General features: G+C 64.1%; 51 protein-coding genes (1 of these 51 running past the window's edge). 32 read left to right on the plus strand and 19 right to left on the minus strand.

Annotated features, from left to right (window positions below):
• From FJV80_RS00005 to FJV80_RS00020, 4 genes are all read left to right on the plus strand, one after another.
• Positions 1–1109: ATP-binding cassette domain-containing protein (locus tag FJV80_RS00005; RefSeq protein WP_142875218.1), on the plus strand; the 1109-nt coding region annotated here is incomplete at its 5' end.
• Positions 1106–2143: an ABC transporter permease gene (locus FJV80_RS00010; protein ID WP_095771316.1), complete on the plus strand. Its 1038-nt coding sequence runs from the start codon at positions 1106–1108 to the stop codon at positions 2141–2143. The genes FJV80_RS00005 and FJV80_RS00010, both read left to right, overlap by 4 nt.
• Positions 2140–3033 (plus strand): ABC transporter permease, encoded by an 894-nt coding sequence (locus FJV80_RS00015; RefSeq protein ID WP_095786823.1) that lies wholly within the window; start codon positions 2140–2142, stop codon positions 3031–3033. Before FJV80_RS00010 ends, FJV80_RS00015 begins: the two co-directional genes overlap by 4 nt.
• A gap of 9 nt (positions 3034–3042) precedes the next feature.
• Complete coding sequence (locus FJV80_RS00020; RefSeq protein ID WP_142875219.1) at positions 3043–4572, plus strand: amidohydrolase; 1530 nt, start codon at positions 3043–3045, stop codon at positions 4570–4572.
• Here the strand turns inward: FJV80_RS00020 and atzF are convergent.
• The 8 genes from atzF to FJV80_RS00060 are packed head-to-tail and all read right to left on the minus strand — an operon-like array spanning position 4520 to position 12883.
• Complete coding sequence (gene atzF, locus FJV80_RS00025) at positions 4520–6415, minus strand: allophanate hydrolase (RefSeq protein ID WP_095771313.1); 1896 nt, start codon at positions 6413–6415, stop codon at positions 4520–4522. The genes FJV80_RS00020 and atzF overlap by 53 nt on opposite strands.
• Positions 6412–6762 carry a cupin domain-containing protein gene (locus tag FJV80_RS00030; protein ID WP_095771312.1) on the minus strand — a complete coding sequence of 117 codons (351 nt, stop codon included), beginning with the start codon at positions 6760–6762 and terminating at the stop codon, positions 6412–6414. The genes atzF and FJV80_RS00030 overlap by 4 nt, the downstream gene beginning before the upstream one ends.
• Complete coding sequence (locus FJV80_RS00035; RefSeq protein WP_095771311.1) at positions 6755–7423, minus strand: isochorismatase family cysteine hydrolase; 669 nt, start codon at positions 7421–7423, stop codon at positions 6755–6757. Before FJV80_RS00035 ends, FJV80_RS00030 begins: the two co-directional genes overlap by 8 nt.
• Positions 7423–8955 (minus strand): ABC transporter ATP-binding protein, encoded by a 1533-nt coding sequence (locus tag FJV80_RS00040; protein WP_142875220.1) that lies wholly within the window; start codon positions 8953–8955, stop codon positions 7423–7425. The genes FJV80_RS00035 and FJV80_RS00040 overlap by 1 nt, the downstream gene beginning before the upstream one ends.
• A gap of 10 nt (positions 8956–8965) precedes the next feature.
• Positions 8966–9667: an isochorismatase family cysteine hydrolase gene (locus FJV80_RS00045; protein ID WP_095771309.1), complete on the minus strand. Its 702-nt coding sequence runs from the start codon at positions 9665–9667 to the stop codon at positions 8966–8968.
• Between the two features lie 14 nt (positions 9668–9681).
• The gene (locus FJV80_RS00050; RefSeq protein ID WP_142875506.1) at positions 9682–10608 is read right to left on the minus strand and encodes an ABC transporter permease; all 927 of its coding nucleotides are present in this window, start codon (positions 10606–10608) and stop codon (positions 9682–9684) included.
• Positions 10608–11696 carry an ABC transporter permease gene (locus FJV80_RS00055; protein WP_246688885.1) on the minus strand — a complete coding sequence of 363 codons (1089 nt, stop codon included), beginning with the start codon at positions 11694–11696 and terminating at the stop codon, positions 10608–10610. Before FJV80_RS00055 ends, FJV80_RS00050 begins: the two co-directional genes overlap by 1 nt.
• 59 nt (positions 11697–11755) lie before the next feature.
• The gene (locus FJV80_RS00060) at positions 11756–12883 is read right to left on the minus strand and encodes a BMP family ABC transporter substrate-binding protein (RefSeq protein WP_142875222.1); all 1128 of its coding nucleotides are present in this window, start codon (positions 12881–12883) and stop codon (positions 11756–11758) included.
• Between the two features lie 323 nt (positions 12884–13206).
• Here FJV80_RS00060 and FJV80_RS00065 point away from each other — a divergent pair, with 323 nt between their 5' ends.
• The gene (locus tag FJV80_RS00065; RefSeq protein ID WP_245318061.1) at positions 13207–13863 is read left to right on the plus strand and encodes a GntR family transcriptional regulator; all 657 of its coding nucleotides are present in this window, start codon (positions 13207–13209) and stop codon (positions 13861–13863) included.
• Positions 13864–14036: 173 nt separating this feature from the next.
• On the opposite strand, the gene FJV80_RS00070 is transcribed toward FJV80_RS00065, so the two are convergent.
• Positions 14037–15176: a mandelate racemase/muconate lactonizing enzyme family protein gene (locus tag FJV80_RS00070; RefSeq protein ID WP_095771304.1), complete on the minus strand. Its 1140-nt coding sequence runs from the start codon at positions 15174–15176 to the stop codon at positions 14037–14039.
• Positions 15177–15243: 67 nt separating this feature from the next.
• Between FJV80_RS00070 and FJV80_RS00075 the strand changes: the two genes are divergently transcribed.
• The 8 genes from FJV80_RS00075 (at position 15244) to fghA (ending at position 23212) form a co-directional block, all read left to right on the plus strand.
• The gene (locus tag FJV80_RS00075; protein WP_142875223.1) at positions 15244–15945 is read left to right on the plus strand and encodes a GntR family transcriptional regulator; all 702 of its coding nucleotides are present in this window, start codon (positions 15244–15246) and stop codon (positions 15943–15945) included.
• Positions 15946–16071: 126 nt separating this feature from the next.
• A complete protein-coding gene (locus FJV80_RS00080; RefSeq protein ID WP_095771302.1) occupies positions 16072–17310 on the plus strand; it encodes a sugar ABC transporter substrate-binding protein in 1239 nt (412 codons plus the stop codon).
• Positions 17311–17417: 107 nt separating this feature from the next.
• Positions 17418–18320 carry a sugar ABC transporter permease gene (locus tag FJV80_RS00085; protein WP_245318043.1) on the plus strand — a complete coding sequence of 301 codons (903 nt, stop codon included), beginning with the start codon at positions 17418–17420 and terminating at the stop codon, positions 18318–18320.
• On the plus strand, positions 18313–19158 hold the full coding sequence (locus tag FJV80_RS00090; RefSeq protein WP_095771300.1) for a carbohydrate ABC transporter permease: 846 nt from the start codon (positions 18313–18315) through the stop codon (positions 19156–19158). Before FJV80_RS00085 ends, FJV80_RS00090 begins: the two co-directional genes overlap by 8 nt.
• A gap of 10 nt (positions 19159–19168) precedes the next feature.
• Complete coding sequence (ugpC, locus tag FJV80_RS00095) at positions 19169–20248, plus strand: sn-glycerol-3-phosphate ABC transporter ATP-binding protein UgpC (protein ID WP_142875224.1); 1080 nt, start codon at positions 19169–19171, stop codon at positions 20246–20248.
• 223 nt (positions 20249–20471) lie between these two features.
• Positions 20472–22091 (plus strand): GMC family oxidoreductase, encoded by a 1620-nt coding sequence (locus tag FJV80_RS00100; RefSeq protein ID WP_095786810.1) that lies wholly within the window; start codon positions 20472–20474, stop codon positions 22089–22091.
• Positions 22092–22103: 12 nt separating this feature from the next.
• Complete coding sequence (locus tag FJV80_RS35540) at positions 22104–22235, plus strand: hypothetical protein (RefSeq protein WP_280951006.1); 132 nt, start codon at positions 22104–22106, stop codon at positions 22233–22235.
• Positions 22236–22342: 107 nt separating this feature from the next.
• The gene (fghA, locus tag FJV80_RS00105) at positions 22343–23212 is read left to right on the plus strand and encodes an S-formylglutathione hydrolase (protein WP_142875225.1); all 870 of its coding nucleotides are present in this window, start codon (positions 22343–22345) and stop codon (positions 23210–23212) included.
• Between the two features lie 120 nt (positions 23213–23332).
• On the opposite strand, the gene FJV80_RS00110 is transcribed toward fghA, so the two are convergent.
• Positions 23333–24616: an FAD-binding oxidoreductase gene (locus tag FJV80_RS00110; protein WP_142875226.1), complete on the minus strand. Its 1284-nt coding sequence runs from the start codon at positions 24614–24616 to the stop codon at positions 23333–23335.
• Positions 24617–24786: 170 nt separating this feature from the next.
• On the minus strand, positions 24787–25890 hold the full coding sequence (locus tag FJV80_RS00115) for a histidinol-phosphate transaminase (RefSeq protein WP_142875227.1): 1104 nt from the start codon (positions 25888–25890) through the stop codon (positions 24787–24789).
• 231 nt (positions 25891–26121) lie between these two features.
• Between FJV80_RS00115 and FJV80_RS00120 the strand changes: the two genes are divergently transcribed.
• The 8 genes from FJV80_RS00120 to FJV80_RS00155 all read left to right on the plus strand — a co-directional run bounded on the left by FJV80_RS00120 (position 26122) and on the right by FJV80_RS00155 (position 34411).
• Positions 26122–26895: a glucose 1-dehydrogenase gene (locus FJV80_RS00120; RefSeq protein ID WP_095771295.1), complete on the plus strand. Its 774-nt coding sequence runs from the start codon at positions 26122–26124 to the stop codon at positions 26893–26895.
• An 82-nt stretch (positions 26896–26977) separates the two neighbouring features.
• Complete coding sequence (gene hisD / locus FJV80_RS00125) at positions 26978–28300, plus strand: histidinol dehydrogenase (RefSeq protein WP_095771294.1); 1323 nt, start codon at positions 26978–26980, stop codon at positions 28298–28300.
• Between the two features lie 15 nt (positions 28301–28315).
• Complete coding sequence (locus FJV80_RS00130) at positions 28316–29341, plus strand: alcohol dehydrogenase catalytic domain-containing protein (protein WP_142875228.1); 1026 nt, start codon at positions 28316–28318, stop codon at positions 29339–29341.
• A gap of 31 nt (positions 29342–29372) precedes the next feature.
• Entirely contained in the window at positions 29373–30104 is a 732-nt protein-coding gene (gene hutC / locus FJV80_RS00135) for a histidine utilization repressor (protein ID WP_019856675.1), read from the plus strand.
• A 107-nt stretch (positions 30105–30211) separates the two neighbouring features.
• Complete coding sequence (locus tag FJV80_RS00140) at positions 30212–31510, plus strand: hypothetical protein (protein WP_142875229.1); 1299 nt, start codon at positions 30212–30214, stop codon at positions 31508–31510.
• A 214-nt stretch (positions 31511–31724) separates the two neighbouring features.
• Positions 31725–32732, plus strand: coding sequence for an ABC transporter substrate-binding protein (locus tag FJV80_RS00145; protein WP_142875507.1), 1008 nt, complete (start codon positions 31725–31727; stop codon positions 32730–32732).
• A 145-nt stretch (positions 32733–32877) separates the two neighbouring features.
• Positions 32878–33618 carry an ABC transporter permease gene (locus FJV80_RS00150; RefSeq protein WP_348629076.1) on the plus strand — a complete coding sequence of 247 codons (741 nt, stop codon included), beginning with the start codon at positions 32878–32880 and terminating at the stop codon, positions 33616–33618.
• 10 nt (positions 33619–33628) lie between these two features.
• A complete protein-coding gene (locus FJV80_RS00155) occupies positions 33629–34411 on the plus strand; it encodes an ABC transporter ATP-binding protein (protein ID WP_027045736.1) in 783 nt (260 codons plus the stop codon).
• A gap of 27 nt (positions 34412–34438) precedes the next feature.
• Here the strand turns inward: FJV80_RS00155 and FJV80_RS00160 are convergent, their stop codons facing one another.
• On the minus strand, positions 34439–36331 hold the full coding sequence (locus FJV80_RS00160) for an ABC transporter ATP-binding protein (RefSeq protein WP_142875230.1): 1893 nt from the start codon (positions 36329–36331) through the stop codon (positions 34439–34441).
• Positions 36331–38187 carry an ABC transporter ATP-binding protein gene (locus FJV80_RS00165; protein ID WP_142875231.1) on the minus strand — a complete coding sequence of 619 codons (1857 nt, stop codon included), beginning with the start codon at positions 38185–38187 and terminating at the stop codon, positions 36331–36333. The genes FJV80_RS00160 and FJV80_RS00165 overlap by 1 nt, the downstream gene beginning before the upstream one ends.
• Positions 38188–38534: 347 nt before the next feature.
• Between FJV80_RS00165 and FJV80_RS00170 the strand changes: the two genes are divergently transcribed.
• Positions 38535–39881 carry an FAD-binding oxidoreductase gene (locus FJV80_RS00170; RefSeq protein WP_142875232.1) on the plus strand — a complete coding sequence of 449 codons (1347 nt, stop codon included), beginning with the start codon at positions 38535–38537 and terminating at the stop codon, positions 39879–39881.
• Positions 39882–40088: 207 nt separating this feature from the next.
• Positions 40089–41528 (plus strand): NAD(P)-dependent oxidoreductase, encoded by a 1440-nt coding sequence (locus FJV80_RS00175; protein WP_142875233.1) that lies wholly within the window; start codon positions 40089–40091, stop codon positions 41526–41528.
• Between the two features lie 70 nt (positions 41529–41598).
• Here the strand turns inward: FJV80_RS00175 and FJV80_RS00180 are convergent, their stop codons facing one another.
• The 6 genes from FJV80_RS00180 to FJV80_RS00205 all read right to left on the minus strand — a co-directional run bounded on the left by FJV80_RS00180 (position 41599) and on the right by FJV80_RS00205 (position 49348).
• Entirely contained in the window at positions 41599–42669 is a 1071-nt protein-coding gene (locus tag FJV80_RS00180) for an alpha/beta hydrolase (RefSeq protein ID WP_142875234.1), read from the minus strand.
• Between the two features lie 400 nt (positions 42670–43069).
• Entirely contained in the window at positions 43070–44566 is a 1497-nt protein-coding gene (hutH, locus tag FJV80_RS00185) for a histidine ammonia-lyase (protein ID WP_142875235.1), read from the minus strand.
• A gap of 136 nt (positions 44567–44702) precedes the next feature.
• Entirely contained in the window at positions 44703–45806 is a 1104-nt protein-coding gene (locus tag FJV80_RS00190; RefSeq protein WP_142875236.1) for an alcohol dehydrogenase family protein, read from the minus strand.
• 8 nt (positions 45807–45814) lie between these two features.
• Positions 45815–47194 carry an aspartate aminotransferase family protein gene (locus tag FJV80_RS00195; protein WP_142875237.1) on the minus strand — a complete coding sequence of 460 codons (1380 nt, stop codon included), beginning with the start codon at positions 47192–47194 and terminating at the stop codon, positions 45815–45817.
• Positions 47195–47232: 38 nt separating this feature from the next.
• Positions 47233–48726, minus strand: coding sequence for an NAD-dependent succinate-semialdehyde dehydrogenase (locus FJV80_RS00200; RefSeq protein ID WP_142875238.1), 1494 nt, complete (start codon positions 48724–48726; stop codon positions 47233–47235).
• A gap of 130 nt (positions 48727–48856) precedes the next feature.
• Positions 48857–49348, minus strand: coding sequence for an Lrp/AsnC family transcriptional regulator (locus FJV80_RS00205; protein WP_142875239.1), 492 nt, complete (start codon positions 49346–49348; stop codon positions 48857–48859).
• Between the two features lie 84 nt (positions 49349–49432).
• Between FJV80_RS00205 and FJV80_RS00210 the strand changes: the two genes are divergently transcribed.
• The 9 genes from FJV80_RS00210 to doeA all read left to right on the plus strand — a co-directional run.
• Positions 49433–50818, plus strand: coding sequence for a PLP-dependent aminotransferase family protein (locus tag FJV80_RS00210; RefSeq protein WP_142875240.1), 1386 nt, complete (start codon positions 49433–49435; stop codon positions 50816–50818).
• Positions 50819–50998: 180 nt separating this feature from the next.
• Positions 50999–51784: an ectoine/hydroxyectoine ABC transporter ATP-binding protein EhuA gene (gene ehuA / locus FJV80_RS00215; protein WP_179296362.1), complete on the plus strand. Its 786-nt coding sequence runs from the start codon at positions 50999–51001 to the stop codon at positions 51782–51784.
• 81 nt (positions 51785–51865) lie between these two features.
• Positions 51866–52717: an ectoine/hydroxyectoine ABC transporter substrate-binding protein EhuB gene (gene ehuB / locus FJV80_RS00220; RefSeq protein ID WP_095771281.1), complete on the plus strand. Its 852-nt coding sequence runs from the start codon at positions 51866–51868 to the stop codon at positions 52715–52717.
• A gap of 160 nt (positions 52718–52877) precedes the next feature.
• Positions 52878–53537: an ectoine/hydroxyectoine ABC transporter permease subunit EhuC gene (ehuC, locus tag FJV80_RS00225; RefSeq protein WP_142875241.1), complete on the plus strand. Its 660-nt coding sequence runs from the start codon at positions 52878–52880 to the stop codon at positions 53535–53537.
• Complete coding sequence (gene ehuD / locus FJV80_RS00230; protein ID WP_095771279.1) at positions 53537–54196, plus strand: ectoine/hydroxyectoine ABC transporter permease subunit EhuD; 660 nt, start codon at positions 53537–53539, stop codon at positions 54194–54196. The genes ehuC and ehuD overlap by 1 nt, the downstream gene beginning before the upstream one ends.
• 3 nt (positions 54197–54199) lie before the next feature.
• Positions 54200–54979 (plus strand): ectoine utilization protein EutA, encoded by a 780-nt coding sequence (gene eutA / locus FJV80_RS00235; protein ID WP_142875242.1) that lies wholly within the window; start codon positions 54200–54202, stop codon positions 54977–54979.
• Between the two features lie 5 nt (positions 54980–54984).
• Positions 54985–55971, plus strand: coding sequence for a hydroxyectoine utilization dehydratase EutB (gene eutB, locus FJV80_RS00240; RefSeq protein ID WP_185975104.1), 987 nt, complete (start codon positions 54985–54987; stop codon positions 55969–55971).
• Complete coding sequence (locus FJV80_RS00245; RefSeq protein ID WP_142875244.1) at positions 55968–56960, plus strand: cyclodeaminase; 993 nt, start codon at positions 55968–55970, stop codon at positions 56958–56960. Before eutB ends, FJV80_RS00245 begins: the two co-directional genes overlap by 4 nt.
• 134 nt (positions 56961–57094) lie before the next feature.
• On the plus strand, positions 57095–57671 hold the beginning of the coding sequence (gene doeA / locus FJV80_RS00250) for an ectoine hydrolase DoeA (protein ID WP_095771460.1). Its footprint extends 602 nt past the window's final position; the window shows 577 of its 1179 coding nt (coding positions 1–577); the start codon lies at positions 57095–57097; its stop codon lies off the right edge, out of view.

Consider the following 57671-nt stretch of genomic DNA (forward strand, 5'->3'; position numbering starts at 1 on the left):
TCGCCCGCGCGTTGGTCGCCGACGCTAGGGTTCTGATCCTCGACGAGCCGACGGCGGTGCTTTCGCCTTCCGGAATCGAGATGCTGTTCGAGCGGGTGCGCAAGCTCAGGGATCGCGGCGTCACCGTGATCCTCATCCTGCACAAGATACGCGAGGTGCTGGCGATTGCCGATACGGTCAGCGTGCTGCGCGGCGGCAGGCTTGTCGACGGGCCGGCGGCCTGCGCCGAGATCGGCGCCAAGCGTCTTGCCGAGATGATCGTCGGCCCGGCCGTCGCCAGGACCCTGGCGCCGGGTGATGCCGACGCGGCGACCGGCCGAGGCGCACCAGCCGCGCACACGGCGAACCACCACACTCCGGCCGATGCTGGGCTGGTCCTCGACATGCGCGGCGTCTCCACGCTGAGCGACGCCGAAGGGCCTGCCCTGCGCGATCTTTCGCTCACAATCAAGGCCGGCGAGATCGTCGGCATTGCAGGCGTCGAGGGCAACGGCCAGCGAACGCTGGTGCGCGCCATCGCTGATCTTGTCGACGCGATGCACGGCACACTCGCCGTGGGCGGGGTCGATGTCACGGCCGCACCGCTGGCGCGCCGCCGCGCCGCCGGCCTGCGCATCATTCCATTCGAGCGCAACACTGAGGGCTTGAGCCTTTCGAGCAGCCTGTGGGAGAACTGGTCGGCGCGCGAATTGCTGCAATCGCGCTTGCTGAGCGCCATCAATCCGGCGCGGCTGAAAAAGCGCTGTGACGAGGCGCTTCAAGCATGGAGCGTGCACTATGCGACCACCGGCCAGCAAGCGGGTTCACTGTCGGGCGGCAACGCTCAGAAGGTGATCCTGGCGCGCGAGGTCGATGCCGACGCCAAGCTGATCATCGCCGCGCAGCCGACGAGAGGTCTCGACATCGGCGCGACAGCCTTTGTCTGGCAATCGCTGCGAGAGGCACGCGACCGCGGCTGCGGCGTGCTCTTGATCTCCTCGGACCTCGACGAGCTCTTCGACATCAGCGACCGGGTCGTCGTCATGCTGTCGGGAGAGGTCGCCGGCACATTTTCGGCGCCCTACCGGATCGGCGCCGTCGGCGCGGCCATGACAGGGGTTTCCCAATGACGGGCAAATTCGTTTCGGTCTTGCGTGGGCTGATCTTCATCGTTATCGCCCTGGCGCTGTGCGGCGTCATTTTCCAGTTCGCCGGCTATTCGGCGCTCGGCATGTTCCACAGTGTCGCCGAAGGCGCGTTCTTCCGCCCGGGCGCATGGCAGCAGAGCCTGCGTTGGGCGCTGCCGCTGTTCATCACCGCCGCCGGTGTCGGCATTTCTTTCCGCGCCGGCTATTTCAACATCGGCGCGCAGGGCCAGTTCTACCTCGGCGCCATCTGTGCCGCTTTCATGGCCGAGTGGCTCAACGGCGCGCCCGCCTTCGTTGTCATTCCGGCCTGCTTTGCAGCCGGCATGACAGGTGGGGCGCTCTGGGCCCTGTGGCCGGGACTGCTGCGCCTGCAGTCCGGCACCGACGAAGTGATCACCACTCTGATGGGCAATTTCCTCGCTGGGCTGTTGCTGGTCTATGTCACCGCCGGCCCGCTGAAGGACCCGTCAGGTTCGGGTCAGCAGGCCTCCAGCCGGCCGCTCGCGGCTGCCTATCGCATTTCGGATTCGCTGGGTCTGTCGCCGACCATTATCGTGATCGCCGCGCTGGTCGCGGTGGCGATGTGGCTGCTGGTCAATCGCACCGCCTTCGGCGTTCTGGCCAGCCTTGCCGGGCGTAACCCGACCATGGTGCAGTGGCAGGGCGCAACGGTCTGGCGTTTGGGGCTTTCGAGCTTTCTGATCTCCGGTGCCCTGGCGGGCCTCGCCGGCACCATCGAGTTCATGGGCCCCAACGGCCGTCTGGCCGGCGGGTTCCTGCCGACCCACGGCTTCACCGCTATCCTGATCGCGCTGGTGGCCAATCTGTCGGTGGTGGGTACGGCCTTCGTCTCGGTGTTCTTCGGCGGGCTTGCCTCGGCCGCGCTTTATCTGCCGATCATGGCAGGGCTGCCCTCGGCGGCCATCGAGATCATCAACGCCGCGATTGCGCTTTTCATTACTGCCAAATCCGGCTTCGTCGACCGCCTCCTGGCGATCGGGAGGAGATCGGCATGAACGACATCATAGTCGCCATCCTGCGTTCCGGCACGCCGCTCATCTATGTCACCATGGCGGGCGTCGTGGCCCAGCGCGCCGGCATATGGAATCTCGGCCTCGAGGGATTGATGATCATCGGCGCATGTGCGGCGATTGTCGGCATCGTGCTGACCGGCTCGTTCGCGTTGGCGATGCTGATTGCCATCATCCTGTGCGTGCTCGCCTCGGTGCTGCTGTGGTTCGTCATCGAAAAGCTCAAGGCCAATCCGATCATCGCAGGCCTTGGATTGACCGGCTTCGGCCTCGGCGGCACGTCGCTTGCCGTCCAGGCCATCTTCGGCAGCCAGGCCGCCGTCACGGCCCCCTTCGGCGTGCCCAAGCTTGGCCCGGCTTTTGGACCTTTCGGGGTGCTGTCGATCTTCGTGCTGGCGATGCCCTTCGCGGTTTTCGCCATGTGGGTTCTGTTGCGGCGCACGCGCTTCGGTTTGCGGCTGGCGGCTTCGGGCGAGCACCCCTTTGCAGCCCGCAGCGTCGGCGCCAATCCCTCGCGCATGCGACTTGCAGCGTTGATCATTGGCGGGGTGCTTTGCGCCATTGGTGGCGCCGAACTGGCGGCTGGCAGTTTGCAGATCTACGCCCAGAACATGACGGCGGGACGCGGCTTCATGGCTTTCGCCGCGGTTATTTTCGGGGCAGCGCATCCGATCGGTTCCGCATTTGCCGCGCTGTTCTTCTCCGTGGTCGGCGCCCTCGGCATTCGCGCCCAGTTGCTGTTCGGTGATGCTGTTCCGCATGACCTGCTTTTGGCCTTGCCTTATATCGCGACGGTGTTCGGCGTCTGGCTCAGCGGCAAGCTGCGCGGAGGGCGCAAGGCCGCCACGGGCTTCGCTGAACTGCGCGATTACTAGGACACGCATATGCAAACGCTGATCCGCAACGCCACGCTTCTGACCATGGACGGGCCCGACGGGGCCCTTCCATTTGCCGGCGACATCCTCATCGACGGCGCCACCATCACCGCCATCGGCAAGAACCTGGCTGCTGCCCCCGACGCACGGATCATCGAGGGGCAGGGCAAGCTGGTGATGCCGGGGCTCATCAACGCCCACACCCATTCCAGCGAGACCTTCCTGCGCGGCCGCTACAAGAACATGCCGCTCGAAGTCTGGCTGCTCTACGCCTATCCACTGCTGATGGGCCCGGCGATCGCGCCGCGTCTGCTCTACCTGCGCACACTACTGCTGGCCATGGAGTCGCTGCGCAACGGCGTGACGACCCTGTGCGACGATTTCTTCGATCCGCCAGCGCATGATCTCGAGCGTCTCGGCACCGTGTTCAGGGCCTACAGGGACGCCGGCATTCGCGCCAATGTGTCGAGCGCGGTGATGAACGTGCACACGCTCGATGCGCTGCCCTATGCGCGCGAAGTCCTGCCGCAGGCGTTACAGGACAAGCTCGATTTCGGGCCGCCCGTCAGCGCCCAAACCTATGTCGACTATTGTCGCTCGGCCTTTTCGTCGCTGCATGGCATGGCCGGCCGTCTCAACTTCATGATCGCGCCGTCTGCGCCGCAACGCTGCACGCCCGACCTGCTGGTCGCCTGTCACGATCTGGCGCTGAAAATGCGGGTGCCGCTACACACCCACGTGCTTGAAACCAAGACCCAGGCGATCACCGGGCACCTGATGTTCGGCAAGACCCTTGTCGCTTGCATGCACGAACTCGGCGTGCTCGGCCGCAACACCACCATCGCCCATTCGGTCTGGGTTACCGACGAAGATATGGAACTGATGGGTGCGGCAGGATGCTCGATCGCCCACAATGCCGTTTCCAATCAGAAGCTCGGCGCCGGCATCGCGCCGATCCGCCGCCTGATGGATGCCGGCGTCACGGTGGCGCTCGGCACCGACGGCGTGTCGTCCAACGATACCGCCCGCATCTTCGACGTGATGCGGGTTGCCGGTCTCATCCACAGTGCCTCGGGGCCTGACTATGCAACATGGATTCCAGCCGCCGACATTCTTCGCATGGCGACAATCAATGGCGCCCGCAGTGCCATGCTGGAGGACGCTACCGGCTCGCTCGCCGTGGGCAAGGCGGCGGACCTGATCGTGATCGATCTCGACACCTATGCGTTTATGCCGCTCAACGACATAGACAAGCATCTGGTGTTTTCGGAGAACGGATCGTCGATCGAGATGGTCATGGTGGCCGGCGAAATCGTCATGCGCGACGGCCGCCTGACCACCGTCGACGAGACCGCGATCTTTGCCGAAATCCGAGAGACGGTGCCCGCTTTTTTAGCCGAGCACGCTGAGCTCGAACGGCTCAACAGTGTGTTCGATCCCTACTTTGCCGAAATCCACCGCCGCGCGTCGCAGGAGAATCTGGGGTTCAACCGCTATGCTGGCGACGAGCCGCCCTGGAACTTCTCGAACTGGCGCTAACAGCTGGGGTGTGGGCGACGGGGCAGTGATCGCTTTGGTCTGCTATGTTCTTGCTGGGGCTGACGAAGCGGCGCCAGCCGCCGAAGGACGAGATGTCGGACGCACCGCTGAGGCCAGCGGTTTCGACCAGGAAGCCCTTGGCCGAACTGCCGTCCTCGAGCTCGATGGTCCCGATGCCGAGCGGTGGCGGGATAGCCGCGACGAAGCGGCCGAAGGCATCCGCCGAGAGTCGCCAGACTTCGACCTCGACGGTTGCGCCGCCCTCGGCGACACGGAGCAGCCCCGGCTTGGGCACGGACTGGCCAGCCAGCGCATAGAGCCTGTAGGCGGCGGATGTCTTTGCCGAGCGCGAAAACCGTGCGCCGAGCTGGCTCAGTTGGCCGTTGAGCGGCATCCCCGAAAGATGCGCGCCAACAACCACGAGATCGATCATGCCATCATCTGCTGATGAAGCTGCAGGCAGAAAACCCGGCTGCTGCCAGCCGGTTGCGCCGAGCGAAAGGCCGCTCGCCGCATGCAGGTCGCGGGCGAGCGCCGCTGTCAGCGCATCGCGGCCGGCCGGCGCCAGCAAGGTGACGCTCATCGGCAGGCCGTCATCGCGCTTGCCTGTCGGCACGGCGATGCCACACATGTCGAGCAGGTTGACGAAATTGGTGTAGGTGCCGAGGCGGCTGTTGGTCTCGATCGGATCGGCGAGCACGGCGGCGGTGGTGTAGTGCGTCGGCGCGGTCGGCACGCAGAACAGGTCGACCGAGGCAATGACCGGGGCGAGCTTGGCCTTGTAGGCCTGCAAGGCATAGAGGCCGCGGAAGGCGTCCGCCGCCGATAACTTCCTAGCGGCGCCGAGGATCTTGCGCGTCACCGGATGCATGGCGGCTTCGTTGACTTCCATGAAATCGCGGATCGCGGCATAGCGTTCGGCCACCCAGGCGCCCTCATAGAGAAGGTTGGCGGTGGCGTAGAAATCGGCGAACGGGATTTCGACCAGCCGGCAGCCGAACCGCGACAGCATGGCAAGCGAGGCCTCGAAGCCGACCTGCATCGCCGCATCGCCGAAGAATTTCCGGTCGGCTTTTGCCGGGATGCCGACGTTCAGCACCGGCGGGCGGGCGGCGAGCGGCTGGACGGCAATGTCGCGCGAATAGGGATCGGCCGCATCGCGCGCAGCTGCGACGGAGAACACCAGATAGGCGTCGTCGACGGTCAGCGCGAACACCGAGACGCAGTCGAGCGTGCGGCAGGCCGGCACGACGCCGGCCGTCGACAGCGCACCGACGGTCGGCTTCAGCCCGACGATGTTGTTGAGGCCGGCCGGGATGCGGCCGGAGCCGGCGGTGTCGGTGCCGAGCGCGAAGGAGACGATGCCGCGCGCCGTCGCCACCGCCGACCCCGAGGAGGAGCCGCCCGGCACCAGCTCCGCGTCGATGGCGTTGCGCGGGATCGGCCAGGGCGTGCGGACGCCGACGAGGCCGGTGGCGAACTGGTCGAGGTTGGACTTGCCGACGACGAGCGCGCCGGCGGCCCTGAGCCGCGCCACTACGGTGGCGTCACTGTCGGGCCAGTAGGTGTATTCGGCGCAGGCCGCCGTCGTCGGCATGCCGGCGACGTCGATGTTGTCCTTGACGGCGACGGGAATGCCCCAGAGCGGTTTCCCCAGCGGGTCGAACGGGCCGAGCGCTTCGGCCGCCGCAAGCAGATCCGCCCTCGCGGCGAGATGGATGAAGATGCCCGGATCATCAGCCGTCTCGATGCGGGCATGGATCGTGGCGATCACATCGCCAACGCTGACGCCGTTCCGATAGGCCGCGTGCAGGCTCGCTATGTCGAAGTGGATGTCGCTCATCTCGTCTCCCCCAGAATGATCACCGGCAGGTCCCACTGGATCAGCACGACGCAGCCGTCCTTCGTCCACACCGAATGCTCGGTCCCGACCGGATTGAGGATCACGCTGCCGGCAGGATAGTCACCGTTCTCGTCGCTCTGGATGCCTTCCAGCACGACGATGGTCTCCAGCCCGGCATGGCGGTGGCGTGGCACGCCGGCGCCAGGCTGGTAGCTGAGGATGGCGACCGAGGGTTCGACCGGTCCGCCCTTGAGCAGCCAGTGCACCCTGATGCCGTCGCGGAAATGCTCGAGCGCCAGATCGCGCCAGCCGCCGTCGAGCAGGCCGGCAAAGGCAAGATTAGGCATGGGCAATTCCCTCGAGCACCTGGTCGGTCGTTGCCGTCCAGCCAACGATGGCGCCCTGCGCCCTGATCATGGCGATTGCCGCCGCCTTGAACTCGGGAAAATAACTTTCCGTCGCGTCCTCGGCGAGCAGGCACTCATAGCCGCGATCGTTGGCCTCGCGCATCGTCGTCTGCACGCAAACTTCGGTCGTCACGCCGGCAAAGACGAGTTGGCGGGCGCCGATCCACTTGAGGTCGTTGCCGAGGCTGGTCGCATAGAAGGCGCCCTTGCCGGGCTTCTCGATGACGATCTCGCCGGGCAAGGGCGCAAGCTCGTCGAGGATCGCGGTGCCGGGTTCGCCCGCGATCAGTAGACGTCCCATCGGGCCCATATCGCCGATGCGGATCGACGGATTGCCACGGTCGCGCTTGGCCGGCGGCAGGTCCGAAAGGTCGGGCCTATGGCACTCCATGGTGTGGATCACCGGCAGGCCGGCGGCGCGAAAGCCTTCGATCAGCCGCTTCACTGTCGGCACGATCGCGGTCACGCGACCGACGTCGTTGCCGAGACTGGCGCCGAAGCCGCCGGGCTCGGCGAAGTCTCGCTGCATGTCGATGACCATCAGAGCCATGGTCTGCGGCTTGAAGGTGAAGGAAAACGGCAGCGCATCGATTTCCGCCATCAGTGATGTCCCGCCATGTGTTCGCCGATGGTCTGCACGCTGGCCTGCGCGATCGGCGTCTCATAGACCAGTGCGCCGTCCGACATGACGAAGATGCGGTCGGACAGTTCGAGCAGTTCGTCGAGGTCTTCCGACATCAGGAGCACGGCGGCACCCGCATTGCGCGCCTTCATGATGCGGGCGCGGATTTCGGCCACCGCCGAGAAGTCGAGGCCGAAGCACGGGTTGGAGACGATCAGCAGATCGACTTCGCCGGTCAGTTCCCTCGCGAGCACGGCACGCTGCACATTGCCGCCCGACAGCGAAGCGATTGGCGAGGCAAGCGAGGCGGTCTTGACCTTGAACTGTTCGACCAGCCTGGCGCTGAATGCCTTGATGGCGCCGGCGCTGATCCAGCTTACCGGCTTGCCGTTGCTGTCGATGTCGAAGGTGCGGAAAGAAATGTTCTCAGCCACCGTCATCTTCGGCGCGCAGGCGTTTTTCAGCGGCTCTTCCGGGATGAGGCGGACGTTGAGCGTCCGCGCCTCGGCACGCGTCGCCGCATAGGGGGTGCCGCGCACCATGACTTCGCCGGTATCGCGCGGGCGCTGTCCGGCCAGCACTTCGAGGAATTCCTTCTGGCCGTTGCCGGAAATGCCGGCGATGCCGACGATCTCGCCGGAGCGCACGCCGAGATCCTCAATGCGGATAGACTTCAGCCCGGTGCGGTCCGGCGCCTTCAGCGATCTGACCTTGAGCACGATCTCGGCATCGGGTTTCGGCGCGGCACGGCTGTCGAGCACAGCGATCGGCTGATCGCCGATCATCATCGCTGCCATCGTCCTGTGGTCGAGGTCGGTGACGCGGCCCGTTCCCGTCAGCTTGCCTTTGCGCAGCACGCTGACATCGTCGGCGAAGGCCGTCACCTCGTGGAATTTGTGCGAGATCATCAACACGGTGAGTTCGCCGGCCCTGGTCATGTCGCGCACCAGCCCCAGCACCTCCTGCGCCTCGATGGGCGTCAGCACCGAGGTGGGCTCGTCCAACACCAGGAAGGAGCGGCCGAGATAAAGCTGCTTGATGATCTCCAGCTTCTGCTTCTCGCCGGCCGCGAGTTCGGCCACCTTGACGTCGAGCGGCAGCTTGAACGGCATGCGATCCATGAACACGGCAAGGTCGCCGCGCTCCTTGCGCCAGTCGATCACACCGGGCACCTTTTCGCGCGAGATGACCAGGTTCTCCGCCCCGGTCAGCGACGGCACAAGTGTGAAATGCTGGTAGACCATGCCGAGGCCGAGCGCCGATGCGTCCCTGGGGCTGGCGATCGCCACCTCGCGGCCGTCGACCAGCATATCGCCGGCGGTCGGGCGATAAAAACCCATCATGCATTTGACCAGCGTCGACTTGCCGGCGCCGTTCTCGCCGAGCAGCGCGTGGAAGGAGCCGGCCGGCACCTTGACCGAGACATCGCCCAGTGCCGTGAGGGCGCCGAAACGCATGGTCATGCCGATGGTCTCGACGCCGACGGCCTTGTTGCCGGTGATCACGCTCATCCTGGTTCCCTTACGGCAGCTGCGCGACGAAAGATGTCGAGTTCGACACCGCGCCGAAGACGCCGCCCTGCATCTTGATCATCTTGATCGCGGCGAGATGATTGCCGTAATCGGTCGCCCCGCAGCAATCCTCCAGGATCACGCATTCGAAGCCGCGGTCGTTGGCTTCGCGCATGGTGGTGTGGACACACACATCGGTGGTGATGCCGGTAAGCACGATATTGTCTATGCCGCGCTGATTGAGGATCAGTTCCAGGTCTGTGGCACAGAACGAGCCCTTGCCGGGCTTATCGATGATCGGCTCGCCCTGGATCGGATAGAGGTCGGGGATGATGTCCCAGCCCGGCTCGCCGCGCACCAGGATGCGCCCGCAGGGGCCGGGGTCGCCAATGCCGGCATTGATGCGGCGCGAGCGCCAGCGCTTGTTGGCGGGCAGATCGGCAAGGTCGGGCCGATGGCCCTCGCGGGTGTGGATGACGGTGTAGCCTTTCGCGCGCATGGCCGAGAGCACCGACTTGATTGGCTCGATCGGCGCGCGCACCAGCGACAGGTCGTAGCCCATATGATCGACATAGCCGCCCGGTCCGCAGAAATCGGTCTGCATGTCGATGATGATCAACGCCGTGTTGTCGGGGCGAAGTTCGCCATTGTAGGGCCATGGATACGGGTCGGCGTCGATATAGCGCTGGGTGATTTCGGCTCTGGCGTTCATGGCAAAAACTCCAGTTATTTGGTGATCGACAATTCGCCCGGCGCACCGGCAAGCGAACGGGTCGGCGACGAGGTGGCGACCATGATGATGAGGGTGAGGATGTAGGGGGCGGCGTAGAACAGGTAGTACCCTTGCGTGACGCCGACCGACTGCAGCGCCGGTCCGAGCGCGCCGGCGCCCCCGAACAGAAGGGCGGCGGCAAAGCAACCGAGCGGATTCCAGCGCGCGAAGATGACCAGCGCCACCGCCATCAGCCCCTGGCCGGACGAGATGCGCTCGGTCCAGCTGCCGGGGTAGTAGAGCGACAGATAGGCGCCGCCGATGCCGGCCAGCGCGCCGCCGACGCCGGTGGCGACGAGGCGCACCGTATTAGGGTTGAGGCCCATGGCGCGCGCGGCGTCGGAACTGTCGCCGACGACGCGCACGATAAGGCCGGCGCGGGTGTTGCGGAAGGCCCACCACAGGACGAGCGAAAGTGCCGCCCCGATCAGGAACAGGACGTTGACGTCGAGTGCCGCCTGCACCTGCGGAATATCGGACCAGGCGCCGAAGGGAATGGCCGGAAGGTTGGGCGCCTTAGGCTTGATGAACGGCTTGCCGAAGAAGAAGGCGAGCCCCGAGCCGAACAGCATCAGCGCGATGCCGATGGCGATGTCGTTGACTTTCGGGAATTTGCAGATCCAGCCATGGAGCAGGCCGAAGCAAAGGCCAGCGGCCGAGGCTGCCAGCAGACCGAGCCATGGCGAGTTGGTCATGACCGCGACTGCATATGCGGTCATGGCGCCGAAGACGAGCGTGCCTTCGAGCCCCAGATTGATGCGGCCGGAGCGCTCGGTGATGGCCTCGCCCAGCGAGACGAAGATGAAGGGCGTCGACACGCGTATGGCGCCGCCGAGAATGGCGAGTGGCACGCCCCAGAGGCCGATCTCGGTCGCATCCATCACGAGGCCCTCTGCCACAAATCGGGATTGAAGGCCTTGAAGCGGCCGTACAAGGTTTCGCTGAACAGGATGACGATGAAGAGCATGCCTTGCAGAACCAGCACGGTGGCGTCGGGCAGGTCCATGCGGCGCTGGATCAGCCCGCCTGACGCGTCGATGCCGCCAAGCAAGATGGCGACCGGGATGATGGCCAGCGGGTTGTGGCGGGCGAGGAAGGCGACGAGGATGCCGGTGTAGCCATAGCCGGCGGCGAGCGAGCCGTTGGCGCTGCCTTGTACGGCAGCGACTTCCAGCATGCCGGCAAGACCGGCCAAGCCGCCGGCAAGCGCGGTAAAGCCGACGATGAGCGGTCCGACGGCCAGCCCCTGCACCTGCGCTGCCCTGACATTGCCGCCGGCGATACGAGCGGCAAAGCCCCAGCGGGTCTTTTCGATCAGCACCCAGCAGAGCACGCAGGCGACGACGCCGACAGCAAGCCCCCAATGCACCTCCATGCCTGGAATGTTGCCGATGCGGTAGATATCGGCGAGCGGCTGGGTCGATGGCTTGTTGAGCGAGGCCGGGTCGCGCAACGGCCCTTCGACCAACTGGTTCATCAGGGCGATGGCGATGTAGGCCATCAGCAGGCTGGAGATGGTTTCGTTGACAGCCCGGTAGTGGCGAAGCGCGCCGACGGCACCGATCCAGATGCCGCCGGCGGCCATGCCCGCCGCGCCCATGGCAAGAATGACGATGAAAGAAGGCGCGCCGCTCAACGCGACGCCGATGGCAGCCGCGCCGACGCCGCCGAGCACGATGGCGCCCTCGCCGCCGATGACGACGAGGCCAAGCCGCGCCGGCAGCGCCACACAGAGCGCCGCGAGCAGGAGCGGTGCAGCGCGCGACAGCGAGTTCTGGATGGAGAACCACGAGCCGAAGCCGCCGCGCCACATGGTTTCATAGAGCAGGACCGGCGACTTGCCGACCAGGGCGATGAAGAGGCTGAACAGGACCATGCCGACGACCAGCGCCGCGAGCGGAATAACGAAAGCTTCCGCCCGCCTGGCGATCCACTCGAGCGTCGCCGGATAGCCCCTGGCGCCGAGCATGGCCGGCGCCTCCGCACTGCTGACCGTATCCGTCATGGTCCCCGTCTCCGCGCTCGGCTTCAGGCGGTCGAGCCGACGACGCCCTCGACCAGATAGTCCATGCTTTCGAGCTCAATGGCGGTCTCGGCGAAGGCCTGGCCTGCCGTCGCCACCACGGCGCCCTTGTTGCTGTTCAGCGGGCCCTTGATGACGGAGAAGCCGCCCTTCATCATTTCGGCCAGGGTGGCGTCGAACTGCTTGCGAGCCGCCTCGCCGACGGCGGGACCGAGTGGGCTCATCTTGACGAAGCCGTCGGCCAGTCCGCCGCGGGTGAAATTGGGCAGCGGCATGCCAGCAGTCAGGTCGTCGACGAACATCTTGTAGACCTTGGCCCAGTTCCATTCCGCGCCGGTGAGGTATTTCTCCGGCGCCAGCGGGCTCTGGTTGGCGTGGTAGCCGCAGACGAAGGCGCCGCGCCCGGCCGCCGTCTCGACCACCACTTTCGGGCTGTCGACATGGCAGGTGATGACGTCGGCGCCCTGATCGACCAGCGCGTTGGTGGCTTCCGCCTCCTTGACCGCCAGTGACCACTCGCCGGTGAAGATGACCTGGCAGGTGATCGTCGGGTCGACCGAGCGCGCGCCGAGCAGGAAGGAGTTGATGTTGAGCAGCACCTGCGGAATGGGCTTGGCGGCGACGAAACCGAGCTTCTTGCTCTTCGAGGTGTGGCCGGCGACGACGCCGTTGAGATACTGGCCCATGCCGATATAGCCGAAATATGAGCCGGCATTCATCGGGTGCTTGGCCTTGTCCCACATGCCGCCGCAATGGCGGAACTGCACGTCGGGGAATTTCGCGCACATCGCCAGCATGTGCGGATCGAAATAGCCGAAGGAGGTCGGGAAGATCAGCGAGGCGCCGTCGAGATTGATCATCGATTCCATCGTCTTCTGGACATCGACTGTTTCCGGCACGTTCTCCTCCTCGACGACGGTGATGCCCTCGATGCCCTTCAGCGCCGCCGCGCCCTCGGCATGCGCCTGGTTGTAGCCATAGTCGTCCCTCGGTCCGACATAGATGAAGCCGACGGTGGCGGCAGCGGCGAAGGCACGGCTGATCGGAAAGGATGCCGAGGCCAGGCCGAGTGCGGCTCCCGCGGCGGAGACTTTGAGCAGTTGGCGGCGGTTAAGCATGAATCTGTCGGTCATAGTGAATGCTCCCCTTTAGGACCCTTTTCCGGGTCGGTTAACATGCCGTCAAGAAAGTGCATGCAATCACTGTGCCAGTTTGTGAATTGAAATTTATTCAATAAAATCAATTATCACATCGAAGGCTTGTGCTCATGCTTGAGGCAATTGCATGCACTTTTTGCTTTTAAAGTAGCCAATTTGACAGGCAGATTAAAATAGAGGCATAGAGGGTATATCCGAGTTGAAAGGCCAACGAGTCGGCGGACTCCACGAGAAGACGCGACGGAGGAAACTTGTCGGGGAAGCGCAGCTTGATCAGGTCGGGCACGACCGTGGATCAGATGGTCCGGGCGATCGGCGACCGGATCGTCACCGGCTACCTGCGCCCCGGCGAAAAACTGGACGAGACCTCGCTCGCCGCCCGCTTCGACGTATCACGCACCCCGGTCAGGGAGGCGCTCGGCCAGCTCAGCGCCATGGGCCTGGTCGAGAGGCGGCCCAACAGGGGCGCTATCGTTGCCGTCGTGACGCAGGAGCATCTCGCCTCGATGTTCGAGAGCATGGCCGAACTGGAAGCGATCTGCGCGCGCTTCTCGGCCGAGCGCATGACCAGCAGCGAACGTCGCGGGCTCGAGATCGAGCACCAGGGTTCGGCGCGGATGGTGCAACTGGGCGCGGAGGAGGACTATGAGTATTTCAACACCGAGTTCCATAGCCGGCTTTATCGTGGCGCCCACAATACGCATATCCACGATCTCACCGTGATGACCCGCAGCCGGTTGGCACCCTTCCGCCGCGCGCAGTTCATGCTGCCCGGACGGCTGGCCAAATCCTGGCAGGAACACGACCTAATCGTCACCGCGATCCTGCGTGGCGACGGCGCCGCCGCCGGTAAAGCGGCGCGGGACCACGTTTCCATCGTCAGCGAGGCGAGCGCCGTCTTTGCCGTCGGTGACCAGCCGAAAGCCGCAAGCACGACGCCAGTCACCGCCGACTGAGAAACCACCTGTTGCAGCAGCGGCACATAGCGCCGAAGACACGGATTTGGCACGAAGAAGGCATAGGGCCGCTAAGTTTGATCCTTTGGCTGTCGCGGAACCATACGGAGCGATACGGGAAGATTTCTGGTGGGCCGACCGCCTCGGCCCTGGTCTGGGCTTCAGCTTCTCTACTACTTCACGGGAAGGCGTGGATTATCCGGCGCGGCGCCGAGTTCCGACCGTGCCAGGCGCCTTGGCCTGATCCATTCGCCGCGCGCCTTTTCCGATAGGACCAATCCATGGCCTGGCCGATTGGGCGCATAGGCGTAGCCGTCCCGGATCTCGATAGGCTGTTGCACCAGATGATCGAAGTTCTGAAATGAATATTCCAGCCATTCGACCTCGGGAAGCGCGGCCGCCATATGCACGCCGACCTCCAGGAACGTGTTGCCGATGCTGATCGGTATCCCGAGTTCGGCGGCCAGCCAGCCGATGCGCATGACGTCCGTCACCTGACCATGGACATTCAAGATATCGGCCGCATGGGCTTCCAGGAGCAGCCGCTTGCCCTGTAGATCCAGATACTCGCCGCTGTTGATCTGGGTCCATGTGACGGCATGCCTGAGTGTTCGCAACCCTTCATGGTCGTGACGCAGGATCGGATCCTCGACCCACAGAAGTTCGTGGCCGGCCTCGCGGATCGCCACCAATTTTGTGAGCGCCTCCTTCGAGCTCCAGGCCTCGTTCGGATCGATCATGATTTTGGACCCGGCCGGGACACAGGTCTTCAACAGTTCCAGACGCCGCAGATCGCGGTCGAAATCCCGGTGGCCGACCTTGATCTTGAAAGCCGAGTAGCCAATCGACACCGCGTGGGAGAACAGCGAGACGAAGGCTTCGTCGTCGAGGTGAAAATCGAGGCCGCTGGCATAGGCCTTCACCCGGTTGCGGCGACTGCCGAGCAAGACATGAAGGGGCAGGCCAGCTTCCTTGGCCGCAAGATCCCAGAGCGCCACCTGAACCGCTTCGTGAAAGGGCAGGGAGTAAGCCCGCTGATTGCCGCCGCGCGGGCGGTGCACACGGTGGACCAGGGCGATCGCCCTGTTGCCCTTCAGGCTCGGCCAAACCTCATGTTCGAAAACGCTCTCGATCTCCTGCTGATCAGGCAGTGGATTGAAGAGCGTCTGGATGAATCCCAGCCCCACCTCGCCACTTTCGGAAACGAGTTCCAGCGCGGCGACGTTGACATCGTCCGACCGAACCTGGCTGTCCCCGATTACCCGGTCGCGGGCGAACTGAAATCGGGTTATACGAAAATGTGAAAGGCTCATCACAGGGGCTTTCTGATCGGTTACTATATCAAACTGATCTATCAGATGGCATCTTACTACCGGACCAATGGAGGTGCCGCAAGTGGCGGGCAAGGCAAAAACTGACTCTTCTCCCCTCGTGGCGGCCGCCCGCATGAGCGATGTCGCCTATGAGCGAATCCTGGAGGGCTTGTTCGACCGGCGCGTTCCGGCCGGGGCATTCATTTCGCAAAACGAGTTGTCCGCGATCGTCGACGTGCCCGTTGCTCCGCTTCGCGACGCCCTGCGTGTTCTTGAAGCGGAAGGGATCCTGACCATCCATCCGCGCTCCGGCATCCAGTTCATCAGGCCCGGACTGGAGCTTACGCGCGCCACCTACCAATTCCGCTCCATCATTGAGCGCGCGGCGGTCCGCGTCTTTGCCGAACAGGGCGATGAAGCCGTCATGAATGCCTTGGAAATCCGGCATTCCAGGCTGCTTCGGCGCATCGAGCGCGATGGCCTCGGAAAGGAGCAACTGGAGGAGATGGATGCGCTGGAGGGAGAGTTGCACGGCGCGGTCATCGCCGCACTGCGCAATCCCCTGATCGACAGCACCTACCGGCGCATGCACAATTATCTGCGTCTGCTGCGGCTCGACAGGAAGATCACGACACCCATCATGGTCCGGACGCTCAAGGAGCACCTCGACATCCTCGAAGCTTGCGGCACAAGGAATGCCGACGCCGCCGAGGCAAAACTGCAGGCGCATTTCCAGGCGGCGATGCAGCGAAGCCTGGGTCTCGTCTGACAGGTCAACGGTGATCCGTCGCTTAGTCCAGTTGCGCGCCGGGCGGTTGCATGGTGTGGCAAAGGATGCTACCCAACCTTCAACTGATCGATCAGATTGATTATCTGATATCTTGGAGGAGATCGCATGCAGTTGAACAAGAGGCAGTTTCTCATGGGTTCGGCGGCCCTGGCGATGGCAGGGCATATCGGCGGCGCCCGTGCCGCGAGTGCCATCAGTTACTGGCACCATTTCACCAGCCAGTCGGAAATGGCCAGCCTGCTGAAGATTATCGCATTGTTTCAGGCGGCGAATGCCGATGTGGCGGTGACGCAGGAGAATATCCCGAATTCCGAATATATGGCGAAGGTCTCTTCGGCTGTGTTGGCCGGTGGCCGTCCGGATACTGCCATGGTGATCGCCGAGCGTTTCGCCGATCTTACCGCGATGGACGGGTTGATCGATCTTACCGAGCGGGTGAACGGGTGGAAGGGCAAGGCCAATTTCCCCGAAGATCGCTGGACCGGGCTCTCCAGCAATGGCGCCATCTATGCGGTTCCCGCCTTCGCCTTCGTCGACTGGATGTACTACCGCGCCGACTATTTCGAGGAAGCCGGGCTGGCGGGTCCGCCTCGGAATTTCGACGAATTCCTGAGCGCTTGCCGCAAGCTGACCGACCCCTCGAAGGGTAGGTATGCCTTCGGCATGCGCGCCGGCGCCGGCGGTTTCAAATATGTTATCGATGTCATGGAGGCGTTCGGCTCGCCGATCGTCAAGGATGGGCAGCCAGCCATCGACAGGGCCGCGGCGATCGAGGCGATAACGTTCTATTCCGATCTCTTCCTGAAGGAAAAGGTCGTGCCGCCGAGCGCGCCCAACGACAGCTACCGCCAGATCATGGAGGGCTTCCGCACCGGGCAGACGGCAATGGTGTGGCACCACACCGGTTCGCTGAATGAAATCTCGGCCGCGATGAAGCAGGGCAAACAATTCTCGACGGCACCCATGCCGGCCGGTCCGAAGGCGCATGTCGCTCGCGTTGCCTACGCCGGCAATGGCATCATGAAGGAAGACAATATAGAGGCCGCCTGGCGCTGGGTGAGTTTCTGGGGCCAGACCGATGCTGCCCTGACCTTGCTCGAAGGCACAGGCTATTTCCCGGCCTCGGCCGCTGCCCTGCAAGATCCGCGGATCACCGGCAATCCAATCTATCACGCGGCGGTCGAAACGCTGGAGTTCGGACGTCTGCCGAACAATTTCGTGGGCGCGGCGGGTTGGTCCGAAAATGTCGTCAACCCGGCTTTCCAAGCGGTGCTCACGGGTCAGTCGACACCGGAACAGGCTGTGGACCGTATGATCCAAGGCCTCGAAGCTGCCCTTCGCTGATACATCCCTGCACGGCCTGCTCCGGCGTGCGGCCATGCTCTGAACGCAACGGGACGATGCTTTCGCATCGCGCATCCATGACATCAAGCTCGAGCGGATATCGGCCCTTGCGGGCTGTCGGCGAACTGTCCGAGACCCGGTACTGGATGTATTTGCTGCTCCTTCCCAGCCTCGTCATGATCCTCCTGGTGATCGCCTATCCGACGCTCTACGGCATGGCCATCAGTATTCGCGAGATGCGTCTGACGCGTCCCGGGCTTGGTGGCTGGGTCGGCTTCAAACATTATGCGGGAATGTGGTCCGATCCTGTCTTCTGGATCGCCCTGAAGAATACGGTCGTGTGGGTCACCGCGGCCGTCGTGCTGGAACTGGCGCTCGGCCTTCTCGCCGCGACAGCCCTCAACAGGGATCTGCCGGGCACGAAGATCTTTGCCGTGCTGATCCTGCTTCCCTATTTCCTGCCCAACGTCGTGGCGGGTCATATGTGGGCCCTGCTGCTCGATCCGAGGCTTGGGGTCATCAACGATCTTCTTGTTCGCGCGGGCGTCCTGCAGACCTACAAGGCATGGTTCGCGGATCCCAATACCGCGCTTGCGGCGACTGTCCTTGTCGAGGCGTGGCACGGATTTCCATTCTTCGCGCTGCTGTTGCTCGCGGGCCTGAAGAGCATTCCCGAAGACCTCTACAAGGCAGCCGCGGTGGATGGCGCGGGCGTCGCCGCGCAACTCAGGCTGATCACCTTGCCCATGCTCAGGACCGTGATTGCGGCGGCGGTGATCCTGCGCGTCATCGGGCTGGTCAATTCGCCCGATCTGCTCCTCATTCTCACCGGTGGCGGACCGGGAGACGCCACGCAGGTCCTGTCGCTATACGCCTTCCAGACCGCCTACAAGGAATTCAATTTCGGCTACGCATCCGCCCTGTCGGTGGTGATGTTCGTGATCCTGATGATCTTCGCGGCGGCATATATCCGCCTGTCCAGGATCACCAAGGGAGAGGGCGATGATTGAAAGCAAGCGCCGCCGGCGGTTGATCGCCAACATCGCCACCTACTTCGTCCTCGCGACCCTGTCGATGTTCTGCATCGGTCCGATGATCTGGATGTTCCTGACATCGCTCAAATATGAGGCCGACATCGTCACCCAGACCATGCAGTACATACCGAGGCGCGTCACCTTCGACAATTACGTAGCGATCTGGACGCAGTCCAGCTTCCCGCGACTGATAGCCAACAGCCTGGTCGTCACCTTCCTGACAGTGACGATCTGCGTCGCCACGGGTACGCTTGCCGCCTATGCATTTTCACGCTTCGCTTTTCGCGGCCGAACGCAGCTCATGCTCGGTTATCTCGTCGTGCGCATGTTCCCCGCGGTGATGATGATCATTCCCCTTTATGTCGTCATGCGCGGCGTCGGTCTCGTCGACAGCCGTTTCGGACTTGCACTTGCCTATACGAGTTTCCTTCTGCCGCTGTTCGTGTGGATGCTCAAAGGTTTCTTTGATTCCGCACCCAAGGAACTCGAGAGCGCGGCGCGCATCGACGGCTCGACAAGGCTTGGCGCCATGGTCCGTATCGTCATGCCGCTGGCGCGCAACGGCCTGGTGGCAAGTTCGGTGTTCATTGCCATCGCTGCCTGGAACGAGTTCCTGTTCGCCCTGATGCTGACAACAGGGCAGGGATCCCGCACCTGGCCCGTGGGCCTGCAGTTGATGGTCGGCGAGTTCCAGCTTCCATGGGGTGTCCTGGCGGCAGGCGGCATTCTCAGCATCCTGCCTGTCATCGTCCTCTTCGCCATCGTCCAGCGAACCATGGTTCAGGGGCTGACCGCGGGCGCCATCAAAGGTTAGGAGTATTCGCATGGCGACACTTTCCATCAAGGACGTGCGCAAATCCTATGGCTCCGTGCAGGTCCTTCACGGGGTCGATATCGAGCTCGAGGACGGAGGCTTTCTGGTTCTGCTCGGGCCGTCGGGATGCGGCAAGTCGACCCTGCTCAACATGATTGCGGGCCTGGACGACACGTCCGGCGGCGACATCCTGATCGGCGGACGCTCGGTTGTGGATCTCGCGCCCAAGGATCGCAATATCGCGATGGTGTTCCAGTCCTACGCACTTTACCCTACCATGTCGGTGGAGAGAAATATCGGCTTCGGATTGGAAATGCGTGGCGTGGACGCCGATCAGCGCAAGCGCGCCGTCGACGACGCGGCGCGGCTGCTGCAGATTTCGCATCTGCTCGACCGACGCCCTGCCAATCTTTCGGGAGGACAGCGGCAGCGCGTTGCAATGGGGCGGGCGATCGTGCGCGACCCGGAGCTGTTCCTTTTTGACGAGCCGCTTTCCAATCTCGATGCAAAGCTTCGTGTGGAAATGCGCACGGAGATCAAGCGCCTGCATGAGCGTCTCGGCACGAGCATCGTCTATGTGACGCACGATCAGATCGAGGCGATGACGCTGGCCACCAAGGTGGCGGTGATGAAGGGCGGCCACATCCAACAGTTTGCCGATCCTCGCACCATCTATGAACGGCCCGCCAACGTGTTCGTCGCAAGTTTCATCGGATCGCCGGCGATGAACTTCCTGCCCGGGCGCCTGGTCTCGGACGCCAACGGCGTGCGTTTCGCAGCAGGCGGCGTGTCGGTCGCATTGCAGGCCGGCAAGCGGCCGGTTGATTCCCAGCGCCCTGTGATCCTGGGCATAAGGCCTGAAGAACTGAAGGTGGCCGGGCGCAATGAAGCTTCGGTCACCGGGGTGATCGATGTCGTGGAGCCTACAGGGCCGGAAACCATGGTGACGGTGCAGGTTGGCGAACAGTCGATCATCGCCCGCCTGCCGCCGAGGTTTGCAGGCCGGCGAAATGAGCCGATATTCCTTGCCGTCGATCCGGCCAGCGTCAACCTGTTCGACCCCAACAGCGAGCAGCGCATCGATATCTAGACTAGGGGACGGACACCACGGCGCTTCTAGCGCAACGCGGTTTCGGTCATCGGCCAAAGCATAGCCGAAGCCGACATCGATGCCGGCGAGATCGTCGCCATCGGCTGCAGCGGGCATCGGCGGCGGTTGCCGAGGCTTACGCGGGAGGGTATCGCCTGTATGGCGAGATCAACCAGGCGATGATTCCGATGTGGGAGCGCATCGCCGCACGGCAGGCACGCACGTGAGCGAAACTTCATCATCCCCTTTCGGCGATTACGACTACGTCATCGTCGGTGCCGGCTCCGCCGGCTGCGTGCTCGCCAACCGGCTCTCGGCCGATCCGCGCAACCGGGTGCTGCTGCTCGAAGCCGGCGGCAGCGACCGCTATCACTGGGTCGATATCCCGATCGGCTACCTCTTCTGCATGGGCAATCCGCGCACCGACTGGATGATGAAGACCGAACCGGAAGCCGGTCTCAACGGACGCAGCCTCAACTATCCGCGCGGCAAGGTGCTTGGCGGCTGTTCGTCGATCAACGGCATGATCTACATGCGCGGCCAGGCCGCCGACTATGAGGGCTGGCGACAGGCCGGCAATGTCGGCTGGGGTTGGGACGATGTGCTGCCGTATTTCCGCAAGTCGGAAGACTATCACGGCGGCAAGAGCGCCATGCATGGCAGCGGCGGCGAGTGGCGGGTCGAACGGCAGCGTCTGTCCTGGCCGATCCTCGACGCGTTCCGGGACGCCGCCGAGGAACTCGGCATTCCCCGCACCGACGATTTCAACACCGGCACCAATGAAGGCTCGGGCTATTTCGAGGTCAACCAGCGCCAAGGGGTGCGCTGGAACACATCGAAGGCGTTTTTGCGCGGCATTGCGGCGCGTCAGAATCTGCGCGTGGTGACGGGGGCCGAGACCGAACGGCTCGAATTCGACGGCCGGCGCGTCACCGGACTGGTCTTCCGCCAGGGCGACCGCCTGCACAGGGTCAGCGCCGGACAGACGATCCTTGCAGCCGGTGCCATCAACTCGCCGAAGATCCTCGAACTGTCGGGAGTGGGTCGACCCGACCTGCTTTCGAGCATTGGCGTGGATGTTCGACGCGCCTTGCCGGGCGTTGGCGAAAACCTGCAGGATCATCTGCAGATACGCACGGTTTTCAAGGTCGCCAATGCCGCGACGCTCAACCAGCGCTATCACAATCTGATCAGCCGCGCGGCGATGGGGGTGGAATACGCGTTCAAACGCAGCGGGCCGCTGTCGATGGCGCCGAGCCAGCTCGGCATCTTCGCCAGAAGCGATCCTCGGCTCGCAACACCTGATCTGGAATACCATGTGCAACCGCTGAGCACGGACCGCCTGGGCGAGCCGCTGCATCGCTTTCCCGCGGTCACCGTGTCGGTCTGCAATCTGCGTCCGGAAAGCCGTGGCACCGTGCATATGGCATCGTCCGATCCGCGCGAGGCGACGAAGATCCGGCCGAACTATCTCTCCACCGCGGGAGACCGCAGCGTCGCGGTCGCATCGCTGCGCCATGTGCGCAGCCTGATGAAGGCACGGGCCGTGGCACGCTTTGCGCCCGAAGAGATGCTGCCCGGCACGCAATATGACAGCGACGAAGACCTCATCCGCAAGGCCGGCGATATCGGTACGACGATCTTCCACCCCGTCGGCACCTGCAAGATGGGTTCGGACTCGATGGCGGTGGTCGACGACCGGCTACGCGTTCACGGGCTTGCCGGACTGCGCGTGGTCGATGCCTCGATCATGCCAACAATCGTCTCGGGCAACACCAACTCTCCGGTCGTCATGATCGCGGAGAAGGCAGCGGAGATGATCTTGCAGGATCCACGCCGATAGTGCCGTGGCGATGTGCGGCATCCTGCGGATGCCGAAGCCGTCGCGACCTATGCCGGCCACCGTTTCGCGCGCGAACAGGACGCACACGATATCGGTGATGCGCTGCCGTTCCGGCGGGAAGTGGCGGCCCTGGCGGCGGAATAGGCCCGAGCTGCCCTCGCGACCATGGGTCCAATCCATCAGGGTTGCCGCGGTCCCGCCCCATGCCGTAGACAGGCGGCCGTGACGGACGTTGGCGGAGAAGAAACAAGATGTCGGACCGGATGAAGACCCTCTCCTCGGCCAAGTCGCATGGCGGCGTGCAGGGCGTCTATTCCCATGCTTCGTATGCCTGCTCTTGCGACATGATTTTCGCCGTCTTCGTGCCGCCGCAGGCCCGTGAAAAACCTTGCCCGGTCGTGTGGTACCTCTCCGGCCTCACCTGCACCCATGCCAATGTCATGGACAAGGGTGAGTACCGGCGCATGGCTGCGGAGCTTGGCCTGATCGTCGTCTGTCCCGACACCAGCCCGCGCGGAGATATTCCCGACGAGAGGGACAATTGGCAGTTCGGCAGTGGCGCCGGCTTCTACCTCGATGCGACGCAAGCGCCTTACGCCACGAACTACCGCATGTATTCCTATGTCAGCGAGGAATTGCCGGCGTTGATCGCCCGGGAATTTCCGGCCGATATGACGCGCCAGGCGATCTTCGGCCACTCGATGGGCGGGCATGGGGCGCTGACGATCGCGCTCAAGAATCCCGGGCGCTTCAAAAGCTGTTCGGCCTTCGCGCCGATCGTGCAGCCAAGCACCGCCGGCTGGTCGCGGCCCGCTCTCGAAAAGTATCTCGGTGCCGACGAGGCGTCATGGCGGGGCTATGATGCCACCTTGCTCATTGAGGATGGCCACCGTTTCCCCGAGCTTTTCGTCGATCAGGGAACGTCTGACGGCTTTCTCAAGGACGGGCTGAGGCCCTGGCTGCTGGAAGCTGCCTGCGCCAAGGCGGGCATTGCCCTGACCTTGCGCATGCAGGACGGCTACGACCATTCGTATTTCTTCATTTCGACATTCATGGACGACCATCTGAGATGGCACGCCGACAGATTGTCTGACCCGGTTCCTGGCACCGGGCAACGCTGAAGCAAGGGAATATACCCGAGCGGGCTAATCCCGCAGCAGGTCGAACATCAGCTTGATGAAGCGGTCCGCGTCGACTTCGTGCGCGATGCGCGCATTGTCAGGTCGGTCGAACGCTTCGTGTCAGAGGCCGAACCGGTCCTTCAGCCGCCCGGACAGGATCGCGGCCTTCACCCCGAGCGGCCAGAGGCGGTGGAACCGGATTGGCTTGAGCGTCGATGTCGGCATGGGAAACGGCGACGTGTCGCTGCCGCGCAGCCGCTGCGCCAGGGCAGCGCCCATCGCCGAGGCCATGGCGACGCCACGGCCGTTGTAGCCAACGCAGATCAGCACGCCGTCCTGCGGCTCGTGAATGTGCACAAGATGGTCCTTGGTGATCGCCACCCGGCCGTTCCAGCCATGTGTCCAGCGCGTTCCGGCAAGCGCCGGCCACAGCCGCAGCGCATAGTCGGCGAGGTAGCGGATGGCGGAGGGATCGCCGATCGGCTTCATCGGTCCCCGGCCGCCCATGAGAAGGCGGTTCTGCGCGTCGATGCGGTAGTATACGGTGATATTGCCGGCTTCGTAGACGACCGGCCTTTCAGGGAGAATTGCGGCCGCTGCTGCCGGCGCAAGCGGTTCGGTCGCCGCGATCGCGCTGAACACCGGAACAAGCGACTGCTCCAGGCCCGGCCACAGGGCTCCGGTATAGCCGTTGGTTGCTACAAGCACCTTCTGTGCGCTGACCGAGCCGTTGGCGGTTTTGAGGACCCATCGTCCAGCCTCCCTCTTCAGCGAAAGCACTTCGCTGCCACCGAAAATCCGCGCGCCGGCGTTCCGCGCGGCGGCTGCCAGGCCGATCGTGTATTTCAGGGGATGGAGGTCGCCGCCGCGCGCGTCGAACATGCCGGCTATGTATCTGTCGGTTCCGGTTCGTGTCGCCATCGCCTGTGCATCCAGCATGCTGACCGGCATGCCCCGCCGCTCGCATTGCGCGGCCGTGGTCCGCACCGCGGCTTCCGGCTTCGGCCGGATCGCCGCGCGGATGGTCCCGTTCTGCCGGGCCTCGCAGGCGATCGACAGGCGCTTGATGAGGCCGAAGGTGAAATCCGGCGCACCGTAGGAGAAATCGATCATCCGCGGCCCAAGCTCAGGGCCGAACATCGCCTCGATCGTGTCGGGATCGTATTTGAGGCCGGGATTGACCTGGCCGCCATTCCTGCCCGAAGCGCCCCAGCCCGGCTGGTGCGCTTCCAGCACGGCAACGTCGTCGCCGGCTTCCGCCAGATGCATGGCGGTGGAAAGGCCGGTGAAGCCGCCGCCGACAATGGCGACCCTTGCCCGCTGCACGCCGGCAAGGGCGGGGTAGTCGGCGGTGCCGCCGGCCGTTTCGCGGTAGAGGCTCTTCGGTGCGTTGCTCTCTAGCATGCTGGGCATCGTCAAGGCGACCGGGGAGGAACACAGGCCCGAGAGGCTGGACGGAAGCCGTTGGGCGAAAGGGGATGCGCCACCTGCGAAAAACTCCATATGGGGAACGGCAGACCGTCCAAATATCGTGCCCGGTGCGCGCCAGACAATTCAGCATGGCCTTCCGGAAATCACAACAGCCGCGACAGCGCCGCCATGAAGTGGTCGTTCTCCGCTGGCGAGCCGATGCTGACACGCACATAACTGTCGAAATCTTGCTGCTTCCACGGTTTGACAATGACGCCTTCGCGCAGCAGGCCCTCGGCGAAGGCGGCGGCATTTTGCCGGCAGTTGAAGAACAGGAAATTGCCGCGGGAAGGGGCGACGTCGAGGCCCATGTTCCTGAGGAAGCTCTCGACCCGCGTTCTTTCCGCCTTGGCCAGCGCGACGACCCTTGCAAGGTGTTTCTCGTCCGCCAGCACCGCCAGCGCGGCGGCCTGAGCCATGCCATTGGCGTTGAATGGTGTGCGCACCCTGTCGAGCAGGGCGCGCAATTCCGGGTCGCCGACGATACCGAAGCCGATCCGCAACCCGGCGAGCCCGAACGCCTTGGAAAATGTCCGCAACACGATCCAGGGCCGGTCACATTTGCAGAGGTAAGGCAGCGACGAGGCATAGTCGTCGCCTTCCGCATATTCGGCATAGGCTTCGTCGACGACGATCAGCGTCTCGTCGCCGGCCGCATCCAGAACCTTCGACAGCTCGCCGGCAGACAGCCAGCTGCCGACCGGGTTCATCGGGTTGGAAAACAGCAGCATGCGGGGCCGCTCGCGCACCGCCTCGATCAGGGCATCGACATTGATGGTGAGGTCGTCGTTGACGGTCGCTCGTTTGACGCTCGCGCCCATCAGTGTCGCGTAGTCCTCGTGCAGCGGGAACGATGGATAGAGCGTGACGACGGCCTCGCCGGGCCGCAACACGGCACGGCTGATGACGGAGAGAAGGTCCTCCGAGCCATTGCCGAGGATCACCTGATCCTCACCGAACTCATATTTGGCGGCGATAGCCTGGCGCAGTTCGCGCCCGGCCGGATCCGGATAGATCCGGAACATCTCGGCGCCGGCCTGCATCATCGTGGCAAGCGTCGGACTCGGGCCAAGCGGGTTTTCATTCGAGCCCAGCTTGGCGATCCTGGCCGGAGCATATCGTTGCATGACCTCGGCGACGGTCAGCCCGGAATTGTAAGGCGACAAGCGCGTGACTTCGGATCGCACCATGTCTGATGCTTTCGACATTAGCGGGCTCCTCTACGGTCGGCCGACGGACCCCTATCATCGACCGGGTTCTCAAAAACCAGGGTTTCGCTGCATCGTCCCCAGGGGAGCCTGGTCGCCGACGGGCGCGCCAGCGCAGCGAATTTTGTTAGGAGTAGCGTAGCCGAAACTGTTTGTATATGCTTGTATATGTAACTTGATCTGGTAGTCTCGCTATGGGAACGGAAGCTCGACACCGGCAAGGAGGATCACATGCGCAATGCTTCTCTGTTCGATCTCGCCGGCAGGAAAGCGCTTGTCACCGGCGCCAGCCGCGGAATCGGCCGCAGCATCGCCGAGGCGTTGAGCGCTGCCGGCGCCGACGTCGCGGTCACCGCGCGCAGCCTGGCGTCCCTCGACGGGACCACGGCGGCGATCCGTGCGGCCGGCGGGGTTGCGCATGCCGTCGCTCTCGACGTCACCGATGTCGGCCGCTGCCGGACCGCCACCGCCGAGGCTGCGGGCCTGCTTGGCGGTCTCGACATCCTCGTCAACAATGCCGGAATGGAGGAGGTCAGGCCCTCGCTCGACGTCGACGAGGCGCTGTGGGACCGGATCGTCGACACCAATCTCAAGGGGGCGTTCTTCTGCGCCCAGGCGGCTGCACTGCAGATGCGGGATGCCGGGCATGGCGGCGCCATCATCAATCTCTGCTCGCTGACGTCAGAAGTCGGCATTCCCACCGCGGTGCCCTACGGCTCGTCGAAGTCGGGCCTGCTCGGCATGACCAGGGCGCTGGCGGCGGAGTGGGCGGGTCTGGGCATCCGGGTCAACGCCATCGCCCCGGGTTACTTCCGGACGGCGATGACCGATGTGTTCTACAGCAACGAGGCATGGCAGCAGTCCATGCTCGCCAAGATCCCGCAGCAGCGTTTCGGCGATCTCGGCGACCTGCACGGCGTTGCCGTCTTCCTTGCCTCGGATGCGGCGGCCTACATAACCGGCCAGTCCATTCCGGTGGATGGCGGGTTCCTGGCATCGATTTGAGGCGGCGCGCTAAAAGTTAGAAATCAACGTCTCGCGCAACGTAACCGGCCGGCGCGTTGCGTTCCAACAAAGAGGAATATCCATGTCCGACATCAGCTTCCACGATCTGTCATCGCTCGACGCCACCCAGCGGGCCAGCCTGTTGAAGCGCGCCGAGGCCGATCTGTCGGTCTTCGTCGAAAAAGTCCGCCCGATCATCCAGGCCGTCAAGGACGAGGGCGACGCCGCCCTCATCCGGTTCGCCAGGGAGCTCGACAAGGCCAATGTCGCCGAAGGCGGACTGCAGGTGTCGGAAGCCGAGTTCGACGCGGCCTTCGACAAGGTCGAAAAGGATGTCGTGGAGAGCATCGCCTTCGGCATCGACAACATCAGGCGTTTCCATGAGGAGCAGAAGCCGGAAACGATGTGGCTCAAGGAAGTCCGGCCGGGCGCCTATGCCGGCGACCGCTATACGCCGATCGCCTCCGTCGCGCTCTACGTGCCGCGCGGCAAGGGCGCCTTTCCGTCGGTGACGATGATGACATCGGTTCCGGCGGTCATTGCCGGCGTGCCGCAGATCGCCATCGTGACGCCACCGACATCGGATGGTTCGGTGGATGCGGCGACCCTGGTCGCGGCTCGCCTCGCCGGCGTGCACACCGTCTACAAATGCGGCGGCGCCCATGCCGTCGCCGCCGTCGCCTACGGCACCGAGACGGTGAAGCCCGCGCTCAAGATCGTCGGCCCCGGCAGCCCATGGGTGGTGGCGGCGAAGAGCATCCTGTCCTCGGTCATTAACACAGGGCTTCCGGCCGGCCCGTCGGAAGCCATCATCTTTGCCGATGACAGCGTCGACGGCGGCCTTGCCGCGCTCGATCTGCTGATCGAGGCCGAGCACGGACCGGATTCTTCGGCCTATCTGGTGACGCACAGCCGCAAGGTCGCCGAGGCAGCGCTCGCCGCACTCCCGCAACACTGGTCGCGGATGACCGAACAGCGCGTGGAGTTCTCGCGCGCCGTGCTGACGGGCACGCGCGGCGGCGTCGTGCTGACCGCGTCGCTGGAAGACAGCTACCGCTTCATCAACGACTATGCGCCCGAACATCTGGAAATCCTGTCGAACGAGCCGTTCGCGCATCTCGGGCATATCACCGAGGCGGCCGAGATCCTCATGGGCCCGCATACGCCGGTGACCCTTGCCAACTTCGTCCTTGGGCCTAATGCCGTGCTGCCGACCAGCCGCTGGGCGCGCACCTACGGGCCGCTTTCGGTGACTGATTTCGTCAAGCGCTCGTCTGTCGGCTACGTCACCTCGGCCGCCTATCCGGAATTGGCGAAGCATGCCCGCAGGCTCGCCCGCTACGAGGGCTTCAGCTCGCACGAAAACGCGGTCTCGGAGATCCGCGACCGCTACCTCGCCGGCTGAACGGAGACGATCGCGATGAAGGCGGCACGGCTTTATGGACCGGGCGATCTGCGGGTGGAGGACATCGCCGAACCCGGCTTGCCGGATGCCGGCTGGGTGAAGCTCAGGGTCGATGCCGCCGGCATCTGCGGTTCGGACCTGCACAATTTCCGCACCGGCCAATGGATAAGCCGCTCGCCTTCGACCGCCGGCCATGAGCTGACCGGCACGGTGACCGCGCTCGGCGAGGGCGTCGACACCGTCGCCGTCGGCGACAGGGTGATTGCCGATTCCCGCTTCTGGTGCGGGGAATGCGCGCAATGCCGTGCCGGCAGGCGCCATCTCTGCGCTTCGCTGGGCTTTGTCGGCGAAGTCTGCGACGGCGGCTTCGCCGAACAGGCTGTTCTACCCGCGCGACTGCTGCATGTTGTCGATGCAGCACTTGACGAACGGGTCGCCGCGATGGCGGAGCCGCTCGCGGTGGCGCTGCACGCGGTACGGCGTTTGCCAAAGACGGCAGGCTCGGTGCTTGTCGTCGGCTGCGGGCCGATCGGCGGTCTCGCCGCGCTGCTGCTGTCTCGAAGCTTTGCCGGCACCGTGCTTGTCGCCGACCGCAACCAGGCCCGCTGCGCCCGCGTGGCGCGGGTGACCGGCGCAACAATCGTCGACCTTGACCGCGATGCCATTGCCGCCGCGACCGCCAATGCTCCGCTGCTGGCGGCCGTCGAGGCGACAGGCAGCATCGCCGCTTTCAACCAGTTGCTCGGCGTTCTCGATTCCGGCAGCACTGTGGCGATGGTCGGCATCTTCCATGGCCGTCTCGACATCGACCCCAACCTTCTGGTCGAGCGCGAGATCGCGCTGCTGGGGTGCCATGCCTTCGCCGACGAGTTGCCCGACGCCGTGCGGATGCTGGGTGAGTTGAGCAAACCGCTGCTTTCCCTGATCGATCGCGAGATCGGTCTCGACGATATTGCGGCCACTTATGAGCGGCTGTTGGCGGGGCAAAGCGACGGCTTGAAAACAATCATCCGCATGCGGCAACCTGTCGAGCCGGCTTGATTTCCGATAAATTGCCGGAAAGGATTTTGAAATGATCGATTTGCCCGATACGGCGAGCCCCCTTTACGAGAAGGTGAAGGACTACATCTTGACAAACATCGGTACAGGCCGGTGGGGCAAGGATCGCAAGCTGCCGTCCGAGAATGAGCTGGTGGTTTCGCTGGGTGTCTCGCGCATGACAGTCCACCGGGCCTTGCGGGAACTGACCGCGGCGGGCTTCCTGATCCGGCTGCAAGGTGTCGGCACCTTCATCGCGCCGCCCCGTCCGCAATCGACGCTGATCGAGATCAACAACATCGCGGCCGAGATTGTCGAGCGCGGCAACAGGCATCGCTCGGAAGTTCTCGTGCTGGAAACCATCATGCCTACGAAGGAACTCGCACTGTCCTTCGAGTTCCCAAAGCGCGTCGCGATCTATCACTCGGTCGTCGTCAATTTCGAGAACGATTTGCCGGTGCAGCTGGAGGAGCGCTTCGTCAATCCGAGCCTGATCCCCGACTACGACAAGCAGGACTTTTCGAAGACGGCGACCTACGACTACCTCATGCAGAAAACTCCGGTGACCGAGGTCGAGCACATCATCTCGGCGATCCCGGCCGACGCCGAGACGGCGCGGCATCTCAATATCGATGTCGGCAGCTGCTGCCTGTTTCTGCACCGCCGCACATGGACGGGCGCGATCGTCGCCACCATCAGCAAGCTGACTTATGCCGGCAGCCGCTATTCGCTAGGCAGCCGCTATTCCCCCTCCAAGACCAACTGACGCCTAAAGCCAATGCTGATCACGGAATCTTCGACGCAGATGTATGTACATGTGCTGATAAGAGCTGTTTCGCGCCTTGCGGACGGATCGGCTGGAAGGGGCGGCCGATGATGCACAGCCGCACGGCGCGGATCCGCGCGCTCGCGCAACACGATGTCGGCGAGGCGCAACACGCGCTGGCGGCCTTGCTGGGCGATCTGTTCGCAATGACCCCCAGCAACGTCCGCATCAATGTCGACAAATACAGCCTCAATTCGTTGAACGGCTTCTTCGACAGCGAGGGCCAGGCCTACTTCTTCAAGTTCCACCAGGAGGAACGTGAGGAAGCCATGACCGGCGAATACTACCGGGCGGAAATCCTGTCGCGTGCCGGCCTGCCGGTCGACCAGCCTGTCCACATGTCCGCCCAGCCGGGTGAGCAGATCCTTGTCTACCGCCGCCGCACCGATCCGAGATTTTCGGATGTACTGTTTGCGCTGGATGCCGAGGACGATGCCGGCAAGCGGCGCGAGGCGGTTCTCGCCGAGCGCGACCTGTCCGCCAGGCTGCTCGAGGTCTATCTCGAGACGCTGCATCCGGTGACTGTCGCGGAGGTCTCGGCTGAGCCGATCCACCGGCTGTTCCATGAGCGGCTGATCGACGCCGATACGCGGTCGTCGCCGGGCGGCCGGCTGGCGGATTTCTATGTCGGCAAGCCGTTTGTCTTTCCTGGCATGGAACTTGGCTGGGATCGGTTCTGCCGGCTGAAATTCGTCATCAACGGCCAGCTCTACACCAGCAGCATCGGCGAGCTTTTCGACGCTGCTGCGGCGCGCTTGCGGCCGGACCGGCTGGCCGATGCCGGCGGTGTGGTCGCGCATGGCGACGCCCACAATGCCAATGTCTGGTACACGGAAGAAGCGGGGAGGGCGGATCTGTCCTTCTTCGATCCTGCCTTTGCCGGCTCGCATATCCCGACGCTGCTGGCCGAGGTGAAGGCAACCTTCCACAACATCTTCGCCCATCCGTTCTGGCTCTACGACCCAGCCATCGCGACAGACGCTTTTCGCGCTCAGGCGCGGCTGGACGGAGACCTCATCCATGTCGACACGGACTGGGATTTGAGCCCGGTTCGCCGCGACCTGCTGGAGGTCAAGGCCACTGCTTTGTGGCGACCGTTGCTGCTCGAGCTCAAGCGGCGCGGCATGCTGCCGGCGGATTGGCGGGCGGTCCTGCGTTCAGGGCTTTTCCTGTCGCCAACCCTGGTCATGAACCTGCGCGCCGGCGCGCGCAGCCACACGCCGGTCTCTTCCCTCATCGCCTTTTCAGTCGCGGTCATGGTCGGCAGCGAGCCCGATGCCGGAGCCGATCGGGTGACCGACTTCCTCGACTTGATCGATCCTGAAAGCGCGAGCCGAGGCGCCTGATCCATGGGGGAATTGAGCCGTACCAACTTGTATATGCATGTATGTATTTTAGCCTTGACATCCGCGCCCGCGGACGCTGAAATATCCCTGCACTTCACCACGAAGTGGTGGGCAAGACGCCGAGGCACAGTGCCGCAAGAGCAGAAACCCGCAGTCTCACCAGACCGGATGCCTGGGAAAAAAGCGGTCTGATCATCAAGGGGAACTTGAGATGATGCGTAACCTAGCAGGACAATTTCGCGCGCTCATGATGGCCGCCGCCATCGGGCTCGGCGCCGCGCCAGTCGCCCACGCGGCCGACGCGGCCATTCCCGCGACGCCCGAGGCAGGACCGTTCAAGATCGGCATCGAGCCCTGGCTCGGCTACGGCCAATGGCACGTCGCCGACGCCAAGGGCCTGTTCAAGACGAACGACCTGTCGGACGTCCAGATCGTCAATTTTGCCGAGGACAAGGACATCAACGCCGCTTTGGCCAGCGGCCAGCTCGACGCCGCCAACATCGCGACCCACACGGCGATGGGCATGGTGGCCGCCGGCCTGCCGGTGAAGATCGTGCTGCTGCTCGACGTCTCGATGACGGCCGACGCCATCATCGCCGGCAAGGACGTCACCTCCATCGCCGACCTCAAGGGCAAGCAGGTTGCTTTCGAGGAAGGCACGACCAGCGATATCCTGCTCAAATACGCGCTCGCCAAGAATGGCATGTCGATCGCCGACGTTCAGCCGGTTCCGATGCCTGCCTCCGACGCCGGCGGCGCGTTGATCGCCGGCCGCGTGCCGGTGGCGGTCACCTACGAGCCCTACCTCACCGTCGCCATGGCGCAGAACAAGGACGTCAAGCTGCTGTTTTCCGCCGGCGAGGATCCCGGCCTGATCAGCGACGTGCTGGTGGTGCGCGACGAGGTCATCAAGTCGCGGCCCGGCCAGGTGTTGGCCATGATCAAGAGCTGGGACGCCGCACTCAAGGATTACCATGCAGACACACCCGGCGGCCGCGCCATCATCGCCAAGGCGGTCGGTTCCGACGTCAAGGACCTGAACACCGCTTTCGATGGCGTGCGCTACTATTCGCTCGCCGAAAACAAGACGGCGCTGACCGGCGATTTCACCACCAAGACATTCGCCGACGTCGAAGCGGCCGCCAAGAACGCCAAGCTGCTGCAGGCCGACGTGACGCCGGAACAGATGATCGATCCGTCCTTCGTCAAGGCGGCGCAATGATAGAGGCCGGATCGCGGTGGTAGCGCAGATGTCCGCGGAGCCCCCCGCGAAAACCGGCCCGGCCGCGCCAAAGGCGGCCACGAAACAGGCCAGGCGCCGCCGATCCTCCGGGATCGGCGCGCCCATCGCCAGGTCGCGTTTCCTGATGATCGCGGTGGCCGTCTTTGTCGGGCTTGGCCTTGGCTGGTGGGCGGCGACGGGGCTGGAATGGGTGAAGCCCATCTTCCTGCCGTCGCCCGGCAGCGTTGCGACCCAGATAGCCAAGCTCGCCGCCGACGGCACGCTGTGGCTGGACCTCACGGCCTCGGCGTATCGCATTTCCATCGGCTTCCTCATCGCCTCGGCATTGTCCATCCCGATCGGCGTGCTGATCGGCAGCTTCCGCTCCTGGGAGGCTGGTATCGAGCCGCTGGTGGATTTCATCCGCTACATGCCGGTCGTCGCATTCGTACCGCTCTCCATCCTGTGGGCCGGTACCGGAGATACCCAGAAATTCCTGATCATCTTCATCGGCACCTTCTTCCAGCAGGTGCTGATGATCATGGACAATGTGAAACGGGTTCCCGCCGATTTCATCGGCCTTGGCCGCACGCTCGGCCTGCCGGACCGCAAGATCCTGACGCGCATCGTCGTGCCCAGCGCCCTGCCGGGCATCTGGGATACGCTTCGCATCAGCCTCGGCTGGGCTTGGACCTGGCTGGTGCTGGCCGAACTTGTCGCGGCGACATCTGGCTTGGGCTATCGCATCACCGTGTCGCAGCGCTATTTCCAGACCAACACCATCATTGGCTACATCCTGCTCCTCGGCGTGCTCGGTCTCATCACCGACCAGGTCATGAAGGCGCTGGAGAAGGTTCTGTTCCGGCAGGATGGCCATTCGCAATGAGGAACCGCCGATGACTGTTCCCAAATTGCGCATCGCCGGTCTCGACAAGAGCTTCGGCACTGGCGAGCGGCGCACGGAAGTGCTGCGCGACATCAACCTCGATCTTGCCGACAATGAGTTCGTCTCGCTCGTCGGCACGTCGGGCTGCGGCAAGAGCACATTGCTGTCGATCGTTGCCGGACTGCAGGACTTCGACGCCGGCGATCTCAGCATCGATGGCGCGCCGATCCTGCAGCCGGGTCTCGACCGCGGCGTCGTCTTCCAGTCCTACACGCTGTTGCCCTGGCTGACGGCGCGGCAGAACATCGAGTTCGCCCTCAAGGCCGCCGGCTACGATCGCACCGCCTGCCGCGAGATCGCGCTCGAGCATCTCGACCTCGTCAAGCTGTCGCAAAGCGCCGACCGCTATCCGTCCGAACTGTCGGGCGGCATGAAGCAGCGTGTCGCCATTGCGCGCGCACTGTCCTATCGGCCGAAGATGCTGCTGATGGATGAACCGTTCGGCGCGCTCGATGCCTTGACCCGGCACCAGATGCAGGAACTGCTGACCCAGATCTGGGAGGAACACCGGCTGACCGTTCTCTTCGTCACCCATGATGTGGAGGAGGCGGTCTATCTGTCGGACCGCATCGTCGTCATGGGGATCGGGCCGGGACGCATCATGCAGACCTTCAACGTCGACATCGAGCGGCCGCGCCGGGAAGAGGTGATGGAGACCCCGGCCTTCATGGATCTGCAGCGCGGCGTGCACAAGGCGATCCGCGAGGCATCAAGACGCCCCGAAATGGCGTAGACGATTGCGGCCACTTGCAGGCGCCGTTCACGTCGCCTTGCCGACCACGGCGTCCAGTTCCAGCTCGCCTTCCGCAATGTCGTCGAACGAAGCGTAGTTCATGTTGTAGAGGCGGGCGTAGAGGCCCTTCCTCTGCATCAGCTGTTCGTGGTTGCCGCTTTCGACGATTTCGCCATTCTGCAGCACGATGATGCGGTCGGCGCCGCGAATAGTAGCGAGCCGATGGGCGATGACCAGCCCGCTGCGGCCCTCCAGCAGTTTGATCAGCGCCTTCTGGATCAGCATCTCGGTGTAGGAATCGATGCTGGCCGTAGCCTCGTCGAGCACCAGGATCTTGGCGTCGGCCACCAGCGCTCGCGCGAAACTGATGAGCTGGCGCTGGCCGAGCGAAAGGTTGCCGCCGCGCTGTTCGAGTTCGGTATCGTAGCCATCGGGCAACTGTTCGATGAAGTCGTGCGCGCCGACCGCTTGTGCGGCGCCCACCACTTCATCGCGGGTTGCGCCGGTCTTGTGGTAGCGGATATTCTCCAGCACCGTGCCGGAGAACAGGAACGGCTCCTGCAGCACCATGGCCACCTGGTCGCCGAGCGAATCCTGCGTCAGGTCACGCACGTCATGACCGCCGACCAGGACTTGCCCCGACCAGACATCGTAGAAGCGGTGCACCAGCGCCATCGAACTCGACTTGCCCGATCCCGTTGGGCCGACAAGGGCGACCGTCTCGCCGGGATTGACGCGGAAGGAGATGTTCTTCAGCACCGGCTGGTTCGGCCGGTAGCCGAAAGTGACGTTCCTGAACTCGACCGAGCCGTCCGTATCGCGCGACAAGGCCACCGCATTGTCCCTGTCGCTGACATCCACCGGCACGTCGAGCACTTCGGAGATGCGCTGGCCGGAGGCCATGGCGCGCTGCATGACGCTGTACTGCATGGTGAGCGAACGGATCGGGTCGAAGAAGCGCTGGATGTAGAACAGGAACGCCACCATGACGCCGACATCGAGGCTGTGCGACAGCACCATCGAACCGCCGCCGACAATGACCGTCGCCATGGCGATGCCGGTCAGCGTGTCGACGATCGGCACCATCACCTGCGCATATTTCGCCGACCGCAGATGGGCGTTGAGGTTGGCCAGCACCTTCTCGTCATAGAGGTCGAAATTGACGTGCTGGCGTTCCAGGCTCTGCACGGTGCGCACGCCATGGATGCCTTCGGCGAGTGCCCCGTTGGCGATGGAATTGGTTTCGTGCGCCGCCATGAAGGCGACCTTGGCGCGCGGCAGCCAGAACAGCCGCACGATGAACAGCATCGGCATGGTCGACAGCGTCAGCAGTCCGAGCCGGAAATCGAGCCACAAAAGGACGGTGACGATGCCGAACAGCAGCACGATGTCGCCCACCGACATGACAGACGTTTCGAGGAATTCCTGCATCGAATTGACGTCGCCCTGCAGGCGCGACATCAGCCGGCCGACCTCGGTCTTGTCCATGAAGCTCAGCGACACGCGCTGCAAATGGCTGAACATGGCGCGGCGCAGGTCGGACAGCACATTCTCGGCCACCTTGCCGACGACGCTTTCCTGCACATGGCTTGCGGCATAGTTGATCAGGATGATCACGGTGAAGGTGACGATCGCGGAGATCATCACCGAGCGGTCGAGCCTGCCCGGAGCCATGCCGTGGTCGATGGCATAACGGATGACCAGCGGGATCGCCAGCTGCGTCAGCGTGAACACCAGCACCGCCGCCACCGAGATGAAGATCCGGCCCTGATAGGGTCTGACGAAGCTCCAGATGCGCCTGACGATGCGCGGATCATAGGCCTTGCCGAAAACCTCTTCCTCGTCGCGATGCGACCCGACGACGGCCTTGCTCGGCCGGCCGCTTTTGTCGTCCTTCTCGTCGTCGTCCTGGCTCGACATCATGCGGCTCCCTCGAGCCGGTCGTTGTCCGGCCGCAGCTGCAGGTCGTAAAGCGCGCGATAGCGACCGCCCAGCGCCAGCAACTCCTCATGCGTGCCGCGCTCGACGATGCGGCCGCCCTCGACGAACAGGATCTGGTCGGCATGCATCAGCGAACTCAGCCGGTGCGAGATGATCAGCGTCACGCGATCCTTGGCGAAACGCTTCATCGCCGCGCGGATACGCTGCTCGGTGCCGGCATCGATTGCCGCGGTGGAATCGTCGAAGACCAGAACCGATGGCCGCAGCATCAGGCTGCGCGCAATGGTCAGGCGCTGGCGCTGGCCGCCGGAAAGCGACGCGCCGCGTTCGCCGACGACCGTGGTATAGCCGGCCGGAAGCCCGATAATATAGTTGTGCAACTGCGCATACTCGGCGGCCTGCCCGATGCGGGTCTCGCGCGCCCAGGGGTTGCCATAGGCGATGTTGTTCTCGATCGAGGTGGTGAACAGGAAGGCGTCCTGCTGCACCACGCCGACCGCCTTGCGCAGCGATTGTAGCGTGACCTTGCTTATGTCCTGGCCGTCGATGGTGATCGTGCCCGAGGTGACGTCGTAGAAGCGCGGGATCAGATGCGCGATGGTCGACTTGCCGCTGCCGGGCGGGCCGACGATCCCTATCGTCTCGCCGGACCTGGCCTCGAAAGAGATGCCGGACAGCGTCGGGCGATCGCCCGCGCCTTCATAGCGGAAGCCGACATCGTCGAAGCACAGCACGCCCTCGGTGATGACGAGCTCCCTGGCGTCGGGCGCATCCTCGATGTCGAGTTCGGTATCGAGCAGTTCGAACAGCCGCGTGCCGCAGGTCGAGGCGCGCGCGAACGAGTTGACCATCAGGCCGAGCTGGCGCACCGGCATCTGCAGGATGGTCATGAAGGTGAGGAACTGCGCCAGCGTACCGACGCTGATCTGGCCCGCGATCACCTTCTGGCCGCCGAACCAGAGCACCAGCCCCATGGCGGCCAGGAAGGAAAAGTTCATGGCGCTGGTGTTGGAGACGCGGATGTCGACGCGCTGATTGGCCAGCTCCAGCGCGTCCTGCTTGGCGCGGTCGAATTTTGCGAGCTCATGGCGCTGCGCCGCGAAGGCGCGCACGACACGGATGCCGCCCAGATTCTCGTCCATCACCCGGCTCAGCACCGACAGCCGCTCCTGCAGCGTCAGCCAGGTGCTGCGCAATCTGAGCTGGGTCACCGAGGATCGCCAGGCGACGAAAGGCACGAAGCTGAGGCTGAGCAGCCCGAGCACGAGGTCGGTGCTGATCAGGAGATAGGCGCCGACGCCGATCAGCACGCTGAGCAGCACCACGCGCAGGATGCCGGTGGAAAAGAACATGCGCACGCCGTCGAGATCGAGCAGACCGAGCGTGATCAGGTCCCCGGTATGGACCTTGTCGTGGAAGGAAAAGCTCAGGCGCTGGATCTTTTCGTAAAAGGCGAGCCGCAATTGATAGCCGGTCTGATGGCCGACGGCCTCGCCATAATAGTTCTGCGCCATGGTGAAGAGACCGCGCAGGATGCTGACGACGAGCAGCGTCAGCGCTGTGTGCCACAGCGCCTGTTCCGCGACAGTGCCGGCACCCGCGGCCATCACGCCTTGCGCCTGGTCGATCGCGCGTCCCAGCAGGCGTGGGATGAAAAGCTGCAGCGTCGCGGCGATGAAGGTCGAGACGAGGGTGATGGCGACCTGCCAAGGATGGCGCAGCGTCATGCGCACGATGCGCAGCAAGGTGCTGAGGCCCTTGCCCCAGGAGGCTTCCGCCACATGGGCAAACGATTTGCCGCGCTTCGCCGCGCCGTTGGTTGCATCCGTCGGCAAGGAAAATATCCAGTCCAATCCGGACATTAGCCCGGACGCATTAAGCAGACTCAGTTCTGATGACGAGATGTTACGCGTGTCCGACTTGACCCTTCAAGGGGCCAATGGCGGCATCGCGCTGTGCCTGACATACGGTGCCGCCGTCGGTCGTCGCCGGGCGCTTCGGTCTTGTCGGCAAAGGTCATGTGGGTGTCGAGGCGACATTTGCTGGCATAAACAATTCATTGCATTGACGCGCAGATTCTCCAGCTCGACCCAGCCTTGACGGACTATCAGTTCTGTCACGCGTCGCCGGCACGGAAGCAGCCAGGGCCGACGCCGCGTGAAAAGCAAGAGGGCAGTCTTCCTTGACAAGTTTTCCCTTCACCGAAGCGATGCCGATCCAGTTTCAAGCACCGTTGCCGAAGGCTTCGGAGGTTGTGGTCCTCGGCGGCGGCGTCATCGGCGTGACCACGGCTTTGTTCCTGGCGCGGCGCAACATTTCGGTGACATTGCTGGAAAAGGGCCGCATCGCCGGCGAGCAGTCGTCGCGGAACTGGGGCTGGATCCGGCAGCAGGGCCGCGATGCCGATGAACTGCCCGTTGTCATCGAAGCGCAACGCCTCTGGCGGCAACTGGCCGAGGAATGCGGCGAGGACATCGGACTGAAGCAGACGGGCGTTACCTACCTCGCGCGAACCGACAAAGAGATGGCCGGCTTCGCGAAGTTCCTGAAGATCGCTCAGATACACGGCGTCGACACGCGTCTCCTCGACCAGGGTGAGACTGCCAGGCTGATCCCGGCCATGTCGCGCTCTTTCAAGGGTGCGATGACCACCCCATCGGACATGCGCGCCGAGCCCTGGGTCGCGGTTTCAGCGCTTGCCCGCCTGGCCGCCCGGGAGGGCGTCGCCATCATCGAGAATTGTGCGGCGCGCATGCTCGACATATCGGCTGGACGCGTTAGCGGGGTCTGGACCGAGCAGGGCCGTATCGCCACCTCGAGCGCGGTTGTCGCGAGCGGTGCGTGGACGTCGCTCTTCCTGCGCGCGCACGGCGTCTCCATCCCGCAGCTCAGCGTCAGGGCGACCGTCGCCGCGACCGGACCCATGCCCGAAATCCATTCGGGCGCCGCCGCCGACGACCATATCGCATTCCGGCGCAGGCAGGATGGCGGTTACACGCTGGCATCGGGAGGCAGCAATCAGCTGTATGTCGGGCCTGACGCGTTTCGTCACGCGGCGAAATATGTTCCCGCCCTAGTGGCCAATCCCTTTGGTACCCACTATTTGCCGGCGGCGCCGCGCGGCTATCCGGACGGCTGGTCGACCCCACGCAGGTGGAATGCGAACGAGGAAAGCCCGTTCGAACGGATGCGCATCCTCAATCCGGCCCCCAAAGCCTCGGCATTGCGTGATATCGAGCGCGAATTCTCGGCACTTTTCCCGCAGTTCAAGACGGTGCCGATCAAGGCGAGCTGGGCGGGCATGATCGATGCGATGCCGGATGTCGTGCCGGTCGTTGATCGTGCCGCCGAAATTCCGGGTCTCGTCATCGCCACCGGGATGAGCGGTCACGGCTTCGGCATCGGACCCGGAATGGGCCGCGTCGTGTCCGACCTCGTCCAGGGAAACGAGATCGGACACGATCTTCACAGGTTCCGTCAATCCCGCTTCAGCGACGGCAGCCCGATCAAGCTGGGACCCAGCCTTTAGATCGGGCCGCCGGGCGTCACGGGCCAAGACCGTCATCCATGGTCATCAAGGCCTCATCGGCGGCGCCGTCACCGCAGGATCGTGTCGCAACTTGCCGCCGGTTTGCCGCCGGCGATCGATCTGACGCCCTTCCGGGCGGATAGGTTCTGATTACTCAGAGCGCGCTGCCAAACCGGCAAGCTTTCCGTTCTTGCATGGGGAAACAACGTGACCGCAAACACCAATACACAGGCCGTCGAGCCGATCGATCCGCAAAGCGCCTACGCCGTGCTGATCTGCGATCTGGTCGGCCTGCGCTTCGGACCTGACGGCAAGCCTGATCCCGGCGAGGTGCGCGCCCATATCGAAGCCAAGGGCGGGCGCTTCCACCTGTCCGCGCTTGGCGACAAAGCGAGCCTCGAGCGGGGCCGGGTGCATTTCTTCTACCAGCCGGACCTCAGCACCCGCGAGGAGCTGATCGAAGCCGCCGGCGACGGCCGCTATGACGCCGTCATCGCCGCAGCGACCTTCCTGCCTGCCGAAACCGTCTTTGCGCTGGCCGGCGTGCGGATTGGAGCCGGCACCGGCAATATGGGCTCGCGCTCCTGGGGCGGCGGCAGCGGCGAGGGCGGCACCGCGGTGCTGATGAACACGCCCGGCATCAACAGCCGCGCCACCGCGCAGATGGTGATGAAGGCAATCCTGAAAGTGCTGCCGGATCTCCCGGTCGGCTTGCTCCACGACCGGGTGGCACGCGGCGATTTCGACACCGGCAGGGAACTGCGTGTTTTCCCGACCGAAAAACTCGAAGGCAAGACGATCGCGATCATCGGCTACGGCAATATCGGCAGGGAAGTGGCCAAGCTCGCCCGTGCCTTCGGCATGCGCGTGGTGATCCATGCCAGGCCACGGCACCGCGACTGGGTAGAAGCCGAGGGCTTTGCCTTCGCGGCGGACCTCGCCGACGCGGCTGAGGGAGCCGATGTGCTCAGCGTCCATGTCGGCCTGGGCAAGCAGGATACGCAGACCGGCCGCTACGCCAATGCCGGGCTCATCGGCGCCGATGTTCTGAGCCGCATGAACAAGGGCGCTGTGCTGGTCAACTACGATCGCGGCGAGCTCGTCGACGTTGTGGCGCTTGGCGAGGCGCTGGACGCAGGGCGGGTGCGCCACGCCGCCATCGATGCCGATCTGTTCAGGGATGCCTCAACCGGGCGTCTGTCTGGCCCGATGCTGCCTTATCTCGACCTCGTCGAGAGGCACGGCGACAAACTTGAACTTCTGCCGCATGCCGCGGCTGATACGGACCATCCGTCGCGCGTCGCCGGCGCCAAACAGGCCGTCGACCAGCTGTTCGACCTCATCTGCCGCAAATCGGTGACCAATGCCAAAGGCACCGTGCCGCCGGGTTATCTTTCCCTGGGGGCGACGACGCCTCCTGGCATTGGACCGGTGACGGCGGATCATTTTTTGAAATTGACTGCCAGCGACTGCTCCGAACTGGCGGATATCTGTGATCGGCAAAGCCGGCTGTGGAAGGTTCTGTCGGACGCGCCGCCCGCAGAGCGCGGCGCGATTGTCGGCGAACACGGTGAAGAACATGTCCGGCTGATCGACCGCTTCTGTCTTCTGGCCGAGAAACTCAACCTCAGAGGCCCTTATCAATAACGTCGCGCTGCCGGAGCGGGTTATCACGCCAGCAGGTCTGAACGAGACACTCCGCTGCAATCTTCGATATTCAACCCACCGCCGGCTCGATCCGATATCGGTGTGGAACGCCCGTCGCCGCCCGGTTGTGGATCTTGTCGGGCGCCTGGCCCGCCAGCACCGCGACTTCATCGTCGCGCACGGGCGTATAGAGCCGATAATATTGATGGCTATCCATGTTGAGTCCAGCTGGAACGACGTCGCTCACGTCCACCGCACTCACCTTGTCGCTGATGGTTGCCATATTGTCGGGTCCTCCGGCGCCGAGCCGGGGGCCGTTGAATTCGATCCCGGCGCTCAGGAACGTCAGCACCCAATCCTCATGGGTATAGTAGACGGTTACGGCGCGCCCTAGGTCGGGCAGCGCCTTTAGTTTGTCCTGCCGGTCGAACGCGTCGGAATCCTCGTCGGCGGCAGCGAGAATGATCTGATTGAAGATGGTCGGAAGATGTGTGGCCGGTGCGGTTGGTTGAACCTGACCGAGATTTGTATCTAGCGGCTGCGCCAGCAATGACTGAACACCAAAACGCAGCACATAGTTTCCCATACTGTGACAGAGTAGGTGAACGGTCGGACGCGGCGCGGTCCGGGAAAGCCCGGCAAGCTCCGTCACCAGCCTGCGGATAACCCGGGCAAAGGCCGGACCACTCTGTCGTGATGTTGCCCGGTCATGCTGGTAGCCGATCAATGTGCCGGCAGAGGGCCAACTGAAGACGATGATCTCCGCATCTATTCCGTAGAAGCTCAGGATCGTCGCCGCGCGTTCGACGCTGTCGGAAAAGGTGTTGAAGAAGCCGTGCGCGAACAGGATGATCGTCTTTGCCGAAACGAGCGCCGGATGAAGCGCGGCAAACATCTGGTCGCTTCCGCGAATTTGAGCCTTGCCCTTCTCGACGAGTATCTTCTCGTCATACACAGCCAGGGTACCAGGCACGATCTTGCCCTGTTTGGGAGCTCCGGTGACCGTCACGTGGACCTCTCCGTAGCGAATATCGACGCCTTGAGCTTGGCTGAGATTGGGGCCGAAACCGGTGATACGCCCTTGGCTGTTCACAATGGGGTTTCGATTGCTGACGAAATGGACCTTGTAGGTGTTGGCCATGGGCTCCTCCCAGACAGGATCAGGGGTGTCAGGTCAGGCAAACATTCGGCAATGCACTCCAGGGGCGGCACATTCTCGTCTGCGAACCGCATATCGGGGCCTTGGCCCTCTCGGATACTTCCGAATTGCTTGCAGTAGCCAAGCGCAGGTTCCGTTATTTCAACTCATGGAAGAACGAATTTGTTATTCCTAATATGCTCATGCCGTATCGGCAAGCAATTTCGCAACATCTCTTCTTTCATGTCTTGATGCATTGCATGCCACGCATGCGCCGAACATGAGTTTTGCGGCGACCGAACACACCGATGGCCCCGGTGGCGGACCGCGCGCGTTGGTTGCTGGACGTCTGGGGTTCGCGCTGGAAGATCCGGATGCCGACTGTGGCGGACCGGTCGTCGGCTCAGTGGCGCGGACCCGCCACCATCCGCGCCACCCGCGTCATCTCGGTGCTCATCTCGCGGTCGTCGTCGAGCGGGCTGACGAGCGCACGCACGGCGGCGAAGGTGCGCTGCGGCCCTTCGCCCATGCTGTCGAGGACACCGCGCAACTCCACGCCCGTCGCCGCGAAGATCAGCTCCATCGCCACGAGATAGCGCATGCGCTCGATGATCTCCGCCGTCTTGGCCACCACACGCGGCGCCATCGACGACTGGTCCTCGATGCCGTCGGAAACGGCGAGCGGGCTGAGCGACATCGGGTTGGCCAGGTGCCGGATCTCGGCTTCCAGCGCTGACAAGGGCTTCTGCAATTCCGCGTAGCCTTGACGGCTGCCGCCCCTGGCCGACAGGAAGCGCGGCAGTTCGGCTGTTGTCGGCGACATCAGCTTCATGCAGCGGTTGGCGGTGCCGACCGCGCAATGCGCAAGCGCCTGGCCGAGCTGTTCCCAGGCCAGCGTCATTGCCGTCAGGTCGAAATTGCCGTTGGAAATCACCCGACCGCCGTCGGCCAGGATCACCGGGTTGTCGCCCGAATGGGTCAGTTCGATCTCGGTAGCCAGCCGCGCCTGTTCGAACGCATTGAGCAGACCGCCCCAGACCTGTGGCACGCAGCGATAGCTGAGCGGATCCTGCAGGCGCCGCGCCGCCTTGTCCTTCCACAAACCGCTTCCCGCCAGCTCCGCGCGCAACCGCGCGCCGATCTCGCGCTGGCCGAAGGCCGGCCGTGCGGCCAGCGCTTGCTCGTCGATCGCGGTGAGGGAGGAGCGAAACGCCTCGTAGTTGAGCGCCACGGCGGCCAGCGCCCAGTCGATGAGATGGGCGACGTCTTCGAGACCCAGGCACGCCGTTCCGGTCGACAGGCTGTTGGCGACGATGATGGCGTGGCCGTCCTTCTCGCGCAGGTCCAGCGGCTCGAGCCCGGCCAAGGCAAGCGCCTCCGCGGAGGGCATGATCCTGCCCTGGAATTCCGCCTCGCCATCGCCGCGCAGCGACCTCGCCATATGGCCGAGATGGGCAAGGTCGGCTGCGCCGATCGAGCCCCAGGTCGGGATCACCGGATGGACGCCGGCATTGAGCGCTGCGACAAGGCCCATGACCACGCGCTCGGACGCGCCGGTGCCACCGGCGGCCATGCCCGAGATGCGCGCGGTCATCAGTGCCCGCACCGCCTCGGTGGGCAGCGCCGGTCCGATGCCCATGCTGTGGCTGAGCGGCACGCTGTGCTGGAAGGCGATCAGGTCCGCTTGCGCGAGCGGCGTGTCGACACAGGCGCCGAGGCCCGTGGTGACGCCGTACATCGGTTTGCCAAGCCCGGTCAGATGCTCGATCAGGGCGCGGCTTGCCCGGATGCGGCGCATCGCCTCCTCGCCCAGCATCAGTCGGGCGTTGCGGCGTGCGATCTCGGCGACATCGGCCACGCCGAGCGGCTTGGCACCGAGCAATATCATTCGGCCTGTCATATCTCGCCTGTACCCCGCGACCGGATGCCCAGCATGACCCCGGGCGTCGCCGTTTGTGACGGCTCGCGGACACGACTGCAAGCCCATTCCCATTGGGACAACGGCAGAAGGTGGCTAGAGGGAAGGGCCGGGGAAACTACGCCAGCCGCTCCGCGACGGCATCAGGTACCACCACCAGCTTGCCGACGAAATCCTTGGCGACGAAGTCGGCCTGTGCGCGGTGAAAATCGGAGAGCCGGTAGACGCCGCCGACCAGTGGCCGGATCTTTTTCGCTTCGATGTAGCCGACGATCCGGCGGAAATCCGCGCGCGTGCCCTGGCTCGAGCCATGCAGCTGCAGTTGCTTGAGATACATGGTCCTGAGATCGAGCTGCACGACCGGCCCGGCGATCGCACCGGCCGTGGTGTAGCGGCCTTCGGGCCGCAGAATACGCAGCAGGTCGTTGAAGATCGCGCCGCCGACAAGATCGGCCACCACATCGATCGGCTGGCCGCCGGTCACTTCGGCCACGGCCCGCGGCAAGTCGGCGACGCCACGGGTGATGACGGCCTCGGCGCCGATGTCGAGCACCGCCTGTTCCTTGCCCTTGCCGACGACGGCGTAGGGAATGGCGCCGCGCGCCCGCGCCAATTGCACGATGCCGGAGCCGACGCCGCCCGAGGCACCGGTGACCAGCACGCGCTCGCCGGCTTTCAAGCCAGCGCGTTCCAGCATCTGTTCGCCGGTCAGGTAGGCGCAGCAGAAGGTGGCGAGTTCGACGTCGCTCATATCCGTGTCGACGACATGCGCATTCTGCGCCGGCACGGTCTGGTACTCGGCGTAACCGCCGTCGCGGCCATGGCCCATATAGTCGATGTCGGCCAGTGAATCGTCGTCGCGGTTGTAGATGGAGAAATCGACCATCACCCTTTCGCCGACCCGGTCCGGCGGAACGCCGTCGCCGACGGCAACGATGCTGCCAACCGTGTCGGTACCCTGTATGCGCGGGAATGTCAGCGTGTTGCCCTGGCGCCGCCAGGTCGACACGGCGGCCACGTCCTCTTCCGTGCCATAGGCCCCCTGGCGCACCCAGACGTCGGTGTTGTTCATCCCGCAGGCACTGACCTTGACCAACACTTCACCCGGTGCGGGCGAGGGTACTTTCACATCGGTGCGGTAGACGAGCTTTTCCGGTCCGCCGTGCCCGGTGAGCAGCACGGCGGCCATGGTGGCGGGAACGGTTGCGGTCATGGCGTTCATCGTCGATCTCAAAGATTGGCGAACACGCTTTTCACCGCATCAGCCGTCTTCGAAACGACGATGTCGGCCTCCTCGCGCGTCAGGCAGAGCGGCGGCGCGAAGCCCAGAATGTCGCCCTGCGGCATGGCGCGGCCGATAACGCCGCTGGCGGCCAGCGCCGTCGCCACTTGCGGCCCGATCTTCTGCGAAGCGTCGAAGAACACCCGGTCGTCCTTGTCGGCGACGAACTCGACCGCCGCCAGCATGCCGTCGCCGCGCACGTCGCCAACGTGCCTGTGGCCGCCGACGGCCTTGGCGAGCTCGGTACGGAAATAGGCGCCGGTCTCGCCGGCATTCGTCACCAGATCCATCTCGTCGATCAGTTCGAGATTGGCGACACCGGCGGCAACGCAGATCGGGTGCGCCGAATAGGTCCAGCCATGGCCGAGCGAGCCGAGCTTGTCGGAGCCGTCGACCAGCACCTTCCACACGCTGTCGGCGACGATGACGCCCGACAGCGGCGCATAGGCCGAGGTCAGGCCCTTGGCGATGGTGATCAGGTCCGGCTTCATGCCGTAATGATCGGAGCCGAACATGGTGCCCAGCCGGCCAAAGCCGGTAACCACTTCGTCGGCGACCAGCAGCACATCATACTTCTTCAGCACCGCCTGGATCTTCTCCCAGTAGCCTGCAGGCGGCGGCACGATGCCGCCGGTGCCGAGGATCGGCTCGCCGATGAAGGCGGCCACGGTTTCGGGACCTTCGGCCAGGATCATCTCCTCGAGCTTGTCGGCGCAGTGCTGCGAGAACTGTTCCTCGCTCATCGAGCGGTCGGCGCGGCGGAAATAATAGGGCGCTTCGGTGTGCAGCACCGGCGCGCGCGGCAGGTCGAAGGCGTTGTGGAAGAGCTCCAGCCCGGTCAGCGATCCCGTCATCACGCCCGAGCCGTGATAGCCGCGCCAGCGCGAGATGATCTTCTTCTTCTCCGGCCGGCCGAGCACATTGTTGTAGTACCAGATGAGCTTGATGTTGGTTTCGTTGGCGTCCGAGCCGGAGAGGCCGAAATAGACCCTCGACATGCCCTTCGGCGCGCGGTCGATGATCATCTTGGCCAACGTGATCGAGGCTTCGGTGCCGTGGCCGACATAGGCATGATAGTAGGCGAGGTTCTTCGCCTGGGTGGCGATGGCATCGGCGATCTTCTGGCGGCCATAGCCGACATTGACGCAATAGAGGCCGGCGAAAGCATCGATGCTCTTCCTGCCATTGTTGTCCCAGACGGTCACGCCTTCACCGCCCGCCATGATGCGGGTCGGCGATTCACCGCGCGCGTGCGTGCCCATATGCGTCGAGGGATGGAAGAAGTGGTCGCGATCCCAGGCGTTGAGTTCGTTGGACTGGTCGAGCATTTTTTCTACTCCTGACGAAAGGGCGATTCCGCTGCAGCTTAGGCTACATCGAGACAGAGATATTTGAGATCGGTGAACGCTTCGAGCCCGTGGCGCGAGCCTTCGCGACCAATGCCGGACTGCTTGACGCCGCCGAACGGGATCGGCGCGCCGGTGATCTTCACCCGGTTGATGGCAACCATGCCGTAGTCGAGCGCGCGGCCCATGCGATGCTGCCGCGCGCCGCTCTCGGTCACGACATAGGCAACGAGGCCATATTCGGTGGCATTGGCGCGGGCGATCACCTCGCCCTCGCTGTCGAATGGCGTCACCGCGGCGACCGGCCCAAAAGTCTCCTCGCGCATGATCAGCGCCGCGTCGGAAACGTCGGCCAGCAGCGTCGGCTGGTAGAACAGCGGCCCGGCCTGATGTCGCTTGCCGCCGGCAAGGCAACGTGCGCCGTGGGCGAGCGCATCGGCGACCTGCTCCTCGACTTTCTGGACAGCGCGCTCATGCATCAGCGGCCCGATGTCAGTCCTGTCGTCAAGGCCATTGCCGGTCCGCAGCGCCTCGATCCGCTTGGCGAAGGCGGCGCAGAAGCGATCGTAGATCGGCCGCTGGACGTAGGTGCGGTTGGCGGCGAGGCAATCCTGGCCCGATGTGGCGAATTTGGCGTCGATGGCGATGTTTACCGCTTTGTCGAGATCGGCATCGGCAAAGACGATCAGTGGAGCGTGGCCGCCAAGCTCCATCACCAGCCGCTTCATTGTCGGCGCGCTCTGCGCGGCGATCAGCCTGCCGATCTCGGTCGAACCGGTAAAACTCATGGCGCGGACGCGCGCGTCTTCGCACATCCGCCCGACGATCGTCGCGGCCTTGCCGGTGACGATGTTGAAGACGCCGGCCGGCAGTCCGGCGCGCTCGCCAAGCTCGGCCAGTGCCAGCGCCGACAGCGGCGTTTCCGAGGACGGATGCGCGACAATGGTGCAGCCGGCGGCCAGGGCTGCGGCCGCCTTGCGGGTCAGCATGGCTGAGGGGAAATTCCACGGCGTGACGATGCCGACGACGCCGAGCGGCTCGCGCCGCACCATCATTTCCGCATTCGCCAGATGGCTGGTGACGCTCTCGGCGTTGAGGCGCTTGGCTTCCTCCGCATACCACTCGACGAAAGAGGCGGCATAGTCGATTTCGCCGAGCGATTCCTGCAAGGGCTTGCCCTGTTCCAGGGTCATCAGCAGCGCGAGGTCGCCTTTCGCGGCGATGATCAGCTCGAACCATTTTCGCAGGATTCTTGACCGCTCCTGCGGCAGCAGCGACCGCCAGGCCGGAAAAGCGCGCGCGGCGGCATCGATTGCTTTTGTCGTTTGCCGTGCATCCAGCGCCGCGACGAAGGCGACCGTGCTTCCTGTCGCCGGATCGGTGACCTCAAAGCTTTCGGCGGCCTCGCTCGCCGTCCAGTGGCCGCCGACATAGGCGAGTTCGCGCAGCAGACGGCGGTCAGCGAGGCGGTCGAGCGCCTCATGGCGATGCGAGCGGGCGAAATGCGCGGACATGGTCGAAGCCTCCCGGTTCGGTCTGATCCTGGGAGACTATCCATCATGGGCGGACAGAGAGGCTGTTTGGGTGTCCTGAAGTAGAGAGATTCTCTCTATTGTGCCGCCTCAGCAGACGATGTCTCCGGCACTACGGCGACACCGGCAGCAACTCGGCGATGGGAAGTGCGATCTCTTCCTTCACCGTCTTGGTGACGATGTAGGTGAAGTAGCGGTCGATGCCGATCTCGCGGTCGAGCAAGCCGTCGACCAGCCGCTGATAGGCATCGATGTCGCGAGCCATCACCTTCAGCACATAGTCGACGCCGCCGCCCACCGACCAGCAGGCGACGATCTCGGGGATATCGCGGATGACACGCTCGAAGCGGTCGAAATCGGCCTGGCGGTGGCTGGCCAACGTCACCTCCATCAGTACGGTGGCCACCGGTACCACGACGCGCATGGCGATCCTTGCGTGATAGCCCGAGACGATGCCGGCCTTCTCCAGCTTGCGCAGCCGCATCCAGCATGGGGTCGGCGACAGCCCCACCTGCTCGGCCAGCGCCAGCTTGGTGATGCGCCCGTCGCGCTGGATGGCGTCGAGGATTTTGAGGTCGATCGCGTCGAGTTTCGCAGCAGTCATCAGCGCCCACTTTTTTCGTCCACAGTACCATGATGGCGCATTATTTCGATTGTCAATTGCACTGATTTCGATCTCTAATAAGTCATGACATTGTGGCAACCCGATCCCGCGCTCATAAGGCGGCCAGCCTATCAATCGCTTGCCGACCAGTTCGCGCGCGCCATCCATGACGGGCGTCTTGCCAATGGCGCGCGGCTGCCGACACATCGACGGCTGGCCGATGATCTCAAGCTTTCGGTGCAGACGGTCAGCCGCGCCTATGAGGAGTTGATCCGGCGCGGCCTGATTTCGGGCGAGATCGGCCGTGGCAGCTTCGTCCAGACGCAGCGCCGCGAGCCGGAGCCGCCCTATCTGCCCGAGCGTCTCGGCGAGGTCATTGATCTCTCTATCCTGAAGCCGGTCTGCGAGCCGATGCATCTGGAGCGGCTGAAGCAGGCGCTGGGCTGGCTCGCTGAAAACCTGCCGTCGAGTTCGGCGCTGTCTTTCCGGCCCAACATGGTGTTTCCGCGCCATCGTGCGGTGGCGGTCGAATGGCTGAAATTGTGCGGGCTCGACATTTCAGCGCAGAACATCAGCCTGACCAACGGCGCTACCGCCGGCATGACGGTGGCGCTGATGAGCGTGGCGCCGCCTGGCTCGACCGTTGCCACCGAGGCGATCGGCCACCACACGCTGGTGCCGCTGGCCCGCTATCTCGGCTTCAACCTCCAAGGCCTGCCGATCGATGATAACGGCCTGATCCCGGAGGCATTGGACGAGGCCTGCCGCCTTTCCGACATCCGCGCGGTGTTCGTGCAACCCTCGGTGATCAACCCGACGGCAACGCTCATGGACGTGCGGCGGCGCGAAGAAATCGCGGCGGTTGCGCGCAAGCATGACATCGCCATCATCGAGAACGACGTGCTGGGGCCGCTGGTCGAGGACCGGCCGCCGCCGGTCGCCGCCTTTGCCCCGGAGCGTACGCTCTATGTTACCTCTTTCACCAAGATCACCGTGCCCGGCCTGCGCATCGGCTATCTCGCGGCGCCCGACCGCTATGTCGCCGCCGTCGCCAACCGGCATCTGGTGTCGAACTGGATGGCAACGCCGCTGGTAGCCGAGATCGCCACCAAATGGGTGACCGACGGCACGGCGATGGAACTGGTGCGCTGGCAGCGCGCCGCGTTACGGCGGCGGCAGGATATCGCCGCCGAAGTGTTGGCAGGAATCGACTATCGCGCCCGGCGCGACGGGCTGCATGTCTGGCTGCAACTGCCCGACGACCGCGCCGAGGAGGGTTTTGTCGCCCAAGCCCGGCTGCAGGGCGTGGCGATCGCGCCGGGCACATCGTTCCGCATTTCGGATGCGCCCTGGCATCCGGCGGTGCGCATCTCGCTGGGCTCGACTACCGAAGGGGAACTGCGCGCCGGTCTCGGCGTTGTCACCAAGCTGCTGCTTGGCGATCCGGAGCATTTGCTGCTCGCTATCTGAGCATGTCGCCCAAAGTGCGAAGCGGTTTCGGGACGACGGCATGCCCAAAAAGCCAGCCACGATTGACCGGAAAATGTGCGCAATCAGAATAATTGTTATGATATTATTTTCCCAATTGACATGATTTGGCGCGTTCCGCATCGTTAAGGGCACAGGCTTCTCCAGCACGGGGAAATTCATTTGTCCGCACCCATCATCAAGGTCGATGCCATTTCGAAGAGCTTCGGTGCCTTCAAGGTGCTGGACGGCCTGTCGATGCAGGTCATGCCGCGCGAGAAGCTGGCGCTGATCGGCCCCTCCGGCTCGGGCAAGACCACGATCCTGCGCATCCTGATGACGCTGGAGCGCATCGATGGCGGCCACATCCAGATCGAGGGCGAGCAGCTCTATCATATGGAGCGCAACGGCCAGCTGCTGCCGGCCGACGAGAGGCATCTGGCGCGGATGCGCCAGAAGATCGGCATGGTGTTCCAGCTGTTCAACCTGTTTCCGCACAAGAGCGTCATCGACAATGTGACCCTGGCGCCAATGCTGACCAAGGGCATGCCGCGCCCCGCCGCCGAGAAGCGGGCGATGGAACTGCTCGACATGGTCGGCATGGCCGACAAGGCAAAGGCGATGCCGGCGCAACTGTCGGGCGGCCAGAAGCAGCGCGTGGCGATCGCCAGGGCGCTCGCGCTGCAGCCGAAGATCATGCTGTTCGACGAGGTGACGTCGGCGCTCGATCCGGAACTGGTCGAAGAGGTGCTCAACGTCTTGTGGCGGCTTTGCGCCGAGACCGACATGACCATGCTGCTGGTCACCCACGAAATGGGTTTTGCCCACGACTTTGCCGACCGGGTGCTGTTCTTCGATCGCGGCAAAATCGTCGAGGAAGGCAAGCCCGACGAGATTTTCCGCCATCCCAAGCAGGAGCGCACGCAAGGCTTCCTGAAGAAGATCATCGCGGCCGGACATCGCGTCTGACCGCTTTGCGGGGTGGAGCATCGCCCCAGACAAACCAAGACAAGAAGTCAAACCAAGACAAGAAACAAGGAGTTGGGAACAATGAAGAAACTTGGCATTCTGGCCGGCGTCGCCGGCTTGGCACTGACGGCGGTTCTAGCCGCCTCGATCCCGGGCTCGGCCGACGACAGCAAGCTCGAGCAGTTGAAGGCACAGGGCTTCGCCCGTGTCGCCATCGCGAACGAGCCGCCCTATACGGCGGTTGCCGCCGACGGCAAGGTCTCGGGCGCGGCACCGGACGTGGCGCGCGAGATCTTCAAGCGGCTCGGTGTCGCCGACATCGTCGCCTCGATCTCCGAATATGGCGCCATGATCCCCGGCTTGCAGGCCGGCCGCTTCGACGTCGTCACCGCCGGCCTGTTCATGAAGCCGGAGCGTTGCGCCGCGGTCGCCTATTCCGAGCCTGTGCTGTGCGACGCCGAGGCGATGCTGGTAAAGAAGGGCAATCCGAAAGGCTTCAAGAGCTACGAGGACGTCGCCAAGGACACATCGGCCACGATCGGCGCGCCCGGCGGCGGCACCGAGGAGAAGCTGGCGCTCAACGCCGGCGTGCCGCGCGAACGCGTCATCGTCGTGCCGGACGGCCAGAGCGGCCTGAAGATGGTGCAGGACGGCCGCATCGACGCCTATTCGCTGCCGGTTCTGTCGATCAACGATCTGATGAAGAAGGCCAACGACCCGAACCTCGAAGTCATTGCCCCGGTGCAGGGCGCCCCTGTCTATTGCGACGGCGCCGCCTTCAAGAAGGGCGACGAGGCGCTGCGCGATCAGTTCGACGTCGAACTCGCCAAGATGAAGAAGTCGGGCGAGTTCGCCAAGATCATCGAGCCCTACGGTTTCTCGGCCGCCGCCGCCATGTCGACGACGCGCGACAAGCTCTGCGCGGCGAAGTAGCTGCTCCTCCCTTCTCCCCGTTTACGGGGAGAAGGTGGCCCGAAGGGCCGGATGAGGGGCGGCACTAACTTTCGCAAGGATGGCTCAGCCCCTCATCTGCCTGTCGGCATCTTCTCCCGGGAACGGGGAGAAGGAAGGCTAAACCAACGTTGGAAACCGAATGACCCAGTGGTCCGGCTATCTCGGTCTGATATTGCAGGGAGCGCTTGTCACCATCGAGCTGACGCTGATGGGGTCGGCGCTTGCCCTGATCATGGCCCTTCTTGCCGGCATGGGACGGCTGTCACGTTTCTTCGTTTTGCGGGCGCTCGCCACCGCCTATATCGAATTCTTCCGCGGCACCTCGATCTTCGTGCAGCTGTTCTTCGCCTATTTCGTGCTGCCTTTGATCGGCCTCGAACTGACCCCGCTGCAGGCCGGCGTGCTGGCGCTGGGCCTGAACGTCGGCGCCTATGCCGCCGAAGTGGTGCGCGGGGCCGTGCAGTCGATCGGCCGTGAACAGCATGAGGCCTGCATCGCGCTCAATCTCGGCCGCTGGCAAGGCCTGCGCCATGTCATCCTGCCGCAGGCCTTTCTGGTGATGCTGCCGACCTTCGGCAACAACGCCATCGAGCTGCTCAAGGCCACCTCCGTGGTCTCGCTGATCTCGCTCGCGGACCTGACCTTCCAGGCGCAGGTGGTGCGCGCCCAGATCGGCAACACGATGGTGCCGTTCGCCACCATCCTGGTCATCTATTTCATCCTGGCGCTGCTCATTTCGTGGGGCGTGCGCTCGCTGGAGCGCCGCATGGCGCGCGGCCTCGATGGGGTGCGCGTCTGATGGAGTGGGACTGGAATTTCGTATGGCAGATCATGCCGACGCTGATCCAGGGGGTGAAGATCACCATCCTGGCCACGCTGCTCGGCTCGGTACTGGCGGCGATCGTCGGGCTGGGCATCGCGCTTGCGCGCCGCTCGCCCAACAAGGCCCTGTCACGCACCGTCGGCTGGGCGGCCGAATTCATCCGCGGCACGCCGCTTTTGGTGCAGCTCTATTTCATCTTCTACGTGCTGCCCGACATCGGCATCCTGCTGCCGCCGCTGGTCGCCGGTGTCATCGGGCTCGGGCTGCATTACGGCACCTACACGGCGGAGGTCTACCGCGCCGGCATCGACAATGTACCACGTGGCCAGTGGGAGGCCGCCAAGGCCTGCAATCTCAGCGCCCGGCAGACCTGGACGCACGTCATCATCCCGCAAGCCATCCCGCCGATGATCCCGGCGCTGGCCAATTATTTCATCGCCATGTTCAAGGAGACGCCGTTGCTCTCGGCGATCACCGTGCTGGAACTGATGAACCAGGCCAAAAGCGTCGCCAACACCTACTATCGCTACATCGAGCCGATCACGCTGGTCGGTGCCTTCTTCCTCGCCATCAGTCTTTGTTCGGTCGTGCTGCTGCGCTGGCTGGAACGCCGTTACGGCAAGATCGAGAGATAGCCGATGAAACCTTTGCCCGAGATCAAGGTCTATCCGAAACGGCCATCACTCGACGAGCGTCCGCTCGACAAGCGCGTCGGCCTGATCATCCTGGCCACGGATCACACCAGCGAACCGGATTTTCGCCGCATGGTGGCAAGCGAGCGCATCGGCGTCTACGTCGCGCGCATTCCCTATGCCAATCCGACGACGCCGGAAAATCTGCGCAAGATGCAGCCGGCGCTGACGGCGGGCGCGGCCCTGATCCTGCCCGACGAGAAGCTCGACGCCATCTGCTACTCCTGTACGTCGGCCTCGGTGGTGATCGGTGATGCCGAGATCGAGACGGCGATCCAGGCGGCCAAGCCTGGCGTTCCCATGGTCACCCCACCAATGGCCGGCGTGCACGGGCTGAATGCCTTCGGCGTGCGCCGGATCAGCATTCTGACCCCCTACACGGTCGAAACCTCCAGGCCGATGGCGGCCTACTTCGCCGCGCGTGGTTTCGAGATCGCCAGCTTCACCTGTCTCGGCTTCGAGGACGACCGCGAGATGGCGCGCATCCCCCCGACAGCCCTTGTCGATCTCGCGCGCCAGGCGACCCACCCGCAGGCCGACGCCCTGTTTGTGTCCTGCACGGCGCTGCGCGGCGCGCTTGCGGTCGCCGGCATGGAACAGGCAATCGGCCGTCCTGTGGTGACCAGCAACCAGGCAACCGCCTGGAACTGCTTGCGGCTGTGTGGTGATGAGACGCCGCATCCCGAATTCGGCCGTCTGATGACGCTGCCGCTGCTGCACGATTGATGACGATGGCGACCGTCTCCCTTAACGATATCCGCGCCGCGCGTGAGCGTATTGCCAGCAAGGTCGAGTACACGCCGATCACGATATCCTCGAGCCTTTCCGAGCGTCTCGGTGTCCCCGTCCATCTCAAGCTCGAGCATCGCCAGATCACCGGCAGCTTCAAATTGCGCGGCGCCACGAATGCCATCGATTCGCTCCGTGCCGACGATAAGGCGCGCGGTGTTGTCGCGGCCTCGACCGGCAATCACGGTCGCGCGCTGGCGCATGCGGCGAAGCTCGAAGGCATGCGCGCGGTGATCTGCATGTCGCGGCTGGTGCCCCAGAACAAACTGGACGAAATCCGCCGGCTCGGCGCGGAGGTCCGCATCGTCGGCAACAGCCAGGACGATGCCCAGCAGGAGGTCGAGCGGCTGGTGGCGCAGCAGGGCCTGGTGATGCTGCCGCCTTTCGACCATCCCGATGTCGTCGCCGGGCAAGGTACGCTCGGGCTCGAGATGATCGAGCAGGTTCCTGACGCCGGTCTCGTGCTGGTACAGCTTTCCGGCGGCGGCTTGGCTTCTGGCGTTGCCGCAGCCGTCAAGGGCGTCAGCCCCGCCACAAAAATCATCGGAGTTTCGATGGCCCGGGGTGCTGCGATGAAGGCGAGCCTCGATGCCGGCCGGCCTGTCCTGGTGGAGGAACTGCCGACGCTGGCGGATTCGCTTGGGGGTGGCATCGGCCTCGACAATAGGCTGACCTTCGCCATGTGCCGCGACCTGCTCGACGACGTCGTCCTGCTCAGCGAGGACGAGATCGCCGCCGGCATCCGCCATGCATATGCGCAGGAGCGCGAGATCGTCGAGGGCGCCGGTGCGGTCGGCGTCGCCGCGCTGATTTCCGGCAAGGTGAAGCCGAGCGGGCCGGTGGTTGCGCTTCTCTCCGGTCGCAACATCGATATGGACGCGCACCGCAAGATCGTCTGCGGCGACGCAATCGCGGAGCGTGCAGCATGAGCCTGATGACCATCCTCACCGAGAAAGAACTGCGCAAGATCGTGACGCTCGATCTCGATGCGGTCGCCTGCGTCGAGAACGCTTTTCGCGCGCTCGCCACTCTGCCCGTGGCGATGCCGCCGATCCTGCGGCTCGACATTCCCGAGCATCGCGGCGAGGTCGACGTGAAGTCCGCTTATGTGCCCGGTATCGACGGCTTCGCAGTGAAGATCAGCTCCGGCTTCTTCGACAATCCAAAACTCGGCCTGCCGAGCGGTGGCGGCATGATGGTGCTGCTTTCGGCAAGGACCGGCGTAGTCGAGGCGCTGCTGCTCGACAATGGCTACCTGACCGATGTCCGCACGGCCGCTGCCGGCGCGGTCGCGGCGAAGCATCTGTCGCGCGAGGACTCCACCGTGGCAGCGATCTTCGGCGCCGGTTTGCAGGCGGGCCTGCAACTGGAGGCACTGCGTCTTGTCAGGCCGATCGCCGAGGCACGCATCTGGGCGCGCGACGCCACCAAGGCCGAAGCCACTGCTGCCCGCTTGCGCGAAAGACTGGGCATTGTCGTGCGCGCGGAGCCTGATGCAGCAAATGCCGTTGCCGGCGCCGACATCATCGTCACCACCACACCATCGACCGAGCCGCTGATCAAGGCCGGCTTCATCGCCGCCGGCCAGCACATCACCGCCATGGGCTCGGACGCCGAACACAAGAACGAGATCGCGCCGGCCATCCTGCGCATGGCCGATCTCTATGTCGCCGACAGCGCGCGCCAGACGCGGCGTCTGGGCGAACTGCATCATGCCATCGCGGCAGGAGTGATGGCCACCGACGAAGAAGTGACCGAACTCGGCCAGATCATCGCGGGCGAACGACACGGAAGACGCTCGGCCAGCGATATCACCATCGCCGACCTCACCGGCACCGGCGTGCAGGACACGGCGATCGCCACGTTCGCCCGCGACCGCGCGCGGGCGGCCAATGCCGGAACCACTTTTGAGAGCTGATGCTGGCCGCAAAGCATGACCCGGAAAAGTGCGAACCGGTTTCCGATCAGATCATGCTCAAGCAAAAATTCCTGGAGCCGGGTTCGACGAAGTTGAAACAGGCTCCAGGGCCCAACAAACGAGGAAGCAAAAGAATGCAACCGAACCTGAAATTCTCGCGCGGCGAATTTGCGGATCGCCTCGCCAAGACGCGGCGAGCCATGGAGGCCAAGGGCGTCGATCTCCTGATCGTCAGCGACCCTTCCAACATGGCCTGGCTGACCGGTTATGACGGCTGGTCCTTCTACGTGCACCAGGCGGTCATCGTGCCGCCCTCGGGCGAGCCCGTCTGGTACGGCCGCGGTCAGGACGCCAACGGCGCCAGGCGCACCGCCTATCTCGTGCAGGACAACATCGTCGGCTACGCCGACCACTATGTGCAGTCGACGGAACGCCATCCGATGGACTTCCTGTCCAGCGTGCTCGTCGATCGTGGTTGGGGCAAGCTCACCATCGGTGTCGAGATGGACAATTACTGGTTCTCCGCCGCCGCCTTCGCCTCGCTGCAGAAGCATCTGCCCAATGCCCGCTTCGTCGACGCCACCGCCCTGGTCAACTGGCAGCGCGCGGTGAAGAGCCCGACCGAGATCGACTACATGCGCAAGGCCGCCCGCATCGTCGAAGCCATGCACCAACGCATCTTCGACAGAATAGAGATCGGCATGCGCAAAT

The sequence above is a fragment of the Mesorhizobium sp. WSM4310 genome, assembly GCF_007003935.1.
Lineage (GTDB): Bacteria > Pseudomonadota > Alphaproteobacteria > Rhizobiales > Rhizobiaceae > Mesorhizobium.

Coding starts and splice junctions, on each gene's coding strand:
- FJV80_RS00200 (WP_142875238.1), bottom strand. CDS start 48,726: ATGTCCGCGCATTTCGCCCGCTCGCATCGCCATGAGGCGCTCGACCGC.
- FJV80_RS00070 (WP_095771304.1), bottom strand. CDS start 15,176: ATGAGCCTTTCACATTTTCGTATAACCCGATTTCAGTTCGCCCGCGAC.
- FJV80_RS00035 (WP_095771311.1), bottom strand. CDS start 7,423: ATGGCGGAAATCGATGCGCTGCCGTTTTCCTTCACCTTCAAGCCGCAG.
- FJV80_RS00160 (WP_142875230.1), bottom strand. CDS start 36,331: ATGTCGAGCCAGGACGACGACGAGAAGGACGACAAAAGCGGCCGGCCG.
- ugpC (WP_142875224.1), top strand. CDS start 19,169: ATGGCGACACTTTCCATCAAGGACGTGCGCAAATCCTATGGCTCCGTG.
- FJV80_RS00190 (WP_142875236.1), bottom strand. CDS start 45,806: ATGAACGCCATGACCGCAACCGTTCCCGCCACCATGGCCGCCGTGCTG.
- ehuB (WP_095771281.1), top strand. CDS start 51,866: ATGAAGAAACTTGGCATTCTGGCCGGCGTCGCCGGCTTGGCACTGACG.
- FJV80_RS00030 (WP_095771312.1), bottom strand. CDS start 6,762: ATGCCTAATCTTGCCTTTGCCGGCCTGCTCGACGGCGGCTGGCGCGAT.
- FJV80_RS00010 (WP_095771316.1), top strand. CDS start 1,106: ATGACGGGCAAATTCGTTTCGGTCTTGCGTGGGCTGATCTTCATCGTT.
- FJV80_RS00040 (WP_142875220.1), bottom strand. CDS start 8,955: ATGAGCGTGATCACCGGCAACAAGGCCGTCGGCGTCGAGACCATCGGC.
- atzF (WP_095771313.1), bottom strand. CDS start 6,415: ATGAGCGACATCCACTTCGACATAGCGAGCCTGCACGCGGCCTATCGG.
- FJV80_RS00115 (WP_142875227.1), bottom strand. CDS start 25,890: ATGTCGAAAGCATCAGACATGGTGCGATCCGAAGTCACGCGCTTGTCG.
- FJV80_RS00060 (WP_142875222.1), bottom strand. CDS start 12,883: ATGACCGACAGATTCATGCTTAACCGCCGCCAACTGCTCAAAGTCTCC.
- FJV80_RS00205 (WP_142875239.1), bottom strand. CDS start 49,348: ATGACTGCTGCGAAACTCGACGCGATCGACCTCAAAATCCTCGACGCC.
- ehuC (WP_142875241.1), top strand. CDS start 52,878: ATGACCCAGTGGTCCGGCTATCTCGGTCTGATATTGCAGGGAGCGCTT.
- hutH (WP_142875235.1), bottom strand. CDS start 44,566: ATGACAGGCCGAATGATATTGCTCGGTGCCAAGCCGCTCGGCGTGGCC.
- FJV80_RS00145 (WP_142875507.1), top strand. CDS start 31,725: ATGCGTAACCTAGCAGGACAATTTCGCGCGCTCATGATGGCCGCCGCC.
- FJV80_RS00065 (WP_245318061.1), top strand. CDS start 13,207: ATGGTCCGGGCGATCGGCGACCGGATCGTCACCGGCTACCTGCGCCCC.
- hisD (WP_095771294.1), top strand. CDS start 26,978: ATGTCCGACATCAGCTTCCACGATCTGTCATCGCTCGACGCCACCCAG.
- FJV80_RS00055 (WP_246688885.1), bottom strand. CDS start 11,696: ATGCTCGGCGCCAGGGGCTATCCGGCGACGCTCGAGTGGATCGCCAGG.
- FJV80_RS00130 (WP_142875228.1), top strand. CDS start 28,316: ATGAAGGCGGCACGGCTTTATGGACCGGGCGATCTGCGGGTGGAGGAC.
- FJV80_RS00245 (WP_142875244.1), top strand. CDS start 55,968: ATGAGCCTGATGACCATCCTCACCGAGAAAGAACTGCGCAAGATCGTG.
- ehuD (WP_095771279.1), top strand. CDS start 53,537: ATGGAGTGGGACTGGAATTTCGTATGGCAGATCATGCCGACGCTGATC.
- eutA (WP_142875242.1), top strand. CDS start 54,200: ATGAAACCTTTGCCCGAGATCAAGGTCTATCCGAAACGGCCATCACTC.
- eutB (WP_185975104.1), top strand. CDS start 54,985: ATGGCGACCGTCTCCCTTAACGATATCCGCGCCGCGCGTGAGCGTATT.
- FJV80_RS00080 (WP_095771302.1), top strand. CDS start 16,072: ATGCAGTTGAACAAGAGGCAGTTTCTCATGGGTTCGGCGGCCCTGGCG.
- FJV80_RS00155 (WP_027045736.1), top strand. CDS start 33,629: ATGACTGTTCCCAAATTGCGCATCGCCGGTCTCGACAAGAGCTTCGGC.
- FJV80_RS00020 (WP_142875219.1), top strand. CDS start 3,043: ATGCAAACGCTGATCCGCAACGCCACGCTTCTGACCATGGACGGGCCC.
- FJV80_RS00120 (WP_095771295.1), top strand. CDS start 26,122: ATGCGCAATGCTTCTCTGTTCGATCTCGCCGGCAGGAAAGCGCTTGTC.
- FJV80_RS00110 (WP_142875226.1), bottom strand. CDS start 24,616: ATGCTAGAGAGCAACGCACCGAAGAGCCTCTACCGCGAAACGGCCGGC.
- FJV80_RS00140 (WP_142875229.1), top strand. CDS start 30,212: ATGATGCACAGCCGCACGGCGCGGATCCGCGCGCTCGCGCAACACGAT.
- FJV80_RS00195 (WP_142875237.1), bottom strand. CDS start 47,194: ATGCTCGACCAGTCCAACGAACTCAACGCCTGGGATCGCGACCACTTC.
- FJV80_RS00090 (WP_095771300.1), top strand. CDS start 18,313: ATGATTGAAAGCAAGCGCCGCCGGCGGTTGATCGCCAACATCGCCACC.
- FJV80_RS00075 (WP_142875223.1), top strand. CDS start 15,244: ATGGAGGTGCCGCAAGTGGCGGGCAAGGCAAAAACTGACTCTTCTCCC.
- FJV80_RS00180 (WP_142875234.1), bottom strand. CDS start 42,669: ATGGCCAACACCTACAAGGTCCATTTCGTCAGCAATCGAAACCCCATT.
- hutC (WP_019856675.1), top strand. CDS start 29,373: ATGATCGATTTGCCCGATACGGCGAGCCCCCTTTACGAGAAGGTGAAG.
- FJV80_RS00210 (WP_142875240.1), top strand. CDS start 49,433: ATGACATTGTGGCAACCCGATCCCGCGCTCATAAGGCGGCCAGCCTAT.
- FJV80_RS00150 (WP_348629076.1), top strand. CDS start 32,878: ATGATCGCGGTGGCCGTCTTTGTCGGGCTTGGCCTTGGCTGGTGGGCG.
- fghA (WP_142875225.1), top strand. CDS start 22,343: ATGTCGGACCGGATGAAGACCCTCTCCTCGGCCAAGTCGCATGGCGGC.
- FJV80_RS00045 (WP_095771309.1), bottom strand. CDS start 9,667: ATGAACGCCAGAGCCGAAATCACCCAGCGCTATATCGACGCCGACCCG.
- FJV80_RS00015 (WP_095786823.1), top strand. CDS start 2,140: ATGAACGACATCATAGTCGCCATCCTGCGTTCCGGCACGCCGCTCATC.
- FJV80_RS00050 (WP_142875506.1), bottom strand. CDS start 10,608: ATGGATGCGACCGAGATCGGCCTCTGGGGCGTGCCACTCGCCATTCTC.